Origin of the sequence: Modicisalibacter radicis, from assembly GCF_900961225.1 — a bacterium.
GTDB lineage: Bacteria > Pseudomonadota > Gammaproteobacteria > Pseudomonadales > Halomonadaceae > Modicisalibacter.
On sequence record NZ_CAAHFN010000142.1, the window covers coordinates 1 to 56839 of the forward strand.

Consider the following 56839-nt stretch of genomic DNA (forward strand, 5'->3'; position numbering starts at 1 on the left):
CGGGCACCACCTTGGCAATGGCATCGATGGCATTGCTGAAATGCATGGACCTTTCCCTGTCAGTGTACCTGACAGGGAAAGGTCTCATGATCAGCTTATTGAAGGTAGGCTTAACTGACTGGCATTAGGCCTAGGCCGGGGTCATGGGTCATGCCGCGAGACTCGGGAAATTACGGCATATCGCTGTCGTTGCGGTCTTCACGGGCATCGACGCCTTTGTCCTCGACGAGCTCTTCGTCCTGATAGGACGTCTGGTCGTCGCCGTCCTGGGCGCCCATCTCGGAATCCCGGTCCTCGATGGCATCGACGCCATCATCCGAAGCCAGCTCGTCCTCTTCGGCCATGGCACCGTTGCCGGTATTGTCGATACTGGTCGACTCCGTGCTCTCTTCGGGCTTTTGCGGTGGCACGTTATGGCCTTCGACGCCCGCCTCGACGCCGCTGTCCGGTGCAACCTCGGAGGTTTCCTGCGCCAGCGCGGTGCCCGACAGGGCCAGCAGCGATGCCAGCAGCGTGGAACTCAGGGTCAGTGATAGTCCTTTCACATTTTTCATGGTCATACCTCCTTGCATGGTCATTTTCCTGTCCTGCGGTCGAAGAGTCGTTCTTTCAACCTCGCCTTGCAGAACGGGGTGTCACTAGGCGTTGAAACCTATACAAAAACTAGACTCCATAAGATCTTCTGTAAAGGATTGTGTGCTCGACCGGGCCCGCCCAAGCGTGCCGTCGGGTCCTGGGTATCTGGCATACATAGTCGATGAACGATCGAACCTCAACTGCCGGGGCCTTTACCACCAGGGCTCGTTGTGGCGCTCCGCGCGCAGTTTCTCGCGGGCGATGAACAGCGCAGCGATGGCGCGGGCCTCGTGGAAGTCCTCGCGGGCGAGCAGGGCGGAGAGGGTTTCGAGGGCGTGGGTCTCGACGACCAGCGGTTCCGGCTCGTCGCCGGGCAGTCGTTTCTCGTACAGGTCGGTGGCGAGCATCACCTGCATGCGATGGTTCATGTAGTTGGGCGCCAGCGACAGCTCGACCAGCGGCTCGATGCGCCGCGCGCCCATGCCGCACTCTTCCATGAGCTCACGGTTGGCGGCGGTGACGATGTCCTCGCCCGGGTCGACCAGCCCCTTGGGCAGGGTCAGTGCATAGTCGTCGAAGCCGGCGGCATACTCCTGAATGAGCAGCACATGATCGGGATCGGGCATGGCGACGATCATCACCGCGCCGCTACCGCTGCCCTTGAGGCGCTCGAAGGTCCGTTCGGCGCCGTTGGAAAAGCGCAGCTCGAGGCTTTCGATGGTGAACAGGCGGCTGCGCGCGATCTCCTCGCGGTCGAGGATCTGGGGCTTGCGGAGCGGCATTGGCGGCATGGCGGGCGTATCCAGTACAATGAGACGGTGTATCCGTCTCTTTTACCACTGCCGCGGAGCCCCTGGCCAATGCTTGATTGGCGCGCCATCGACACCGTCCTGCTGGACATGGACGGCCCGCTGCTGGATCTGCACTTCGACAGCCATTTCTGGCTCGAACATCTTCCCCGGCGCTATGTCGAGCTCCACCGTCTCGACGAGGCCACCCAGGACACGCTGCGTGCGCGCATCCTTCGCGAGCAGGGCACCCTGAACTGGTACAGCCTGGCCTACTGGCGCGAGGAGCTGGGCGTGGATATCGTGGCCCTCAAGCGCGAGGTACAGCACCTGATCGGCCTGCGCAGCGACGCGCTGGATTTTCTGACCTGGCTGAAGCGGCAACATCCGCGCGTGGTGCTGGCGACCAACGCCGATCGCGAGAGTCTGGCGCTCAAGTTGCCACTGACCGGCCTCGAGCGGTATCTGGACGCGATCGTCTCGTCGGCCGATGTCGGCGTGCCCAAGGAACGCCAGGAATTCTGGTTCGCGCTGCAGGAGGTCGAGCCGTTCGACCCGCAGCGCACGCTGTTCATCGACGACAACCCGGCGGTGCTGGAGAGCGCCCGCGAGTTCGGCATTCGCCACCTGCTGGGCATCAAGCAGCCCGACAGCCGTCGGCCCGAACGCGAGCTCGAGGCGTTTATCGCCCTCGATCGCTTCGCGGCCTTGTTACCTGCCAATTGAGTCGCCATCTACCCACCATGCAACAGGTACGCATCGACAAATGGCTATGGGCGGCGCGCTTCTTCAAGACGCGCGGCCTGGCCAAGAAAGCCATCGAGGGTGGCAAGGTTCAGTACAACGGTGCCCGGGTGAAGACCAGCAGGATGGTCGAGCCGGGCGCGCTGATCAGGGTGCCGCAGGGCTGGGATTACTGGGAGGTCGAGGTGCTGGCGGTCAGCGACCAGCGCCGCGGCGCCCCCGAGGCGCGCGAGCTTTATCGCGAGACCGCCGACAGTCTGGCCCGCCGCGAACGCGAGGCCGAGAATCGCCGGCTCGCCAATCAGGCGATGCGCGCGCCGCCCGGCCGCCCCGACAAGCGCGAGCGGCGCAGTATCCAGCGCTTCCAGCGCCAACGCCCCGGCGAAGACGATTGAGCCGCCGTCCTCTCGCCATGACCCCATTTCGAACCCGAGTGCGACGATAGCCGATGACCGATCAGATCCAGCGTTTCCTTTTCGATGACACCAACGTGCGCGGCGAGATCGCCGGTCTCGAGCGTGCCTACGCCGAAGTGCTCGAGCGCCATGCCTACCCCGCGGCGGTAACGCGGCATCTGGGCGAGATGCTCGCCGCCGTGGCGCTGCTCACCGAGACCGTCAAGCTCGACGGCACGTTGAGCATCGAGGTGCGCGGGGAGGGCGCCTTGAGCCTGCTGATGGCCGAGTCCAACCCCGGCGGTGAACTGCGCGCCATCGCCCGCCTCGACGAAGACGCGCCGTTGCCGGACGACGATGCCGACTTTCGCGCGCTGGTCGGCGAGGGGCGTATCGTGATCACCCTCGACCCGCGCGAGGGCAATCGCTATCAGGGCATCGTGGCGATCGAGGAACCTACGCTGGCCGGCTGCCTCGAGGCGTATTTCGCACGCTCCGAGCAGCTCGCCACGCGCTTGTGGCTGGCGGCCGACGGCCAGCGGGCGGCCGGTTTGCTGTTGCAGCAATTGCCCGACGATAGAAGCAACCGCGACCCGGACGCCTGGGAGCGCACCGTGCATCTGGCCGGTACCGTCAAGCAGGACGAATTGCTGCACCTCGGCCAGCGCGAGTTGCTGCACCGGCTGTATCACGAAGAGACCGTGCGGGTTTTCGATCCCAAGCCGTTGCGCTTCGCCTGCAACTGCTCCCGCGAGCGCATCGCCCAGGCGCTGCTCAACCTGGGCGCCGAGGAGTTGCGCGGGATCCTCGACGAGCAGCAGGCCATCGATACCCAGTGCCATTTCTGCCATACCCGCTATCACTTCTCGGCGGCGGACATCGAGTCGCTGATCGAATCGCCGGATGCCGGGGCGCCGACCCTGCACTGATGCGCTGCGGCGTGACGGGCGGGGGCTTTTTGCCATACTGTTTCAGCCTGTATACCGATTCGACCCAAGAGGCGGCAAACGTCCACGACGGTATTCAGTGAAGCACTTTTGGCTAACGAGAGAGAACCGGCCCCCGGCCCCAGGACCCACTACCCATGACAATCAACCAAGCTGCGCCCCGGACGCTTACGGAACCGCGCGCCAGGAACCATACCAACTTGACCGCCGTCGAGCTCGTCGAGCGCGCCATCGCCCGTGGCGAAGGCCGGCTGGCCGACAACGGTGCGCTGGTGGTCAATACCGGGGCGCGTACAGGGCGCTCCCCGAGCGACCGATTCATCGTCGACGAGCCCTCCACCGCCGAACTGATCGATTGGGGCAAGGTCAACCAGCCGTTCGACGCCGAGCGTTTCGATGCGCTGTGGGAGCGCGTCGAGGACTACCTGGCGGAGGGCGAGAGTTACACCGCCGAGTTGCACGTCGGTGCCGACCCCGAGCACTACCTGCCGATACGGGTGACCACCGAGACCGCCTGGCACTGCCTGTTCGCGCGCACCCTGTTCGTGCGCCCCGAGGTGTTCAACCCCAAGGGCAAGCATGAATGGACGATTCTCAACGCGCCGCACTTCACCTGTGAGCCGGAGCGCGACGGCACCAACTCCGATGGTGCGGTGATTCTCAACTTCGCCCGGCGCCGGGTGCTGATCGCCGGGATGCGCTATGCCGGCGAGATGAAGAAGGCGATGTTCTCGGTGCAGAACTTCCTGCTGCCCGAGAAGGACGTGCTGCCCATGCACTGCAGCGCCAACGTCGGCGAGGATGGCGAGACGACGCTGTTCTTCGGCCTCTCGGGGACCGGCAAGACCACGCTGTCCGCCGACCCCGCGCGTTATTTGATCGGCGACGACGAGCATGGCTGGGGCGAGGGCACGGTGTTCAACATCGAGGGCGGCTGCTACGCCAAGTGCATCGACCTGTCCGAGCGCAACGAGCCGATCATCTGGCAGGCGATCCGCTTCGGCACGGTACTCGAGAACGTGGTCCTCGACGAGCGTCGTCACCCCGATTATGCCGACGACGGCCTGACCCAGAACACCCGCGCCGCCTATCCGCTGGAACATGTCGAAAAGCGTGTCGCCGCCAATCGCGCCGGCGAACCCAATGCGATCGTCTTCCTCACCTGCGACATGAGCGGCGTTCTGCCGCCGGTCTCGATCCTCTCCAAGGAAGCCGCGGCCTATCACTTCCTGTCGGGCTACACGGCCAAGGTCGGTTCCACCGAAATGGGCTCGTCGGCCGGGCTCGAGGCGACCTTCTCGACCTGCTTCGGGGCACCGTTCTTCCCGCGGCCGGCCCGCGAATACGCCGACCTGCTGATCAAGCGTATCGAGGGCTTCGGGTCGCGCGTCTACCTGGTCAACACCGGCTGGACCGGCGGCAGCCACGGCCAGGGTGGCAGCCGCTTCAGCATCCCCACCACCCGGGCGGTGATTGGCGCGATCCAGTCCGGCGCGCTCAAGGAGGCCGAGACCCGGACCATCGAGGGGCTCAACCTGGCGGTGCCGACCAGCGTTCCGGGGGTCGATCCGCAACTGCTCGACCCGCGAGGGACCTGGGGCGACAAGGACGCCTACGACAACCGGCGTCGGGAGCTGGTGGCCAAGTTCGTGGCCAACTTCGCGAAGTTCGAGGGGGTCGACGAGGCGATCGTCGCGGCGGGGCCGCAATACGACGCGACTTGACCTGCCGGGAGAACCGCGGGCGAGTCCCGCGGTCGAAACAGGGAGCGCCCGCGGCGTTCCCTGTTTGCGTTCGGGGCGTACCGAAACCGCCGAGGCACATGCCGTGAGAGGCGGACTGACGAGGAGATTCGACCATGCACAGACGCCACTTCCTGGGACTGCTGGGCGCCGGGGGCCTGGCCGGGCTGCTGCCGGGGTGGGCGCTGGCTCGCCCGCAACTTGATCTCGAGCGTGCGGCGACTATCGAGCCGCTGGAAGTGAGCGAAGCGCAGTGGCGGGAGCGACTCAGCGATGCCCAGTTCGAGATACTGCGCGAGGCGGGTACCGAGCCGGCCGGCTCCAGCCCGCTCAACGCCGAGAAGCGCCCCGGTGTCTATCGCTGCGCCGGCTGCGACCTGGCGTTGTTCGACAGCGAGACCAAGTTCGAGTCGGGGACCGGCTGGCCGAGTTTCTACGACCACATCGAGGGGCATCTGCTGACCGAGCGCGACTTCGTGCTGCTGATTCCGCGCACCGAGTACCATTGCGCGCGTTGCGGCGGGCATCAGGGTCACGTCTTCGAGGACGGCCCCGAGCCCACCGGGTTGCGCTGGTGCAACAATGGCCTGGCGCTGCGTTTCGAGCCGCGCCAGGCCTGAGCCGCTTGGAGTGCGCTTCAGAACCCTGTTCCGCTACAACCTGCCCTCAGCACATCGTGTCGGAACTAATCCGGAATGTGTTCTTAGAAGTCTTCCCAGTCGTCGGCCGCGGCGGCTTGCGCCGGTTTGGCGGCGGGCTTGGCGGCCGGCTTGGCGGCGGAGCGCTGTGCCGGACGCGATGGAGCGCTTATCTGCGCTACGTGCGGGGCGGCCTCGGAGCCGGCGCTGAGCCTGAAGCTGGCGAGCAGGTCGTTGAGGCGCTCGGCCTGTTCGCGCATTTCCCCGGCGGCGGCACCGAACTGCTCGACCATCGCGGCGTTGTGCTGGGTCATGTTGTCCAGGTCGGTGACCGCGATGTTGACCTGGCTGATGCCCAGGCTCTGCTCCTTGGTTCCCGCGCTGATCTCGCCGATCACGTCGGTGACCTGCTCGACGCTCTTGACGATCTCCTGCATGGTCTGGCCGGTGCTCTTGACCAGGCTGGCGCCCGACTTGGTGCGTTCGACCGAGGTGTCGATCAGCGTGCGAATGTTCTTCGAGGCGTCGCTGGAGCGGCTGGCCAGGGTGCGAACTTCCTGGGCGACGACGGCGAAGCCGCGACCGTGCTCGCCGGCACGCGCCGCTTCCACCGAGGCGTTCAACGCCAGGATGTTGGTCTGAAAGGCGATGCCGTCGATCAGCGAGATGATCTCGCTGATCTGCGCGGCCGAGGCGCTGATGTCGTCCATGGTGCGCTCGACCTGCTGCATGGCTTCCTCGCCCTGACGGGCGATCTCGACCGTCGGCTGCGCCAGCTTGTTGGCCTGCTGGGAGGCATCGGACGTGTTGCCCACGGTCGAGGCGATCTGTTCCATCGATGCCGAGGTTTCCTGCAGGCTGGAAGCTGCCTGCTCGGTGCGCGAGGCCAGGTCCTGACTGCCCTTGGAGATTTCGCTTGCCGCGGTGTTCACGCCCAGGGTGCTGGTGCGTACCGAGATCAGCGTCTGGTCGATGCGAGCGATGAAGGCGTTGAACTGGCGGGCCAGGTCGCCGATCTCGTCGCGGCGGTTCGACTCGATGCGCGCGGTCAGGTCGCCGTCGCCCTCGGTGATCTCCTTGATGCGCGACGTCACCGCGCGAATCGCCCGTGACATCATCAGCGGACCGAACAGCGCCAGCGTCACGGCGGCGATGAAGATGATCACGCTGACGGTCATGACGATGTGTTGCTGCGTCTCGGCACGCGCCAAGGTCGCGGCTTCGAGTTCCTTGATCTTGTCGAGCGCGCTGATGCCGGCCTGGTCGTAGACGTCGCGCAGGGCATTGAAGGCCTGATACGAGGGGCCCTCCAACTGGGCGATGGCCTCGGCCTGTTGACCCGCATCGTCGAGCGTGAAGACGCGCTGGGATTGCTCGGACCAGGCCGCATAGAGCGTATCGAAGCGTGCCGCGATCTCGTCGGCAGCCAGGTGATCCTGCATCAGATCGGTGAAGATGTGCAGGCGATCGAAGGCCTGCTGGGCATTCTCGCGATAGTTGGCGAGGTGCTCGGCCGCCTTGGGTGAGTCTGCGCTGGCGTATAGATATTCGAGTTCGGCCACGCGTGCCTGGTAGAGGTCACGGTCGCCGTTGAGTACTTCCGATATGGCGGGAGTAAAGGTCTCCCTGAACTCGCTGAGGCGATGCTTCATGCTGTTCACCAGCAGGAAGTCCGCGATCACGATGATCATCAGGGCGAGGGCGACGGCAATGAAGGCGGCGGCGTACTTGACGCTGATGCGATGTAGTTTTTGGAACATGGACTGTTCTCCTGCGCTGTTCGGCGAGCGTCGTCCGGGGAATCCAGAGGCCTAACGTTCGCATCGGTAGCGCAAAAGTACTGCGCGCCGCGATCGGCGTCGACGGCGCGGGGAGAACTGTCACCTTTGTTTACGTTCGGCGCGGATCGTCGTCAGTGCCTGAAGCCTTCGACGATATGCCGGGCGAGGCCCTCGACGACCGGTGAGGTGGCTCCCGCTGCGCGCAGCAGCACGATCGACGAAGCGGGCAGCGGCGGGAAACCCTCCGCCTCGCCGAGGATGCGCATGTCCGGGGTGACCAGGCTCTTCATCCATGCCGAGACCGCCAGCCCCGCACCCACCACGGCCTGCAGCGTGGCCAGGCTGGGGCTCGAATAGGCGACCCGGAACTGGCGCCCGGCCATGGTCAGGGCATTGCAGGCATGACTGCGGCAGAAGCACGGCTCCTCGAACAGCGCCAGCGGCAGCGGCGATTGCTCGTGCGGGGCGTGACTGTCGGCGATGACCCAGACCGTCTCGTCCTGACGCAGGATCTCGCCGATCTCGTGACCCACCTCGCGGGTCACGATGCTCAGGTCGAGACTCCCCGGCTGACGGCTCAGCAGTTCGGAAGAGGGCGCGCACTGCACTTCCACATCCACCAGTGGCCAGCTCTGCGAGAACGACTTGAGGATGCCCGGCAGGTAGCGCATGACGTAGTCGTCGGGCACGCCGATTCTTACCCGCCCGACCATGTCCGGCTCGCGCAGCGTGTTCAGCGCCTCGCCGTGCAACTCGAGAATGCGCCGGGCGTAACCGAGCAGCGTGGTGCCCTCGCTGGTCAGGCGCATCTGGCGGCCTTCGCGCTGGAACAGCGGACGCTGGATCACGTCCTCTTCGAGGCGCTTGATCTGCATGCTGACCGCCGACTGGGTGCGGTTGACCGCTTGCGCGGCGCGGGTGAATCCGCCGTGATCGGCGATCGCGACGAAGGTCCGCAGCAGTTCGTGATCGATGGTCTGAAGCATGGTTGGTCATCACCCTAGTTGATGTCGGGCATCAAGAACATTCGTTGGATTGATTCTACCCCGCTGGCGACACTGCTTCCATCACTGGCCAATCGACAAAACGGGAGGGCGTCGTCATGGCACTGTTCGATGGAAAATTGGAAGTGGCCCGGGGAGGCGAGTACGAGATCGCGCGGGGGCAGGCGGGAGCCATTTCGGCGATGACCTGGCTGCGTCGCCTGGGCCGTCGCTTGCGTCGCTGGCAGCAGTTGCATCACGAGCGGAGCCAGTTGTGGTCGCTGAGCGACGCCACGCTCAGGGACATCGGCCTGAGCCGGGCCGACGTCGAGCGCGAGGCGAGCCGGTCGTTCTGGGACGATGGCGGGACTCACCGATAAGCGAAGCTCCACGGACAAGGCCCGTCGGTCTGCGCTGCCGACGGGCTTTGTGGTACCTTGTCGCGAACTTTTTGTCGCTGGATCGCCAGCCGCTGGTACGCCAAGGATTTCATGGACGCCCAAGCCAAGATCACCGCCCGCCTCGCCGGGGAACTCGCCGTTCGTCCCAACCAGGTCGCCGCCGCCGTGGAAATGCTCGACGGCGGCGCCACCGTGCCGTTCATCTCGCGCTACCGCAAGGAGGCCACCGGCGGCCTCGACGACGGCCAGCTGCGCGAGCTCGAGGAGCGCCTGCGCTACCTGCGCGAGCTCGAGGAGCGGCGCTCCGCGGTGCTGGCCAGCATCGACGAGCAGGGCAAGCTCACGGACGCGCTGGCCGCCCGGATTCACGAGGCGGACACCAAGCAGCGCCTGGAAGATTTGTACCTGCCCTACAAGAAGAAGCGCCGCACCAAGGCCCAGATCGCCCGCGAGGCGGGACTCGAGCCGCTCGCCGATGCACTGCTCGGCGACCCGACGCTGGACCCCGAAAGCGAGGCCCAGGGCTATCTGCGCGCCGCCGAGGGCGACACCCCGGCCATCGAGGACACCAAGGCGGCCCTCGACGGTGCCAAGCAGATCCTCATGGAGCGCTTCGCCGAGGACGCCGAGCTGGTCGGGCGGCTGCGTGACCGGCTGTGGGACGAAGGCGAGCTGCGCGCGCGGGTGATCGACGGCAAGCAGCAGGAGGGCGCCAAGTTCTCCGACTATTTCGAGCACGACGAGCGTCTCGCCAAGGTGCCTTCGCACCGTGCGCTGGCGATGTTCCGCGGCCGGAACGAGGGCGTGCTGGCGCTGAGCCTCAAGCTGCCCGGCGAGGACGAGGCGCCGGTGCATCCCGCCGAGATTGCCATCGCCGGCCACGCCGGCGTCGAGGACCACGGGCGCGCTGCCGATCGCTGGCTGCGCGAGGTGGTGCGCTGGACCTGGCGTGTCAAGCTCTACACCCATCTCGAGACCGAGCTGATGGGGCGGCTGCGCGAGCGCGCCGAACTCGAGGCGATCGGGGTCTTCGCCGCCAACCTCAAGGATCTGCTGCTCGCCGCGCCGGCCGGCCAGCAGGCGACGCTGGCGATCGACCCCGGCCTGCGCACCGGCTGCAAGGTGGCGGTGGTCGACGCTACCGGGCAGTACCTCGAGCAGGCGGTGATCTACCCGCACGCGCCGCACAAGCGCTGGGACGAATCGCTGGCGACGCTGGCCAGGCTGGTCGACAAGCACGGCGTGAGCCTGATCGCGATCGGCAACGGCACCGCCAGCCGCGAGACCGACAAGCTGGCCGGCGAGCTGGTCAAGCGGCTGGCCGCTCAGGACACCTCGCGGCGGCTCGCCAAGGTGATGGTCAGCGAGGCTGGCGCTTCGGTGTATTCGGCCTCCGAGCTGGCGGCGCGGGAGATGCCCGATCTCGACGTGACCGTTCGCGGCGCGGTGTCGATCGCCCGGCGCCTGCAGGATCCGCTGGCCGAACTGGTCAAGATCGAGCCCAAGTCGATCGGCGTCGGCCAGTACCAGCACGATGTCTCCCAGGTGCAGTTGTCGCGCAGCCTGGAGACGGTCATCGAGGATTGCGTCAATGCCGTCGGGGTGGACCTGAACACCGCCTCCGGGGCGCTGCTCTCGCGGGTCTCGGGACTCAACCCGGGGCTCGCCGAGAACATCGTCGCGCGGCGCAACGAGCGTGGCGCGTTCCGCAACCGCCGCGAACTGCTCGAGGTCAGCCGCCTGGGGCCGCGCACCTTCGAGCAGTGCGCCGGCTTTTTGCGCATCATGAACGGCGACAACCCGCTCGATGCCAGCGCCGTGCACCCCGAGGCCTACCCGGTGGTGACGCGGATCGCCGAGCGCGGCGACCGCAAGCTGGCCAGCCTGATCGGCGACAGCGCCTTCCTGAAATCGCTCAAGCCCGCCGACTACGTCGACGACAGCTTCGGCGTGCCGACGGTGACCGATATCCTCAAGGAACTCGACAAGCCCGGCCGCGACCCGCGGCCCGAGTTCAAGGCCGCCGAGTTCCGCGAGGGCGTGGAGACGCTCAAGGATCTGGAGCCGGGGATGATCCTCGAGGGCAGCGTGACCAACGTCACCCACTTCGGCGCCTTCGTCGATATCGGCGTCCACCAGGACGGCCTGGTGCACATCTCGGCGCTGGCCGAGAAGTTCGTCGACGACCCGCGGCAGGTGGTCAAGGCCGGTGACATCGTCAAGGTCAAGGTCATGGCCGTGGACATCGAGCGCGCGCGGATCGGCCTGTCGATGCGCCTGAGCGACGAGCCCCAGGCCGAGGACGGCTCGGCGCCTGCCCGGGGCGCCCGGCGTCAGCAGGGCGACGGCGAGCGGCGCAACAAGGGCGCGCGTCGCGGCGGCGGCGCGGAAAAGCGGACGAGCAGTGGCGACAAGGACAACGGCGGCATGGGCGCGCTGGGCGAGGCGCTGCTCAAGGCCCGCAACAAGCGCTGATGCATGTTGTATTTCATTAGCCTTGAAAGGGCTGTGTCAGACGCCATAATCTGACGCTTCATCCAGCGTCGCGGCAAGCGGCGGCGAATCGCCTGAAACCGGGGGTGTTCAACTTGTCCGAGCAACTAGTCAAGGCCGTCGAGCGGCTCAAGGGGCTGGCCCGCGAGGGTCGGCTGGGTCGCTTGCGCCGCGGCGTCGAAAAGGAAGGCCTGCGCGTCGACCGTCGGGGAGCGATCGCGCAGACGCCGCATCCCCGGGCGCTGGGGTCGAAGCTGACCCACCCGCACATCACCACCGATTACTCCGAGTCACTGCTCGAGTACATCACGCCGGTCTACTGTCGTCCCGAGGACGCGACGGCGTTTCTCGCCGACCTGCATCGCTTCAGCTACCGCCACCTGGACGACGAGCTGATCTGGCCGGCGAGCATGCCCGGCCGCCTGGACGGCAACGACAGCGTGCCGATCGCCGATTACGGGCGCTCCAATGTCGGCACCATGAAGTCGGTGTACCGCAGGGGCCTGGATCTGCGCTACGGGCGGATCATGCAGTCGATCGCCGGCGTGCACTACAACGTCTCGCTGCCCGAGGAATTCTGGCCGCTGCTGCGCGAGCTCGAGGGCGCGCAGGACAAGCCGCTGAACGGCTATCGTTCGGGACGCTACTTCGACATGATCCGCAACTTCCGGCGCAACAGCTGGCTGCTGCTGTATCTGTTTGGTGCCTCGCCGGCGCTGGACCGCAGCTTCTTGACCGGCGCGGTACCCGACAAGCTCAAGGCCCACGCCCGGGAGACCCTGGTGTCGCCGTACGCCACGAGCCTGCGGATGTCCGACCTGGGCTACCAGAACAAGGTCCAGGCGCAGCTCAAGATCTGTTTCAACTCGCTGTCCAACTACGTGGGTACCCTGCGTCACGCCATCAGCACTCCGTGGCCGGCCTACCAGCGCATGGGCGTCAACGAGGGCGGCGACTGGCGACAGCTCAACGCCAATATCCTGCAGATCGAGAACGAGTACTACAGCGACATCCGCCCCAAGCGCGTGGCGCGCCACGACGAGACCCCCACCCAGGCGCTCGAGGCCCGCGGCGTGGAGTACATCGAGGTGCGCTGCCTCGATCTGAACCCGTTCCTGCCGTTGGGTATCGACGAGACGCAGATGCGCTTTCTCGACACCTTCCTGCTGTGGTGCCTGCTCGCCGAGAGCCCGTGGATCCCCGACGAGGAGTGCGACCGGCTGGACGACAACCGCCAGGCGGTGGTCGAGCGCGGCCGCGATCCCGCCTTGACGCTGGCCATCGATGCCCGTGAAGAGCGCCTGGCGGACCGCGCCGAGACGATCTTCGACGAGCTGCGCGAGGTGGCCGGGCTGCTGGATGCCATCGAGGCCTCGCAGGCTCACATGACGGCGATCGACGATCTGGCGCCATTGCTGCGCCACCCCGAGCGCACGCCCTCGGCGCGTCTGCTCGATGTGCTTCAGGAAAGCGGCGGCGAGTTCGTCGACTACATGCTCGAGCTGGCCGGGGAGCAGGCGGCGAACTTCCGCGGCGAGCCGATGGATCCCGCGCGCCAGTCGCTGTTCAGCCAGCTCAGCGGGACCTCCCATCAGCAGCAGGACGACATCGAAGCCGGCGATCGCGAAAGCTTCGAGGCCTTCCTCGAGGCCTATTTCGCACGCGCCCGGGAACCGCGACCGGCGTCGACGGTCTGAGCGTTTCATTCGGGCCCGCCTGGCGGGCCCGTGCTTTTTGTTGCGGGTTTGCATTCACTGACGGGAGCGGAAATGGCGGCTAGCTTGGGTGGGACGTGGACGCGGCGGATGACGGTTCGCCACTGGAGTCTGGCCGGTCTGGCCTTCTGCGCGCTGATGATGGCGGTGGCGCTGGCGCTGCAGTACGTGGCGGGACTCGAACCGTGCCCGCTGTGCATCTTTCAGCGTGTCGCGGTGATCGTCGCGGCGCTGGTCTTTCTGGCCGCGGCGATCCACGATCCGCGTGGCTGGGGCGGTGGCGTCTACGGCGTGCTGGGGTTGGCCGCGGTGGGCGGCGGCATCGCGGTGGCCGGGCGCCATGTCTGGCTGCAGTCGCTGCCGGCCGATCAGGTGCCCAGTTGCGGCCCGGGGCTCGACTACATGGTGGAAGTGCTGCCGATGTGGGACGTGCTGTCACGGGTGCTGTCGGGGTCCGGCGAATGCGCCGCGATCGAGGGCGCATGGCTGGGCGTGACCCTGCCGCAGTGGACTTTGGTCGGATTCGTGGTTCTGTCGCTGGTGCCCATCGTACTGATTGCTCGTGGCTTTCTGGGCGGGCGTCGCGGCTAGCCGATGAATCTTCCGCGCGCAGCATTGACAGCCATGCGACCACGAGGGACGCTGAGCTCGTGCAGGTCGCATGAACGCAGGGAGGCAGGACAATGCTGGAAGATTGCAAGACCGCTCAGGAGCGGTGGGGTGGCGTCCACCGACTGATCGATCGCTGGTTCGACGAGCGCCGCGAGATGCTGGTCGCCATGCTCGAGTTGCAGGAAGCCTGCGACGCGGATCCCGAAGCGATCTCCAAGGCGCAGATCGATCGCTTCAGCGAACTGCTGATGGACTACATCAGCGCCGGGCACTTCGAGATCTATCCGCAATTGCGCGAAGAGGCCGAACAGTTCAACGATCACGAGGCACTGAAACTCGCCGAACAGCTGTTGCAACGCCTGGAGATGTCCACCGCCATGGTGCTGGAATTCGACGAGGACTACTCTACGCCGACCCGCTGCCAGCACTACCTGTTCCGCCTGCCGGCCTGGATGGATCGCCTGCGCAAGGCCCTGACCGAGCGCTTCGCCCTCGAGGACCAGCTGATCAGCCGCCTGCATGCCGCGCATTCACCGCCGCCGGCCCCCGAGGTCGCCCCCAGCGCCACATACTGAGCCAGTGCGCCGAGCCCTGGATCCGGGAGTTCTTGTGAGTTGGATCTGGGCCCTTGTGGGAGGGGACTCGTTCCCGATTGGCGCCGCGAGGCGCCCGGCATGGCCCGGCGGGTACAGTGCCCGACCCCATCGCGAATAGCTTCGCTCCGACGCAACCCTGCCACTCGATCCGGACTCGAGAGAGTGTCTTCCTATCACGACCCTTGCGTCGTTCTGCGCCGGCCGCGCAGGCGCGCCCCGACACGGGCGCCGAGATACAGCATGCACGGCGTCAGCAGCAGCGTCAGCGCGGTGGCGAAACCCAGCCCGCCGGCGATCGCGCTGGACAGCTGGGTCCACCATTGGGTCGAGGGCGCGCCGAAGCCCAGGCTGGGCGAGAGCAGGTCGACATTGACGCTCAGCACCATCGGCAGCAGTCCGAGCACCGTGGTGATGGCAGTCAGCAGTACCGGCCGCAGGCGCCGGCTGCCGGCCTCGAGCGCGGCGTCGAAGGCGTCGAGACCATCGCCCAGCAACTGGTTGTAGGTATCGATCAGCACGATATTGTTGTTCACCACGATCCCCGCCAGGGCGATAATGCCCATGCCCACCATGACGATGCCGAACGGCTGCGCGTTGAGCAGCAGGCCGAGCAGCACGCCGGCGGTGGAGAAGACGATCGCCGAGAGCACCAGCCCGGCCTGGTACAGGCTGTTGAACTGGGTGACCAGGATGATCGTCATCAGGAAGATCGCCACGCCGAAGGCCATGCCCAGAAAGCGGCTGGTCTCGGCCTGGTCCTGCTGTTCGCCGGCGAAACTGAAGCGTACCCCCTCGGGGAGTGAGTCGAGTGCGCCGCTCAGCGCGCGCAGGCGCTCGTCGACCTGACGGCCGGGTTCGACATCGGCTTCCAGGGTCAGCGCGCGGCGACCGTCGACGCGGTGCAGGGTACCCACCTTGGGCGCCGGTTCCAGGCGCACGAACTGGCTGATCGGTACCTGGCCCCGCGAGGTGGTGACGTTCAGCCGGCGCAGCTGGTCGAGGCTGCGCCAGGCGCCGGGCAGGCGCACTCGGATATCGACTTCGTCGTCGGCGTCGGGCGGGCGGTAGGTGGCGAGCTGCAAGCCGTTGGTGACCAGCTGCACCGCGCTGCCGACGGTGGCGACGTCGGCATCGAAGCGTGCCGCCGCCTCGCGGTCGACGCGCAATCGCCATTCGACGCCCGGCAGGCTGCGGTTGTCCTGGATGTCGCGGAACCCGCCGAGGTCGTTCATCGCCGCGCGCAACTCATCGGCGGCCCGCTCGATGGTCGCCGGCTGGCGCGCGGTGAGTTCGATCTGGATCGGCTTGCCGCCGCTCGGGCCCTGTTCCTGTTCGCGGAATTCCAGGCGCACGCCGGCCAGGTCGGCGGTGCGTTCGGCCATCTCGGCGAGAATCCTCCGCGCCGGCCGGCGCTGCTCCCAGTCGACCAGTTGGAAGGTCAACTGGCCGATCACGTCGGCGCCGAGCTGGCCGTCGGAAATCGCGAAGGAGCGCGCATAGAGCGCCTTGATCTCGCGCATTCCGGCGACGCGGTCCTCGACGCGCTGGACCACGGCATCCTTTTCGGCGATCGACAGGTCGCCGCGGGCATGCACCAGGATCTGGGCGCTGTCGGGTTCCACCGAGGGGAAGAACTCGACGCCGTGATTGAAGCGCGCGTAACCGACGTAGACCAGCGCCATCAACAGCAACGCGCCGGTCAGCGTCAACGCCGGATGACGCAGCAGCCGCGCCAGCACCCGGCGGTAGAGTCGCCCGCCGGCGCTGGCCTGCGTGCTGCCGGTGGCGCCGTGGCGGCGCAGCAGGTGGCCCAGGGTGGGCAGGAACACCAGCGCCATGGCCAGCGAGGCGAGCAGGCACAGCACCACCGTGGCCGGCAGGTATTTCATGAATTCGCCGACCACGCCGGGCCAGAACAGCAGCGGCAGGAATACTGCCAGGGTGGTGGCGGTTGAGGTGATCACCGGCCAGGCCATGCGCCCCGCCGCGCCGGCCCAGGCGGCGCGTGCCGGCTGGCCCCCGGTGAGGTTGCGGTCGGCCTGCTCGGCGACCACGATGGCCCCGTCGACCAGCATCCCGGCGACCAGGATCAGCGCAAACAGCACCACGATGTTGAGGGTGTAGCCGACCGCCCAGATCAGCAGGATGCCGGTCAGGAAGGCGCCGGGAATGGTCAGCCCGACGAGCAGCGCCGAGCGCAGCCCCATGGTCGCCAGGATCACGATCAGCACCAGCACCACCGCGGTCAGCACATTGTTGAGCAGATCGTCGAGCAGCCGGTCGACGGTGATCGATTCGTCCATGATGATGCGCACGTCGAGGGTCTCGGGCAGTTGGGGCCCGGCCTCGGCGAGCAGCGCCTTGACCGCGTCGATGGTGGCGATGATGTTGGCGCCGGTACGCTTGGAGATCTCCAGCACCATCGCCGGCTGGCCGTTGATGCGCGCGTAACCGGCGGGGTCCTTGAAGGTGCGGTGGACGGTGGCGACGTCGCCGAAGGTAACCACCCGGTCGCCGTCGACCTTGACCGGCATGCCGAGCAGGCCGTCGAGGTTCTCGATCACCCCGGGGACCTTGATCGCCAGACGCCCGGCGCCGTTGTCGATGCTGCCCGCGGCGACCAGCTGATTGTTGCGGGAGACCAGGGTGAGCAGGGTGTCGAAGTCGATGCCGTAGCTGTCGAGAACCAGTGGATCGACGACGATTTCCATCAGGTGTTCGCGTTCGCCGGCGATATCCACCTCGAGCACCTGGGGGATGCTCTCGATGGCGTCCTGCAGGCCGCGCGCCGCGGTCTGCAGCTCGGCGGCGGACAGCGGCCCGGAAAGGCCCACCGAGAGCACCGGGAAGCGCGACACGTTGACTTCCATGACCCGCGGCTCATCGGCCTCCTCGGGCAGCGAACTGCGTGCGATGTCGACCTTCTCGCGCACGTCGGCGAGTGCCTGGCGGGGGTCGAAGCCGGCGTCGAACTCCAGGGTGATCGAGGCGAAACCCTCGCTGGCCTGGGCGGTCATCTTCTCGACGCCCTCGATGGCGCGCAGCTCCTGCTCCATGGGCCGTACCAGCAGGCGCTCGGCGTCCTCCGGGCTGACCCCCTCGAGGGTCATCGAGACGTAGATCATGGGTATCGCGACGTCGGGGTTGGCTTCCTTGGGGATCGCCTGGTAGGCGAGCCCGCCGGCCAGCAGCAGGAACGCCAGCAGCAGCAGCGTGGTGCGCGAACGGTCCAGCGCGGCGTCGATCAGCGCGCGCATCAGCTCGCGTCCCGGTCGGACGAGTCCGGCTGGGCCGCGGCCTGCCCGGCCGGCACCACCTCGACGCGTTGCCCGGCGTCGACGAAACCGCCACCCAGGCTGATCAGGCGAACCTCATCGGGCAGGCCGCCGACCCAGGCCTGCTCGGCGTCGGCGCTGATGATCTCGACGGGCATGAAGCGCACCGTGCCATCCTCGTCAACGCTCTTGACGCCCATCCGGCCGCGTTCGTCGAGGACCAGCAGGGCCGGCGAGATGCGGTGTGCCGGCCGTTCGGGCAGGGCGATGTCGAGCGTCGCGCTGCCCCCGGCTATACGCAGCCGCCGGGGGTTGGCCACGCTGACTTCGATGGGGTAGCTGCGGGTGGCCTCCTCGGCGCGGCTGGCGAGAAAGCTGACCTGGCCCTCGAGGGTGCGTCCGTCGAGCAGCGTGACGGTGACCGGCATCCCCTCGCGGACCTCGCCGGCGCGACGCTGGGGCAGCCACGCCTTGGCCTCGAGATGGGCGATATCGACCAGCAGGCCGATCTCCTCGCCGGCTTGCAGGTAGTCGCCGCGGTCGATCTCGAGTCGGTCGAGCACGCCGGCGAAGGGCGCCTCGATTTGCGTGTCGGCGAGCGATTCGCGCAGCCCGGCAAGCTCGGCACGGCTGCGGGCCAGCTCGCTCTCGAGACGCAGCAATTCGTTGTCGGAGACCAGGTTGCGGCCGCTGAGCTTTTGTCCGCCGGCGAGCTCCGAGCGGCTCAGGGCGAGCTGCGCTTCGGCGCGCTCGATCTGCGCCGGCAGGTCGCCGGGGTCGATCTCCACGAGCCGCTCGCCGGCCTCGACGCGACTGCCCTGGGGGGCGGGCAGGGCGCTGACCTCGCCGGCCCGGCGGGCGCGCAGGGTGACGTCCTGGCGCGGTTCGAGATGCCCCTGGAGAATCACGTGCGGGGTATGCGCCCGTGCCCGAGAGGCCTCTACCTGGACCCGCGGCAGGCTATCCCGGGCGCTCGTCTGCGCCTCGGGGGCCTGTTGGCGAAAGCGTTGCATGTCGCCGAAGGCCAGCCAGATCAGCAGCGCCACGCCGAGCAGCAGGGCGAGCCAGGCGGGGGACAACGAGAATCGCCAACGCATGTGCAGTAGTCCCCTGGTCCATCGTCCGTGTAAACGCAGTTGCCCCGACCGTGGTCGGGGCAGTCAGTGTATCAGGCAATGCCGATCCGGGAAGCCGCACGTGGCCGATGTGGGGGTCAGCAGCACTCCGGCTCGGCCACCCGCGCGGTGCGGGGGGCCGATTCGAGAGACTCGCCGGGGGCGACGAGCTTGAGGATACGATGCGTCTCGCGGCGCACTTCCCTGAGGCGGGCCGGGTCCTTGCGCAGCGTCTCGGCGCGCACCGGAACCAGTTGCGCGAGGCGCGCCTGCCACGGTGCGGAGGCGAAGCGCTCGGGAAAGCAGCGCGCGATCAGGTCGAGCATGATCGAGGTGGCCGTCGAGGCGCCGGGCGAGGCGCCCAGCAGGGCGGCCAGGGAGCCGTCCTTCGCGGTGACGATTTCGGTGCCGAACTGCAGCACCCCGCCGTGTCGGGGGGTCTTCTTGATGATCTGGACACGCTGCCCGGCGACTTCGAGCTGCCAGTCCTCGGCCCTGGCATCCGGATAGAAGGCGCGCAGCTCCTCGACCCGCTGGGCGTGGGAGAGCCGGACCTGATCGAGGAGATATTTCATCAGGCTGAAGTTGCTGCGCGCGACGGAGAGCATCGGGCTGAGGTTGGAGGTGCGGACGGTCTTGACCAGGTCGAAGATGGAGCCGTTCTTGAGGAACTTGGTGGTGAAGCCGGCGAAGGGACCGAACAGCAGGGAAGGCTTGCCGTCGACATTGCGGGTGTCGAGGTGCGGCACCGACATGGGCGGCGCGCCGACGGCGGCATTGCTGTACACCTTGGCGTGATGCCGCGCGACGACTTCAGGCTTGTCGCAGCGCAGCCACTGCCCGCTGACGGGGAAGCCGCCATAGCCCTTGGCTTCGGGTATCCCGCTTTTCTGCAGCAGGCGCAGCGAGGCCCCGCCGGCACCGAGGAAGACGAAGCGCGAGCGCACTATGCGCCGGCCGCCGTCGCTGGTTTCGATCTTCAGGCTCCAGGTGCCGTCGGCATTGCGCTCGAGGTCCCTGATCGTCTGGCCGGTGCGGATGCCGACCCGATCGCTGCCCTGTTCGGTCAGGCGGGTCAGCAGCCGGTTCGTCAAGGCCCCGAAGTTGACGTCCGTGCCGTCTTCGACCTGGGTTGCGGCGACCGGCTCGCCGGGCTCGCGTCCCGCCATCAATAGCGGGGCCCAGCCTGCAATGGTCGCGGGATCCTGCGAATACTCCATCGACTCGAAGCAGTGGTGGTTGCTCATGGCCTCGTGGCGAGCGCGCAGGAATCTCACGTTCTTCTCGCCACGCACGAAGCTCAGGTGCGGCACCGGCGACAGGAAGTCGGCGGGGTCGCCGAGGTTGCCATGCGCGACCAGGGAGCTCCAGAGCTGCTTGGATTCCTCGAAGAGGGTGTTGATATGGACGGCCTTGCCGATGTCGAGCGAGCCATCGGCGTTGGCGGGGGTGTAGTTGAGTTCGCACAAGCCGGCGTGTCCCGTGCCGGCATTGTTCCAGGCAAACGAACTTTCGCCGGCGATGGAGTCCAGGCGCTCGACGAGCTCGATGCGTGCCGTGGGCTCCAGTTCATTCAGCAGTGTGGCGAGTGTGGCGCTCATGACTCCGCCACCTACGAGTACGACGTCAACGGCCTCTTCCATGGTTGGTTGTCACCCTTTGGGCTGATTCAAATAAGCCCATTATACCGGCCGGCATGGAAAAGACGAGCCGTTCAAAAGGTTTGGGTTATGCAACTCGGGTTTGCCATAAGCAAAACCTTGTCTTTGGTTCGGGCAAAAAAAAGCCACTCAATCAATGGTTTGAGTGGCTTTCTGGTGCGACTCCCGATGCCGCAGCGCAGCATCGCAAGGGCGATTATATTTTTCTATCGCAGGCTAATTATTCGCCAGTTACGCTCGCGGGCGATGCGCTCGAGAGTGGCATCGGGGTCCACGGCGACCGGGTGGTCGACCTTCTCGAGTAGCGGCAGGTCGTTGTGCGAGTCGCTGTAGAACCAGGCGTCGTCGAGGGTCACGTCGCGGCTGGCGAGCCACTCGTCGAGGCGTTCGATCTTGCCCTCGCGGAAACTCGGCGTGCCCGATACGCGCCCGGTATAGCGCCCCTCGGCGACCTCGGGGTCGACGGCGATCAGTTCATCGACGCCCAGTCGCCTGGCGATCGGCCCGGTGATGAAGCGGTTGGTGGCGGTGATGATCAACAGGGTGTCGCCGCGCTCGCGATGGCGAGCCAGCAGCTCTTCGCCCTTGGGCAGTACGTGGGGCTCGATCTTGCTGGCCATGAACTGCTGATGCCAGGCGGCCAGCTGCTCGGGGCTGTTGTCGGCGAGGGGCTTGAGGGCCAGCGCCAGGTAGGCGTGGATGTCCAGCGTGCCGTCCTGGTAGGCGGCGAGAAAGCGCTGATTGGCCTCGCGATAGCTGACCGGGTCCACCGCGCCCTGCTCGACCAGAAACTCGCCCCAGGCATGGTCGCTGTCGATACCCAGCAGGGTATTGTCGAGATCGAAGATGGCCAGGCTCAAGAACTCTCTCCTCAGGTCGGTGGTGGCGTAGCCGGCTAGGTTGCCAGGGCGGCGGCGATTATTGCAGAACGACCGGCGCTTGCCCACCGCTCGGGGTTTAGGGCCGTGTATTGATGCGCTTTCAACGTTTGTGGAAGAATGAATCCAATATTGGATTTCATAAGGTGAAGCCCGTGATCGACGCTGACGGCTTCCGCCCCAACGTTGGTATCATCATTACCAACATGGAGGGCCAGCTGCTTTGGGCGCGTCGGGTTGGGCAGAATGCATGGCAGTTTCCTCAAGGAGGCATCAAGGGTTACGAGTCACCGCAACAGGCGCTCTACCGGGAGTTGGAAGAGGAGATCGGCCTCACCCCCGACGACGTCGAAGTGCTGGCCTGTACCCGAGGGTGGCTGCGCTATCGCCTGCCCCGGCGCATGATACGCACGCAATCGCGGCCGATCTGCATCGGCCAGAAACAGAAGTGGTTCCTGCTCAAGATCCGCTGTCAGGACAGCCGTATCTGCATGGATACCACGGCCAAGCCGGAATTCGACGGCTGGCGATGGGTCAGTTATTGGTATCCGCTGGGGCAGGTCGTGCCCTTCAAGCGGGAGGTCTACCGACGCGCGCTGCGGGAGCTGGCGCCTCGGGTCCAGCGACTCGCCCTGGGGGAGGGGTGAGCCCGCGGTACCTCCCGACCCTTCGACTACAAGAAGAACGCCCATGCTCGATGTACTAAGACGCATCGTCCAGGAGGTCAATGGAGCACGCAGCCTCGAGGCCGCGTTGGCCACCATGGTTCGACGCATCCGCAAGGCCATGCACACCGATGTGTGCTCCATCTATCTGTTCGATGCCGCCCAGGACCGCCTGGTGCTTATGGATACCATCGGCCTGAACACCCAGGCCGTGGGTCATGTCTCGATGCGCCTCGGCGAGGGCCTGGTGGGCCTCGTCGGTCAGCGCGAGGAGCCGCTGAATCTCGAGGATGCCCCGGCGCACCCCTACTTCCGTTATTTCGAGGAAACCGGCGAGGAGCGTTTCTCGAGCTTCCTCGGCGTGCCGGTCATCCATCAGCGCCGTGCGCTGGGGGTGCTGGTCGTCCAGCAGCAGGAGAAGCGTCGCTACGACGAGGGCGACGAAGCCTTCCTGGTGACCATGGCGGCGCAGCTCGCCGGCGTGCTGGCGCATGCCCTGGCCACCGGGACCCTGACACGGCCGACGCGGGCCGACGGCATGGCGACCTTCAAGGGGATCGCCGCCTCGCCGGGCATGGTGATCGGCAAGGCGGTGGTCATCGCGCCGCCGGCCGATCTGGACAACGTGCCCGACCTGGTGCCCACCGACATCGAACTCGAGATTCGCCGCCTGAGCGAGGCGATCGAGCGGGTACGCGAGGAGATCCGGCGCGCCGGCGAACGTCTCGCCAGCCGCATCTCCAGCCAGGAACTGGCGCTGTTCGACGTCTACGAACAGATGCTCGCCGATGCCGCGCTGGGCCAGGAGGTCGAGAAGCGCATCCGCGAGGGCCAGTGGGCGCCCGGCGCGCTGGCCGACGTGGTGCGCCGTCACGTCCAGTATCTGGAGCGGGTCGACGATGATTACCTGCGCGAGCGGGCCGCAGATATTCGCGACCTGGGGCGCCGCGTGCTGGCGCATCTGCAGCAGGAAACCGACAAGGGCTTCGATGGTTTCCCCGAGCGCTGCGTGGTGATCGGCGACGAACTCAGCGTGGCGATGCTCGGCGAGGTGCCCCGCGAGCGCCTCGCGGGGCTGGTTTCGCTGAAGGGCTCGAGTACCTCCCACGTGGCGATCCTGGCCCGGGCGATGGGCATCCCCACCGTGCTGGGCATGGTCGACCTGCCGCTGACCCGCCTCAACGGCGCCCCGGTGATACTCGACGGCCACCGCGGGCGCCTGCTGGTGCGCCCCGACGATGAGCTGGCGCGCCACTACCAGAAACTGATCGACGAGGAGCTCGCGCTCGCCGAGGTGCTCGAGCACGAGCAGCACCTGCCCAGCGAGACTCCCGACGGTTTCAGCGTGCCGTTGATGGTCAACACAGGCCTGGCGGTGGACGCGGTGGCGGTACTCAAGCCGCGTATTGCCGGGGTCGGGCTGTATCGTACCGAAGTGCCGTTCATGATCACCGAGCGCTTCCCCGGCGAGCACGAACAGACCAAGCTCTACCGCGAGCAGCTGGAGGGGTTTGCGCCGTTGCCGGTGGTCATGCGTACGCTGGACATCGGCGGCGACAAGGACCTGCCTTACTTCCCGATCCACGAGGCCAACCCGTTTCTCGGCTGGCGCGGGATTCGCGTCACCCTCGACCATCCCGAGGTGCTGATGGTTCAGCTTCGGGCGATGCTGCGCGCCTCGGCGGGGCTGAACAACCTGCGCATCATGTTGCCGATGGTCACCAACGTCGATGAGGTCGACGCCGCGTTGCGGCTGCTCGACCGGGCGCTGACCGAGCTCAACGAAGAGGGGGTCCGGGTCGAGCGTCCCCTGGTGGGAGTGATGATCGAGGTGCCGGCGACGCTCTATCAGCTCGAGGCGTTGTCCCAGCGGCTGGATTTCTTCTCGGTGGGCAGCAATGACCTGACCCAGTACCTGCTGGCGGTGGATCGCAACAATCCGCGCGTGGCCAGCCTCTACGATGCCTGCCATCCGGCCGTGCTGTCGGCGTTGACCGGACTCGCGAAGGAGAGTCACCGGCTGGGCGTGCCGACCTCGGTGTGTGGCGAGCTGGCCGGCGATCCGTGCGGCGCGCTGCTGCTCACCGGAATGGGTTTCGATGCGCTGTCGATGAATGCGCCGAGCCTGCCGCGGGTGCGCGCGGCGATCCGTCGTGTGCCGATGAGTTCGGCCCGGGCGCTGGTCGAGGAAACCCTGCGCTTCACGACGCCGACGGCGGTGCGTGCCCACCTGCAGGCGCGTTTCGCCGAGTGGCAATTGACGCACCTGCTGCCGCCACGCGATGACGCCTAGGGAGCTCGTGCAGTAGGCCCTGGCGAGAATGGGCTGGCGGTTTTTCTGGGAGGTTTGTGAGTGATCACTTGTTCCGATGGGTGGCGGTTACGAGCCAACCCCATCGCGAGTGAACTTGCCCCCCACGAAACCCGACCTGAATGGCTCATCGGGGCACGGGGGCTGTATGTCGAACCTGAGGTCTTATACCCGGTGGGCCATCGACAGGGGCGGTACTGGCAGGCGACAGCGCCGTTCCCCGGCCGCAATGCCGCCAGGGGCGAAGCTCCGTTCGACGATCGCGATCTCGCCGCGCGCCCGCCATTCGAGCAGCGTACTGGCCCGCGTGCCGTAGTGCTGGCCGAGGATGAACGCGGCCGAGAGCTGACGCTCGAGGGTCAGCCCCACCCCGGTGTCGGGGAGGCTCGCGTCGTCGGCTTGCCGGGTGTCGCTCAGAAGCGCCCAGGCATCGTTCAGGAACTCGCCGCCGGGGGTGTCGAGTCGCTCGCCCAGGCGCTGGCGGGCCCGGGTCAGCTTTGGCCAGGGTGTGTCGAGGCTGGCATTGGATAGCCCGTGCAGGCCGGGTTCCACCCGTGCCAGCCGGGTTCCCCGGGGGCCGTGATGGAGATGCCAGAGCATTTCTCCGTCGCATGCCAGCAGGTTGAAGCCGGCATAGGCGTGCGCCTTGTGGTTCGCGAGTCGTTCCAGCCAGGCGCCGAGGTCGGCTTCGACAAGCGCCTGGCGGACCAGATGGCCACGGCTCGGTCCGTTCGCCTCGGCCTTGAAGTCGGGGGCGCGGACGTTGGTGACCGCGGCCACGCGTCCGGCGGCGTGGGCGGCCAGCCAGCTGCCGCCGGCCTCGAGATCGCGACCGCCGAGAATATCGCCACAATCGTCCCACGTCGCCAGCGCGGCAGTGGGGCGGTCGTGGCGTTCGTCGCGATTGCCGGCAAGGCGCAGGGGGGTGGCGCTACCGGGGCGCCAGTCGAAGGCGATCAGGCACATGGCGTTTCTCCGGGGCGAGGGCATCGCGGCGGCATGACAGGCTATGGACGCTGAGCGTACACTCTGGCCATTGTCGATGACAGGGGTAGGGATGCAAGACATCTCCGAGGACAAACGGGCAGCCCGGCCGGCCGTTCCGGGCGGCTGGCCGTATCGGCTGCCGGCATGGCTGTGGGGCGTCGAGGCGTGTCTGACGTTTGCCTGTCTGCTGGTGGCGGTGTTGCTGGGCGAGCGCTTCAGCGCCCATGTTCGCGATGTCCTGATAATGGTCTGGCTGTCAGGCAGCCTGATCGTCGCCCTGCTGGGATGGCGAAGTGCCCGCCAGCGCCAGCGGCTCGAGCGCTTTCAGGCCGCGGTCCGGCTCGGCCAGCTGGTGCGCGGCCCCGATGTGTCCGGCCAGCTGCCGCTCGATCTCGACGCGGTGATCGAGGTGCTGGAGGAGACCTGGCCGCAGCGCCAGGCCGAGAGTCGCATCGAGGATCTGCTCGAATCCCTGCCCCAGGCCGCCTTCCTGGCCGGCGGCAACCGCCTGGTGGCGGTCAACGATCGGCTAGTCCAGCGCCTGGGACGCTCGCGACGGGACCTGCAGGACCTGCCGATCGATGCGCTGGATGCCAGCGAGCCCTTCCTGAACGAATCCGCCGACTACGCCGTGCTCAGCGATGCCCATGGGGCGCGTCACGCGTTTCGCCTCGACCGTCGGCTGGCCGCGCAGGGCCAGGCGCTGGGGCTGCTGCACGACGACAGCGAGTCGCACCACCAGCTTTATCATCTCAGGCAGGAGCGCGACCGCGCCCGGCAGGAGTCGCAGCTGAAGTCGCGCTACCTGGGTCAGGTTCGTCGCGAGCTCGAGAGCCTCGATGTCGCCGGCGGGCAGTCCGCCGCGAGCGCCTCGCCGCTGGCCGAGCGCCTGGCGGGGCTCGTCTCGTTGCTCGAGCGCATCGCCGAGACCGAGGCCGACGAAACGGCGGGGCGGGCCGGACGCGAAAATGGCACGGCGTCGGGCAAGCGCGTGCTGATCGTCGACGATGGCCCGGTGAATACCGCATTGGCGCGGCGGGTGTTGTCCGACCGGGGGTTGATGGTCGACACCGCGCGCAGCGGCGAAGAGGCCCTCGAGCTGGCGATGGAGCATGCCTATGCACTGGTCTTCATGGACATCTACATGCCGACGCTGGATGGCATCGAAACCACCCGGCGCTGGCGTCAGCGCGAAAGCGTCCAGGGCGGGCGCAGCGTGATGGTCGCGCTGACCGCCAATACCAGCGCGACCGATCGCGCGCGCTTCTTTGCCGCGGGCATGGACGACTACCTGGCCAAGCCCTACCGCCCGCAGGCGCTGGTCGACGTGGTGCAACGCTGGCTTCCCGGCGTGGTCGCTCCCTCGACCGTGTCTTGATTCACCTTCTCGTTAGGAAACGACATGCTCGACTATCCGCAAATCGATCCGGTGGCCATTGCGCTGGGACCGCTCAAAGTCCACTGGTACGGCCTGATGTACGTGGTCGGGTTCGTCGGCGCCTGGTGGCTGGGGCGGCTGCGCGCGGCGCGCCTGGGGCTGAAGCCCGACGATATCGGCGACATGCTGTTCTACGGCGCGCTGGGGGTGGTGCTGGGCGGACGCATCGGCTACGCCCTGTTCTACGGCTTCGACCGCCTGCTGGCCGATCCGCTCTGGCTGTTCCAGGTCTGGGATGGCGGCATGAGCTTCCACGGCGGCCTGCTCGGGGTGCTGGTCGCGGCGCTGCTGTTCGCCCGCAGGCATCGCCTGGCGTTCTTCCAGATGACCGATTTCATCGCCCCGCTGGTGCCGATCGGCCTGGGCGCGGGCCGTATCGGCAACTTCATCAACGCCGAGCTGCCGGGGCGTGTCAGCGATCTGCCCTGGGCGATGGTCTATCCGGGCGGCAGCCAGCCGCGCCACCCCTCGTCGCTCTATGAGTTCGTCCTCGAGGGTGTGGTACTGTTCGCCATTCTGTGGACGGTGTCGCGCACGCCGCGTCGTCGCGGTATGATTTCCGGCCTGTTTCTGGTGCTTTACGGCATCTTCCGTTTCGCGGTCGAGTTCGTCCGCCTGCCCGACCCGCAGCTCGGCTTCATCGCCTTCGGCTGGTTGACCATGGGGATGCTGCTGTCCCTGCCGATGATCCTGGGCGGCCTGGCGCTGATGGCCTGGGCGCGGAGCCAGCCGGTCGATCGGGGCGGCGTCGAGGCGAACGAAGCGACATCCTGATTTCTGCGACAGGCGAGTTATGCAGCCCTACCTTGAATTGATGCGCCGGGTACTCGATACCGGCGTCAAGAAAGCCGACCGCACCGGGGTCGGCACGCAGAGCGTCTTCGGCCACCAGATGCGCTTCGACCTGGCCGAAGGCTTTCCGCTGGTGACCACCAAGAAACTGCATCTGCGCTCGATCATCCACGAACTGCTGTGGTTTCTGCGCGGCGATACCAATATTGCCTACCTGCGCGACAACGGGGTGCGCATCTGGGACGAGTGGGCCGACGAGAATGGCGACCTGGGCCCGGTCTACGGCTATCAGTGGCGTAGCTGGCCGAGGCCCGACGGTGGCCATGTCGACCAGATCGCCAGGGTCGTCGAGCAGATACGCCACAACCCCGATTCGCGGCGACTGATCGTCAGCGCCTGGAACCCGGCGCTGGTCGACGAGATGGCGCTGCCGCCGTGCCACGCGCTGTTCCAGTTCTATGTCGCCGAGGGGCGGCTGTCCTGCCAGCTCTACCAGCGCAGCGCCGATATCTTCCTGGGGGTGCCGTTCAACATCGCCAGCTACGCGCTGTTGACGCAGATGGTCGCGCAGGTCTGCGATCTGGCGCCCGGCGAGTTCGTGCATACCCTCGGCGATGCCCACCTTTACCTCAACCATATCGAGCAGGCCGAGCTGCAGCTCACGCGCACGCCGCGCCTGCGGCCCAGGCTGGTGCTCAACCCCGAGGTCGACGACCTGTTCGCGTTTCGCTTCGAGGATATCGCCATCGAAGGCTACGACCCGCATCCGCATATCAAGGCGCAGGTGGCGGTATGAGCGCGGCGACGTTCGAGGAATCGCTGGTGCCGGTGGCGATGATCGCTGCGGTGTCGCGCAATGGCGTGATCGGCATCGACGACCGGCTGCCCTGGTACCTGCCGGAAGACCTCAAGTTCTTCAAGCGCATGACCCAGGGCAAGCCGCTGGTGATGGGCCGCAAGACGTTCGCCTCGATCGGCCGCGCGCTGCCCGGCCGGTTGAACATCGTCGTCACCCGCGATGCCGGCTTCGAGGCCGAGGGCGTGCGCGTCTGTCACGATCTCGACGCGGCCTTGGCGCTGGCCGACCATCAGGCGATCATCGACGGCGTCGAGGAGGTCATGGTCATGGGTGGCGGCGAGGTCTACGCTCAGGCAATGCCGCGGGCCTCGCGGCTCTACCTGACCGAGGTCGATGTCGAGATCGACGGCGACGCACGCTTTCCGGCCCTCGACCGGTCGCTCTGGCACGAAGAGCAGCGCGTGCCGGGCGAGGAGAGCGGCCGGCAGGGCCGTCCCGACTATGCCTTCGTGGTCTATCGTCGCCGTTGAGCACGGCGGGGAAACACCCGGCAAAGAACAATAAACGATTGAATGTCCGGCGCAGGCTGAAGCTGGCTGAACGAGAAGCTGGCCAATTGAAAGCAATGGGAGGTCGCCCTTGATGACGCAACGCGTAGCCGCGCTATTCGATTCCCTGGAGCAGCATGTCCGGCGCGAGCGGCAGGATGTCGACGGCCTGCGGCAACGGCTCGCCAGCCTGGAGAGCGAGAACCGGCAGCTTCGCCACGCGCTGGCGGAACGTGCCGATAGCTCGGCCGAGCGGCAGAACGCCGCGCCGGCCGCGCCGGAGAGTGGCCAATCGCACAATGTCAACGCCGAGCGCGGCTACCCCTTGCCGCACCGGGTGACGACGTCTGCATCGACGCCCGAACCCGCTACCGAGATCGAGCGAGCGCCCGCCGATGCGCTCGACGAAGAGCAAGGTTCCCAAAGCCGCCTGGCCATAGGCGAGGCGCCATCCCCCCAGGCGCTGCTCGATGAATGGTACCGCCGCTATACCGATACCTTCTTCAAGGGCCATACGAGGCCGTTGAAGGTCGGCATCCACGAGGATCTGGTCGCCAACGAGCCCTGGCCCGACAAGCTGGTGCGTCGCGCGCTGGCCTGCTACGTCAACCTGCCGCGCTACCTCAAGGCCGTGCGCGCCGGCGCCGAACGCGTCGATCTGGCTGGCCAGCCGGCGGGTACCGTCACCCCCGGCGAGGCGCGTCATGCCCACAAGAAGTTGGAGACGTTGCAGGCCCAGCAGCGCAAGCGCGACAAGGCGGCACAGCGAGAGACGCGGCACGACCCGAGCGCCCGTCTCGACCGCAAGCTCGGTGACCTGCTGGCCAAGCATGGCAAGCATTGATGGCCACCATTCGCCGGCTTACGTTAACCAGCCGTTGGAAAACGGCGAGCACTTCCTTTATTAGACGCCTTGCAATCATCCGGAGGGCTGATCATCATGAACAGCGTTCGCAATTGTCACCTGACGGTCATAGAAAGACGCTAGGGTCATTGCGTGACGCGGTGCCGGCATGTGCGGTATCGACGCCGTTCAGGGGGGCGTGGTCGGTAGGCGGACCGATGTGGCGAGATTAAAAACAGTGTTTTTTCTTGTTGCGTTCCGCCAAACCCCGGTATAAGGTTCCCCTGCGAGCATTGGATAATAACAAGGCTTCGCCGAGGCAAGAGCGCTTCATACAAAGAATTCAGGGGCGCGCCCGGCAAGCCGGTTGCATCTGCAAACAACGATCGAACAGTAAGCTAGTTAAGGAACTATCGCGATGAAAAAGACGCTCTTAGCAACTGCCATTGCCGGTGCCATGTGCGCCTCCGCTGCCCAGGCTGCCACTGTCTACAACCAGGACGGCACTCAGGTCGACCTGTACGGTAACATCCAGCTGGGTTACATCTCCGAAGACACCGGTAGCGATTCCGAAGACCAGATCTTCGACAACGGTTCCACCCTGGGTATCGCTGCGGAGCACCAGGTCAACCCGGGCCTGATCGCCTATCTGAAGCTTGAGATTGACGGCTTCTCCGCCGACGAAATGAAGACCTCTCAATACGACAATGGCGACACCGCCTATGCCGGTATGAAGGGCAATTTCGGTGACGTCAAGCTGGGCTCCTACGACACCCTGATGGACGACTGGGTCAAGGATCCGGTCGACGGTTCCTGGTACGCCGGTGTCAACAACTCGGCTACTTATCTGACCGGTGATAACAACGATCGCGAAGGCGATCAGCTGACCTACAAGTCGCCGTCCTTCGGTGGCCTGCAGTTTGCCGTGGGTACCCAGTACAAGGGTGACGCCGAAACCGATAACCGTATCGAAGACGATAGCTCTGCATCCTTCTTCGGTGGCGTGAAGTACACCGTCGGCGCCCTGGATCTGGCCCTGGCCTACGACAATCTGGGTACTTATGACGGTGTAATTGCTGATCGTGATGAAGACGGCAATGTAGTCAACGTTGAAAACGATGATTTCGATGCCGGCGAAGCCTACGGTCTGTCCGCCCAGTACGCCATGGCCGCCTGGACGCTGTCCGCCAAGTACGAGCGTTTCGACGGCACTGACGATACCCTGGCGTTGACGGGTGTCGAGAACGCCGACATGTATGCCGTCAAGGCCAACTATGCCTACGGCATGGGTAACATCTACGGTACCTACCAGTACGTCGACGAAGATCGCGGCGATGACGACGAAAGCCTCAACCAGGTCATGCTGGGCGCCGACTACAGCCTGACGCCGGCGGTCACCTACTTCGTCGAAACCACCATGTACGACCAGGAAGACGACGAAGACGATTTCGTCGCTACCGGTCTGGCCTTCACTTTCTAAGACCCTTTACGGTCGAAAGAAAGTCTAGAACCGAAGCCGGCCCCTCGTGGGCCGGCTTTCTTTTTTCCGGGTTGATGTGAAGGGGCGGGCGGTGCAAACTCGTTGGCGCCATTCAGTTCAATTCGGCTCCCCCTGATCTTTCGTATGGATAGGACACTCGCTATGAATCATCGGTTTCTGGCTCCCGTTCTGCTCGGTTTCGGGCTCTATGCCGCCTTGCCGGTCGCCCAGGCCGATATGCCGCCCAATTATCAGGGATCCACCATCGATGTGACGAAATACTTCTCGAGTCGCAGCGATGCAAAGAGCCAGAGCTTCAACTTCGGGGGCTGGAACGAGCACGAGTTTACCGTCGAGAAGGCCGGTCGTTATCTGTTCGAAAGCCACTCGCGTCCGGGCATGTCGACCCGCTATCGGATCGAGGCGCAGTTGCTGGATGAGCGGGGCAATATCGTCGCCGAGAGCGAAGCGCTGGGTTCCGACGACGGAGGCCTGCACATGTCGCAGCGGCTCGAACCCGGCGATTACGTGCTCAAGGTCAATGCCCGGGAGTTCGGCAACACCAAGCTGAAGGGCAACCGCTATACCATCAGCGTTGCCGGGCTGGATGAGCGCGGCAACCGGCTCAGCGAGGACGAGAGCGGGGTCGAGGGCCCCAGCGGCATCGGCTTCGACCGCGAAGCCGAAGGGCCGACCACGGCCTTCGTGCGTTCGCCGGATGCCTCGGCGGCGCTCGCCGCACCGGTTTCGCAGACTTCCTCGGCGAGTGGCTCCGGCGCGACGGCCGATACGGGCCAAGGCGATGCGGTCTCCTCGCAGGCCGCCGCGACTTCATCCTCCTTGAGCGCCGGGGCGGCGGATGGCGCCGGACAGGCAGCCGCCGAAGGCACGCCCCCCGAGGGCTTCAAGGAGATCGTCACCGACGTGAACATGCGCAAGCGCGGCAAGGCGCTGAGTTTCGACGTCCGGCAGGCGGGTACGGTCTCGGTTTCCACCTCGACCATGAGCGGCTACGAGGGTACGTACCGCATCGAGGCGCGGATTCTCGATAGCCAGGGCAATGTCGTCGCCAGCGAGCAGGGCTCGCGCTTCGCGGGCGATGTCGACATCGAGACGGTACTGCAGCCCGGCAGCTATAGCGTCTGGGTATCCGGCCAGAATTACGGCAACCCCAATGATGTGGCCAACAACTATGCCCTGAGCGTGAAGCAGCTCGACGTGCGTTGAGTCTGCCGCTCGATTCGCTGATGCGATAACGCAAGCGCCCCGCTCTCGAGCGGGGCGCTTGCGTTGAAGGGCAGGCGTCGGGGCGAACCCGCTCGTCAGGCGTCGGGCCCGCGATGACGTGGGCCCGATGGCCGCAGTGCCTCGAGCACCGCCAGTTGATCGTCGCTGAGTACCTCGCCGAGTGCCTGCTTATGTTCCTCTCGTAATGCCTGCCAGGCTTCGTGGCGCGCTTCGCGATCGTCGAGCTGCCGGTCGCGCAGCTCGCGGGCCTGGCTGAAGAACTGCTCCCGCGTGTCGGCAAGCTGGCTCTGCTCGGCGTCGCTGAGTCCCCAGCTCTTGAACAGGGCGCTGAACAGTTCGCCGGGGTCGCCGTGCCGCATCGGCGGGCGCTGGTGATCGGTGCCCGGTCCGTCATGCCGGCCGTGGTCCTGCATCCGGTGAGGCGGCACCCTCATCACGTGCAGGGCGGCGAGCTGGCGTTCGTCGAGAATCTCGCCGAGGCGCTGTTCGTGCGCCTCGCGCAGGGCGTGACGCTGCTCGCGGTAGTCGCGCTGCTCATCGGCGAAGGCCTGGCGGCTTGCCTCGTCGAGCTGCCAGCTGTCGAACAGCGCCTCGACCCGTGAGTGCGGGCCTTGCGGGCCATGGCCATAGGCCGGGCCTGGCGCGGCCTGGGCCAGGGAGATCGTGCCACCGGCAAGCAGGGCGGCAAGTAGCACAGCGGTGAATCGGGTCTTGAGCATGACAGCGTCTCCTTGAGTGGACGCTGTCAGTGTCGCGCGGCGTTGCGCAACCAGCGCGCAGGCAATACGCAAGGATTGCGCAAGTCGCAGCCGCCGCCCGGCGCTCACTCCTCGGGTTGAAACTTGTAGCCGACGCTGTAGACCGAGCGGATGATATCGCGCTCGGGCCATACCTCGGCGATCTTGCGGCGCAGCTTCTTGACGTGGCTGTCGACCGTGCGCTCGGAGACGATGCGGTGATCGCGGTACATGTGATCCATCAACTGGTCGCGGGAGAAGATTCGCCCCGGCGCCTGCATCATCACCTTGAGCAACTGGAACTCCACCGCGGTCAGGCCCAGGTCGCGGCCGTCGGCCAAGGCCCGCCAGCCGGCGTCGTCGAGCTGCAGGGGAAGCGACGGCTCGAGGCCCTGCGTGCCCGCCGGAATCTGGCCGGCGACGGCCCGGGCCCGGCGCAGCACGGCCTTGACCCGGGCGACCACCTCGCGCGGGCTGAACGGCTTGCAGATATAGTCGTCGGCGCCGAGCTCGAGCCCCAGCAGGCGATCGACCTCCTCGACCCGCGCGGTGAGCATGATCACCGGCAGCCGCGGCCAGCGCTGGCGAATTTCGCGACACAGGGTCAGCCCGTCGGTGCCCGGCAGCATCAGATCGAGCAGCACCAGCGCCGGTGCCGGCTCGGCCTCGTTCAGCCAGGGCAGCACCGCATCGCCATGCTCGACGTGCTGGCTGTCGAAGCCGCTGCCGGTCAGGTAGTCGGCGATCAGGCGCGCGATCTTGGGTTCGTCCTCGACGATCAGAATGCGTTCGTTCACCGGCTGTCTCCTTGCAAGGGGGGCGCGTTGGCCAGGGGCACCTGCAGCGTCCAGCGCAACCCGCCCAGCGGCGAAGACGAGGGGGCGAGCGTGCCGCCGTGTGCCTTGACCAGCGCGGCGGCGATCGACAGCCCCAGGCCGCTGCCGCCGCTGCGGCGGCTGCGCGAGGCCTCGACCCGGTACAGGCGTTCGGTGAGTCGCGGCAGTGCCTGCGCCTCCACACCGGGGGCGCTGTCTTGCCAGTCGATGGTAACCCGTTGCGTGTCCTGCGTCAGGGTCACGCGCAGGTGCCCCGGGGCGTCGGTGTAGGCGCGGGTATTGGCCAGCAGGTTGTTCCACAGCTGGTGCAGCCGCTGGGGATCGCCGAGGATCGGCGCCGACCCGGGTATCGAGATATCCAGTTCGATGCCGGCATCGTCGAGCCAGCCGCGGGCGTCGTCGAGCCGGGCGCGCAGGCTCCCGGCGATATCCAGCGGCACCAGATTGACCTCGAGCATGCCGGCGTCGCTCTGGGCGAGCAGGCGCAGGTCGCTGACCAGCCGTTCGAGCTGGCCGACCTCCTGGGCCAGCGAATTCAGGCTGTCGGCATCGGCGCGGCGGATGCCGTCCTGCAGCGCCTCGATCTCGCCGCGCAATACCGCCAGCGGGGTGCGCAACTCGTGGGCGATGTCGGCCACCCAGCGCTGGCGCGAACGGCGATTGGCCTCGAGCGTCTCGGCGAGCAGGTTGAAGTCGTGGGCCAGCCGCGCAAGCTCGTCGCGACCGCGCTCGGCCAGGCGCACGCTGTAGTCGCCTTCGGTCAGCCGCCGGGTGGCCAGTGCCATGCCGCGGGTACGCCGGCCCAGCCACCAGGAAAGCCCGCCGGCGAGCAGTAGCGAGGCCAGCGCCAGCGAGCCGATGATGATCGACAGGTTGCGCTGCTGGCGTTCGAGGAAGATCCGGTCCATGCGGGCCATCAGCTCGCGTGGCGGACGATAGCTGAGCTCGCCGACCCGCTGCCCGTCGCTGACGATCGCCACGCGCTCGAGGGTGCCCGGCGGCTCGGGCGGACCCTCGTCGTCGCGATGCGGCGGCGGGCCGATCAGCGTCTCGCCATTGGCGTCGCGGACGATGAAGTCGCGTGGATTGCCCAGCTCGCGCTGGATCGCCGATGGCGGCCGCTGCTCGCCGGGCCACAACTGGTGGCGCACCAGCCGGAACCAGGCGCGTGGGTCGTCGCGCAGCCATTGCCAGTCGCCGCCGCGGTTCGCCCACTCGTCGCCGAGCGCCTCGGCGAGGATCGCCGCCCGGTTGGCCTGGGTGCGCTCGAGGTAATCGATGAAGCCCTGGTCGAGGCTGCGCGAGACGAACAGGAAGATCAGCCCGCAGATCGCCACGTTGACCAGCAGGATGGTGGCGAACAGCTTGAGCCCCAGCGGCGAGATGGCGGGGCGGCGCAGTCGCTTGTTCATGGGGCGTGCTCGTTCAAGAGGCTTCCTCGCTGATTCTCGGGGCGCCGGCGAGGCGCTCGCGCAGGTTCTCGACCATCAGGTACAGGCAGGGTACCAGCACCAGCAGGATCAGCGTCGCGAAGAGGATGCCGAAACCCAGCGAGACCGCCATCGGCACGATGAAGCGTGCCTGGCGCGAGGTCTCGAAGATCATCGGCGCCAGCCCCAGGAAGGTGGTCAGGGTGGTCATCATGATCGGCCGCAGGCGGCGCGTGGCGGCGGCGGCGATCGCCTCGCGGGCGCCCAGGCCCTCGCGGCGGCGGCGGTTGGCGTAGTCGATCAAGACCAGCGCGTCGTTGATCACCACCCCGGACAGCGCCAGCATTCCCAGCAGGCTGATGATCGACAGGCCGAAGCCCATCAGCAGATGGCCGGCCACCGCGCCGATGATGCCGAACGGGATCGCCGCCATTACCAGCAACGGCTGGATGTAGCTGCGGAAAGGGATCGCCAGCAACACATAGAGCGCGGCGAGTGTCGCCCACATCGCGGTCTTGAGCGTCGCCAGGTTGTCGGCGGTTTCTTCCTGGCGCCCGCCGAGGCCGATCTCGAGCCCCGGGAAACGGCTCTCCAAGGCCGGGAAGGCGTCGTCCTGCAAGGAGGCGAGGAGGGTGTTGACCGGCGTACCGTCGCGGACGTCGGCACTGACATCGATCACCCGGCGGCCGTCGATGCGGGTCAGCGAGGCCGAGGCGCGGCCGTGTTCGATGTGGGCCACCCGCGACAGTGGCGCCCGGCCGCCGTCGGGGGTGAGGATCGAGAATTGCTCGAGTTCGCTCAGGCTATCGCGGGCCCCGGGCGGCAGGCGAACCTCGACGCTGATCTCGCTGCGCCCGCGTTGCTGCTTGAGCGCGGTGGCGCCCTGGAGCGGGCCGCGCAGCTGACTGGCCAGGTCGCTGCCGGTCAGCCCCAGCGCGCGGCCGACGGGGGAAACGGCGAGCGAGAGCTGCGGCTTGCCGTTGCTGATGCCGCTGTCGATGTCGGTGACGCCCTGGTAGCCCTCGAGCGTGGCGGCCAGGGCGCCGGCCGCCGCCTCCAAGGTGGCGCTGTCGGCATGCGCCAGGCGTAGCGTCAGCGCGGCGCCGCCGCCCGGGCCGCCGGCATCGCTGGCGAAGCGGATCGCCTGGACGCCGGGCAGCGCGCCGCTGGCTTCCCGCCAGGCGCTGGCCAGCCGCGACGGTGGCCAGTCGGCGAGACTTTCGGCGGCGATCTCCAGGCGCACCTCGAGGCTGTCGCCGTTCTGGCGGGCGCGGGTGCTCTCGAACACCGGGCCATCATCGCGTGCGGCGAGCGCCGCGGCGCTTTCCAGCAAGGCGTCGCGGACCGCACGGTCGGCGGCGATGGGGCTGCCGGCGGGCAGCGTGACGTTGGCTTCGACGCGGTCGGATTCGACCCGCGGCATCAGCGAGAAGCCCAGCCGGCCGCTCATGGCGTAGGCCAGTGCCACGCAGAGGATCGCCACCCCCAGCGCGACGGTGAGCAGACGCTGGTCGAGGGTGCGTTGCAGGAATGGCTCGAAACGCCGCTGGGTGAAATGCGCCAGCCGCCCCTGCATGTAGAGTCGCAGGCGTTCCAGCGGGCGCTGCCAGGCCGGAAGCCGGCGCCGCTCGCGGCTGTGGGCGAGGTGGGCGGGCAGCACGAACAGCGCTTCCAGCCAGGACACCAAGAACACCGTCACCACCACCATGGGGACCACGCTCATGATCATGCCCAGAAACCCCGGCAGGAACAAAAGCGGCAGGAAGGCGACGATGTTGGAGAGCACCGCGAAGCTGATCGGCACGGCGATCTCGCGGGCGCCGCGCACCGCGGCCTCGCGTACCGAATGGCCCTGTTCGCGATAGGCATAGATGTTTTCGCCGACCATGATCGCGTCGTCGACGACGATCCCCAGGGCGATGATGAAGGCGAACATCGACATCATGTTGAGCGACACGCCGAACCAGGGCAGGAACAGCAGCGCGCCGAGAAACGCCGTGGGGATGCCCAGGGTGACCCAGAATGCCAGCCGTGCCTCGAGGAACAGCGCCATCAGCACCAGCACCAGCGCCAGCCCCATCCAGGCGTTCTTGAGCAGCAGGTCGAGACGCTCGCGGTAGACCTCGGAGCTGTCCCAGCCCAGCGTCAGCTCGAGGCCCTGGGGCAGGTCGGCCCGCAGCCGGTCGAGTTCGCCGCGCACGGTCTCGGACAACCCCAGCGGGGTCTGGTCGCCGACCTGATAGATCTCCAGCGAGAGGCCGGGTTCGCCGTTGTACTCGACCTCGCTGTCGCTCTCGGCGAGCCCGTCGCGGACCTCGGCGATATCGCCCAGGCGCAGCACGCCGCCGTCGCCGGTGGTGAGTATCGGCAACCGGGCGAAGTCGACGGCCAGCTCGCGACGCCCCTGGTAGCGCACCAGCCATTCGTTGTCGCGGGTGTCCAGGCTGCCGCCGGCAAGATCGATGGCCTCGCCGGCGACCAGCTCGGCCAGCGAGGCATGGGTCAGTCCGTAGCGACGCATGGCCTGTTCGCCGAGCAGGACCTGGACCTCGCGATCGCGACTGCCGGCCAGCTCGACCTTGCTTACCGAGGTCGAGGAGAGCAGCTCGGTGCGCAGGGACTCGGCGGTTTCCTGGAGCGTCAGCGCATCGACCTGGCCGTGCAGCTGCAGGTCGAGGACGCCGCGCGAGTGCCCGCTCATGCTGAAGGTCGGGGCTTCGGCATCGCTGGGAAAGGTGCGAATGCCGTCCACGGCCTGCTGGATCTCCTGGTAGACGCGCATGCTGTCGACCCCGTCGAGCAGCTCGGCGACCACGCTGCCGCTACCCTCGCTGGCGGTGGCGGTGATCTCGTCGATGCCTTCGATGTCGGCCAGCTCCGACTCGATCGCCAGCAGCATGCTCTGTTCGATCTCCTCGGGCGTCGCACCGGAATAGACGACGCTCACCGAGACCGACTCGAGGGTGAAATCGGGAAACACTTCCTTCTTGATCTGCAGGCTGGCCAGCAGCCCGCCCAGCAACAGCACCACCATCAGCAGGTTGGGTGCCACGCCATGCTGGGCCATCCAGGCGATCGGGCCACGGCGGGTCATGAATCGTCCCCCGCGGCCGGCTCGCGTTCGGCCTGGTTGGCGAGGGCCGGATCCATGGCGTCATCATCGACGATGCTCAGCGCCATGCCGTCCCGCGGCTGGGCCAGCGCGCTGGTGATGACCCGGCTACCGGCGCCGAGCGGGCCGTCGGCGGCGATCAGTACCCGCTCCTCGCCCCGATGCACGACGTCCACCGCGACGATCCGCAGCCGCTCATCGTCATCCAGTGTCCACACCTGGCCGCCGTCACGCAGAGCGGCGTTGGGCAGCGCGAGCAGGTCGTCGCGCGGGGTGGCGGCGAAGGTGGCGGCGACCACATCGCCGAGGCGCAGCGCCGGGCCCGGATCAGCGAGCGCCAGCGGGTCGTCGATGCGCACCAGCACCTGCGCCATCAGGCCGTTCTCCTCGAGGCTGGGCAGTACCGAATACACCCGGCCCTGGCGGCTGGCGCCGGGCGGCCAGGCATCGCTGGTCAGCGTCACCGATGTGCCGGGGGTCTCGCCGGTGGCGGCGTCGATCCAGCGCAACGCCTCGCTGGGCAGCGACACGCGCAGCCAGAAATGCGACACGTCGACCAGGCTGAGCAGCGCGGTGTTGGCCGCCACCGAGCCCCCCGGGCCGACCAGGCGCTCCTCGATCATGCCGCGGTAGGGGGCCTCGATGCGGGTGCGCGCCAGTTCGAGTCGGGCCGATTCGAGCGTCACCTGGGCGCTGTCCACCGCGGCCTGGGCCGCCTTGAGCTGCGGTTCGCGCAGCACCAGCGCGCGCCGCTCGGCGGACAGCTGACGGCCGAACGCCTGGTAGTCGCTCTGCGCCTGAATCTGCTCGCCGCGCTCGATGCCCAGGTCGGCCTGGGCCTGGGCCAGCTCGGCCTCGGCGCTGCGCACGGCGAGCCGGTAGTCGTCGGCATCGATGGTGGCGAGCAGTTTGCCGGCGTCGACCACCCGGCCCGGCTCGACGCCCTCGGCGAACGTGTCGAGCCGGCCGCCGACCCGGGTGGCGACCTGGGTTTCGCGGGCGGCGATCGCCCGGCCGTAACCCTCGATCCGCGGGGCGATCGGGCCGCCCTGCACGCGCCCCAGTTCGACGCCGGGGGGCGGCTGGCTGGCCGCAGGCCGGCGTTCGACATGGGGCTGCCGGCTGAGCAGCCAATAGGCGATCGCCAGGCCCAGCGCGATCACCGTCACGGCGATCAGCGGGGTGAGCGAAACGCGGCCGAACTGGCGCGCCCGTGCGGTTCGGGGCGGTCGGGCGGCGGGGCGATGAGCGGGGCGTGAAGGTGTCGCGCTATGCGCCATGGTGAGCTCGTGTCGGATCGGTGAAAGCGTATCATCGCCGTGCGCGCGGCAGGCAGTCGTCAAGAAATGTGCAAGCGCGGTGCAAGCGGGTCGTCATCGGCCTACAGCGACAGAAAGAACAGCGTCAGCGGCGGCGACAGCAACGACAGGATGAAACCGCTGACCACGGCGATTGGCACGCAGGCGACGCCACCGTGCTGCTGGATCACCGGCAGCGTGAAATCCATCGCGGTCGCGCCACCGAAGCCGATGGCCAGCGGCGTGAATCGCCGGATCGCCAGCGGAATCAGCAGGAAGGCGATCAACTCGCGGGCCAGGTCGTTGAAGAACGCCACCCCGCCGAGCACAGGCCCCAGCTGGTCGCCGACCAGGATACCGGACAGCGAATACCAGCCGAATCCCGAGGCCAGCGCCAGCCCCTCGTTCCAGGGCAGCCCCAGCAGCGGCGCGGCGAGCAGCCCGGCGGCGAGCGAGCTGACGGCGACGGTGAGGGCGATCGCCAGGCCGTGACGGTTGAGCAGGATCTGCTTGAGCGGCATGCCGGAGTTGCGCAGCTGACAGCCGATCAGCGCGAGCAGCGCATAGAGCACCCACTCGGCGAGCCATTCGGCAAGCGCCGGGGCCGTCGCCCAGCCCAGTCGGCCGCAGACGATGCCCGCGAGCACGCCGATCAACACCACGGCGGCCAGCATCAGCGACCCGCGCATCGCGGCCAGCTTGCTGGTCGGCGCGCCCGCGACCACCGGCGAGGTGCCCGCGCGCAGCCGGCTGCGCCGCGACAGCACGTACAGCGCGAGCAGATTGATCGGCGCGATCACCGCCAGCAGCAGCGTCGCCTGACCGCCCATGCGACCGAGCTGGCCGGCCAGGTCGTCGAGCCCGGTCAGGCTGACGCCCATCAGTGCCAGGATCACGTAGATCGAGCCGTTGACGCCGTGGTTGATCGCCGCCTGCAGCCCGGCATGGCGCACCGGCACCAGGTAGCCGAGGATCAGCGGCAGCAGGATGATCACTAGCCCCGAAACCATTTGTCCAGATTCCTTGTCGGTGGGCGCGCGGCTCGGATGGCCGCGCAATCGAGCCGGTCAGCTTACCAGAGCGGCGGGTCGGGCGGGGGCGGGGCAATAGTGACAATCGCTGATGTCCCATCAGCGTGGCTGATCGTCCTCGCTGGAAACGTGTACCAGGCTCAGGCGACTACGGCGCTCGCCATCGCGGCGGTAGGTCATGCCCAGCAGCAGCCCCGGCACGTTGCGATGAAAGATCAGCGTCAGGCGGCGCTCGGGCTTGTCCGGCGACCAGGCCTCGACGGTGACGGCGGGAAAGGTGCTCGCCGGCGTGGCGTGGCGGCCGAGTCCGCGCACCCGATAGTCGAGGGTTCCCTCCTCGCCTTCGTGGTCCAGATAGCGGAGCGTGCAGGGCGTGGCGGCCTTGCCGCGACACGCGGCAGCGGGCGCGCGTCGCGCCAGGCTGAACAGGGCCGTCTGGCGGTCGGGCAGCCTGGCGAGCTGGTCGGCGTCGAGGCGAAAGCGTTCGCCGAAGCCCATCAGCCGGTAGCGGCTGGTATAGAGCAGCGCCTCGAGGCCATCGTCGACCATCCGGAAGCGGCCCGTCTCGCGACCGCTGGCGATCGAAACACTGGCCTGCATGCGGCTCTGCCAGTGCTCGCCCTGGCGGCTCAGGCTATGGTCGATGGTCATGTCCGGCCAGCCGTCGAGTGCGAGCCGGTAGCGGGCCTCGAAGGCGACCGGCTGCGCCGGACCGGCTGCCGTGGCCAATGGCGCCAGGAGCAGGCAGGCCGCCAGCAGCAGGCCTGCAAGCGGCGGGCAGAAGCGAGCGCGTATCGAGTCGGGCATGCGTGGGTATCCTTCGTTCGGTCGCCGGTCGATGCGAATGGAGACGCGTGGCGGTGTGACCGGCGAACACGGCGCGCGTTCCACGGGCTGCACACGCCACCTGTCGCCACGTGCGCACTCGCCGCGCACTCGCTATCTTGCTAAACACGGGATGTGGCGGTTTGTCGGCATGCAGCTTCGCGATGGGTCGCCCTCATTAATGGCAGGATTTCATAACAGGAGCGTAGTCATGGCCAGGATTCTGTTGATTGCCGGTGATTTCGTCGAGGATTACGAGATCATGGTGCCGTTCCAGGCCCTGCAGGCGATGAGCCACCGAGTCGATGCCGTCTGCCCCGAGAAGCGCGAGGGCGACAGCATCAGGACCGCCATCCACGATTTCGAGGGCGACCAGACCTACAGCGAGAAGCCGGGTCACCATTTCACCCTCAACGCGACGTTCGGCGAGACCGACCCTGCCGACTACGATGCGCTGGTGGTGCCCGGTGGGCGGGCGCCGGAATACCTGCGTCTCAACGAGCGGGTGCTCGAGCTGGTACGCCACTTCATGGAGGCCGACAAGCCGGTGGCGTCGATCTGCCATGGTGTGCAGATCCTGGCCGCCGCGGTGTCGCTGGAGGGGCGCAAGGTCTCCGCCTACCCCGCCTGCGCGCCGGAAGTACGCCTTGCCGGGGGCAACTTCGCCGACATTGCCGTCGACCAGGCGGTGACCTGCGGCAAGCTGGTCACCGCGCCGGCCTGGCCGGCGCATCCCGAATGGCTCAGGCAGTTCAACGAGCTGCTGAGCTGATTACGGACTGAAGGCCGGCGGGGCGCCCCGTCGGCCTTGCGAGGGTACTCAGGGCCGGATGCGATAGCCGGTACGGAAGATCCACGCCACGATGGCCAGGCACAGCCCCAGGAACAGCAGGATCATGCCCAGGCTGGCGACGAGGCTGACGTCGCTGATGCCGAAGAAGCTCCAGCGGAAGCCGCTGACCAGGTAGACCACCGGGTTGGCCAGGGTCAGTGTCTGCCAGATGGGTGGCAGCATGTCGATGGAGTAGAAGGTGCCACCCAGGAAGGTCAGCGGGGTGATCACCAGCAGCGGCACCAGTTGCAGCTTCTCGAAGTTGTCCGCCCAGATGCCGATGATGAAGCCCAGCAGGCTGAAGGTCATCGCGGTGAGTACCAGAAACAGCAGCATCCATAGCGGGTGGGCGATCTGCAGCGGCACGAACAGGCTGGCCGTGGCCAGTATCAGCAGCCCCAGGATGATCGACTTGGTGGCCGCGGCGCCGACGTAGCCGAGCACGATCTCGAAGTGCGAGATGGGCGCCGAGAGCAGCTCGTAGATGGTTCCCGAGAACTTGGGAAAGAAGATCGCGAACGAGGCATTGGACACGCTCTGGGTAAGCAGCATCAGCATGATCAGCCCGGGCACGATGAACGCGCCGTAGCTGATGCCCTGGATCTCGCTGATGCGCGAACCGATCGCTCCACCGAAGACCACGAAGTACAGCGATGTCGAGAGTACCGGCGATACGACGCTCTGCAGCAGCGTGCGCCGGGCGCGGGCCATCTCGAAGCGGTAGATGGCGCGGACCGCGGTGAGGTTCATTGACGCTCCTTGACCAGGTTGACGAAGATATCCTCCAGCGAACTCTGCCGGGTGTGCAGGTCCTTGACCTCGATGCCCGTCGCGCTGACCGCGTTGAGCAGCCCGGTAATGCCGGTCTGCTGCTGCTGGGAGTCGTAGCTGTAGACCAGTTCCAGACCGTCTTCGGCGAGTTCCAGCGGGTAGTCGGCGAGCGAGGCCGGAATCGCCGCGAGCGGCTGCTGAAGCTGCAGGGTCATCTGCTTGCGACCCAACTGACGCATCAGTTCGCGCTTCTCGCGCACCAGGATGATCTCGCCCTTGTTGATCACGCCGATGCGGTCGGCCATCTCCTCGGCTTCCTCGATGTAGTGGGTGGTGAGGATGATGGTCACGCCGGCCTCGCGCAGGCGGCGCACCACGTTCCACATGTCGCGGCGCAGTTCCACATCGACCCCGGCGGTGGGCTCGTCGAGGAACAGGATCCGCGGCTCGTGGGACAGCGCCTTGGCGATCAGCACCCGGCGCTTCATGCCGCCGGAAAGGGTGATCAGCTTGTCGTTGCGCTTGTCCCACAGCGCCAGGTCCTTGAGCACGCGCTCGATGTGCGCCGGATCGGCGGGCTTGCCGAACAGCCCGCGGCTGAAGCTGACGGTGTTCCATACGCTCTCGAAGGCGTCGGAGGTCAGTTCCTGCGGCACCAGGCCGATACGTTCGCGGGCCGCGCGGTAATCGCGGACGATGTCATGGCCGTCGGCCAGCACCGTGCCGCCGCTGGGGTTGACCAGCCCGCAGATGATGCTGATCAGGGTGGTCTTGCCGGCGCCGTTGGGGCCGAGCAGGGCGAAGATCTCGCCGCGGCGGATCTCCAGGTCGATCGGCTTGAGCGCCTGGTGGCCCGAGGCGTAGGTCTTGGTCAGGTTGGTGACGCTGACGATCGCCGGCGCGACGTCGCTCGGGGCGGACGTCGCGCGCGATTGCTGCGTCACGGTCAGGCTGTCGTTCATGATGGCGTGTTCCGGGCGGCCTTGCTGGGCGTTGGCGATGCAAGCACCTTAGCATATCCGCGACCGGCCCCGGGCCGCACGAGGGCGCTCAATAGCCGGCACGGGGGTCGATGGTCTCGATCTCCTCGCCGTTGTCGAGCGCGGTGATCAGCGCGGCGACCTGGTCGGCGGCGTCCTGCACCGGGGTCGGCGCGGCCATGTGCGGAGTGATGCGTACCCGCGGGTGTTCCCACAGCGGGTTTTCGCGGGGCAGCGGTTCCTCGCCGAAGGCGTCGAGCAGCGCGCCGCGCAGCCGGCCCTCCTTGTCGCCGGGGCCGAGCGCGGCGAGCAGCGCGTCCTCGTCGATCAGCGTGCCGCGCCCGGGATTGATCAGGCTGGCGCCGTCGGCCATCAATGCCAGCGTGCGGGCGTTGACGATGCCGTGGGTGCTCGGGGTGTCGGGCAGCAGCGTGACCAGCGTGCGCACCGTACCCAGCAGTTCGTCCAGACCCGCGTCTCCATGATGGCAGGTGACGCCGTCGAGGCGCTTGGGCGAACGGCTCCAGCCGTGCACCGGGAAGCCGTCCCCGGCCAGCGCCTGGGCGACATGCGCGCCGATGGCGCCGAGGCCGAGTATCCCCACCGGCCAGTCGGCCTTGTCGACCAGCGGCGACTCGTGCCACACGGCGTGCGCTTGCTGGGCGAAGTAGCGATCGAAATCGCGCTGAAAATAGAGCACGCCGAAGCGCACGTAATCGGCCATCAGCGGTGCCATGCCGGCATCGCGCAGCTTGACGATCGGCACGTCGCGGGGCAGGCCGGGGTTGTTGAGCAGTGCATCGACACCGGCACCGAGATTGACGATACCCTTGAGTCGGGTCTGGCTCTCGAGCAGCTCGGCGGGTGGCTTCCAGGCCGCCAGGTAATCCGCCTGTTGAGCTCGGGCGTCGGCCTCCTCGCTGGTGACCACCTCGGCGTGGGGCAGGCGGTGGGCCAGCGCGTCGCGCCAGGTGGTGGCGTCGTCGCTATGGACTAGTATGCGCATCGGCTCTTTATCTCCCTGAGTGGACCATGAGCTGTAAGCGGGTCGTGAACGGTTGGCCTGGCGAGTCAGTAGACCATTTCCAGCATGGGAGGCGGTGCCTCGTTGAGCAAGCGGGCGACCAGTTCGAGGCCCCGGTCGAGGCGCTCGATGTCGGGTTCGGCGCCGAGACTCAGGCGCACGCGCCGCGGGGGCGGAGTCTGCTCGACCATGAACGGCTGCGAGGCGGTCAGCGCCAGGCCCTCCTGCTCGGCCTGCTGGCGCAGCTCCTCGGCGCGCCAGGCGGCGGGCAACGCCACCCACACATGCAGGCTCGAGGGCCGAGCGGCGAGCTCGTGGCCCTGCAGGCGGCGCGCGGCCAGGCGCTGGCGTTCGGCGAGCAGGCTGCGCTGCTGGGCGGCCAGCGACTCGACGCTGCCGTCGGCCAGCCAGCGGTCGGCGATCTCGAAGATCAGCGGCGTGGCCATCCAACTGGTCGCGCGCAGGCGGGGCAGGGCGTGATGAAGCTGGCCGCGGGGCACCGTCAGATAACCGGCGCGCAGCCCCGGCACGGTGACCTTGGTCAGGCTGGTGACGTGAAAGCTCTGGCCGGGCAGGCGGGCGGCGAGCGGGGCGAGGCCCGGCGCTTCGAGCAGCGCATGCACGTCGTCCTCGATCAGCCATACGCCGTGACGCTCGAGCACCGCCGCCACGGCGTCGCGGCGCGCCTCGCCCATGGTCGCTCCGGTGGGGTTGAGCTGGGTCGGCGTGAGACACACGGCGCTTGGCTGGAAGCGACGGCAGGCGGCGTCCAGCGCCTCGGGGACGATGCCTTCGGCATCGATCGTCACGCCGCGCAGCTGAAAGCCCAGGCTGCGCGACAGGGCGATCAGGCCGTGATCGCTGAGCGCTTCGGTGAGCACCACGTCGCCGTGCTGGACCACCGTGGTGATCGCCACCATCAGGCCATGGGCGGCGCCGTTGCAGAGAATCCGCTCCTCGGTGTCGCCGGGAACGCCGAGCCGTTCGCGCAGCCACTGGCCGGCGCGCTCGCGCTGATATACCAGGCCGGCGATCGGGCGGCAGGTCGAGATAACCTCGGGGGAGGCCGACTCGGCGAGTTCGGCGAGCGTCTCGCGAAAGCGCAGGTGGTGGGTTGGCGGGCAGACCGGGTGCGCGATCGACAGGTCGATCAGCGCCGCTTCGGGTCGCGCCTCGCCGGTGCGCAGGTACTCCGTCTCGCGCTTGTCGTCGAGGGTGTTGATCCAGGTGCCGCTGCCCACCCGGGCCTGGACCAGGCCCATCCTGTCGGCCTGGGCATAGGCCCGTGATACCGTCTGTACGCTGACGCCCAGCGCTTCGGCGAGCTGGCGGTGCGGCGGCAGGCGCGTGCCCGGGGTCAGCTCGCCGTGGCGGATCGCTTCGGACAGCGCCCGGGCGATGGCCAGGTACTTGGGACCCTGCGGGGACAGGTAGGGCGTCAGGTCAATTGTCATGATTCAATAAAGCCTTTGACGGCTGGCTCAGCCTTGGTGCTAGTATCGGCCACAGGACATTGGCAGGTAATTGTCATGCTTTCAACAAGCTCGAGTCATGACAATTTCGGTGTCGGCTTGTTACCAAGCGTCCAGGCAAGCGGCTCGCCCTCCCGCATGGCGGCGAGGGTCGAATTTGGCGATTCGTGTTGGGACGAGGCCCATGATCCAGGTGACCCTGCCGTTCACGCGTGAGGAATACGCTCAGCGTCTGTGGAAAGTGCGTAGTTCGATGGCCCGGCGCGGCATCGATGTATTGATCGTCAGCGATCCCTCCAACATGGCCTGGCTGACCGGCTACGACGGCTGGTCGTTCTATGTGCATCAGTGCGTGTTGCTGGGGCTCGAGGGCGAGCCGGTGTGGTACGGCCGGCGCCAGGACAGCAACGGCGCGCTGCGCACCTGCTGGCTGGATCCCGACAACATCACCTACTACCCGGATTACTACGTCCAGAATCCGGACATGCACCCCATGGAGTACCTGGCCCAGTCGATCATGCCCGAGCGGGGCTGGGATCGCGGCGTGGTGGGCATGGAGATGGACAACTACTACTTCTCGGCGAAGGCCTACCTGAGCCTGATCAAGGAGCTGCCCCATGCGCGCTTCGTCGATGCCAACGCGCTGGTCAACTGGTGCCGGGCTATCAAGTCGCCGCAGGAGATCGAGTACATGCGGGTCGCCGCGCGGATCGTCGAGTGCATGCATTCGCGGATCCTCGAGGTGATCGAGCCGGGCCTGGCCAAGAGCAAGCTGGTGTCCGAGATCTACCGCGTGGGCACCGAGGGCTGGACCGACGGCCAGGGCACGGTGTTCGGCGGTGACTACCCGGCGATCGTGCCGCTGTTGCCCACCGGCTCCGACGCCGCCGCGCCGCACCTGACCTGGGACGACACGCCGTTTCGCGAGGGCGAGGGTACCTTCTTCGAGATCGCCGGCTGTTACAAGCGCTACCATGCGCCGCTGTCGCGCACCGTGTTCCTGGGCACGCCGCCCAAGGAGTTCGTGCGCGGCGAGTCGGCGCTGCTCGAGGGCATAGAGAACGGCCTGGCGGTCGCCAAGCCCGGCAATCGCTGTGCCGACATCGCCATGGCGCTGGGCGCGGCGATGGACAAGTACGGCTTCGACCGCGGCGGTGCGCGCTGCGGCTACCCGATCGGCATCAGCTATCCGCCGGACTGGGGCGAGCGCACCATGAGCCTGCGCCCCTCCGACGAGACGATCCTCGAACCAGGCATGACCTTTCATTTCATGCCCGGCATGTGGATGGACGACTGGGGTCTGGAGATCACCGAGAGTATCCTGATAACCGAGAACGGCGCCGAACCGCTGGCCGATTTCCCGCGTCAGCTGTTCGTCAAGTAAAGTAGGGAGCACGACATGAGCAAACGCCCCAGCCCCATTTCCGCGACCGTCGACTTCGATGCCGACGGCGTCCAGCACGGTTTTCTCAAGCTGCCGATCTCCACCGACGAGTCGGCCTGGGGCGCGGTGATGATCCCGATCACCGTGGTCGGCAACGGCGAGGGCCCCAGCGCGTTGTTGACCGGCGGCAATCACGGTGACGAGTACGAGGGCATCACGGGGCTACTCAAGCTCGCCAACTCGCTCGAGGCCAAGGACGTCCACGGCCGGGTGATCATCGTGCCGATGATGAACGTGCCCGCCGCCCAGGTGGGCCGGCGCACCTCGCCGATGGACGGCGGCAACCTCAATCGCAGTTTTCCCGGCGATCCCGACGGCAGCGTCACCGAGCAGATCGCCGATTACTTCACCCGCTACCTGGTGCCGCTGGTCGATGTGGTGCTCGACCTGCACTCCGGCGGGCGTACCCTCGACATCATTCCGTTCGGCGCCTCGCACCAGCTCGAGGACAAGGCGCTGCAGCGCCAGGCCGTGGAGGGCGCCAAGGCGTTCGGCGCGCCCACCGCGATGCTGATGTTCGAGCTCGACGCCGCCAAGCTGTTCGACACCGCGGTGGAGAGCCAGGGCAAGGTGTTCGTCGCCACCGAGCTCGGCGGCGGCGGTTCCACCAACCCGGAGCGCATGGCGATCGCCGAGCGCGGCATACGCAACTTCCTGATTCATTACGGGCTGATCGACGGCGAGCTGGAACTGCCCGACGAGCCGCAGGTCTTCGTCGACATGCCCGATGCCTCCTGCTACGTGCAGAGTGAGCATACCGGCCTGCTCGAACTGACCCTGGCGCTCAACGACAAGGTTCGCGAGGGCGAGGTGATCGCGCGCATCTACGACATGACCCGCACCGGCGCCGCGCCGGTCGAGTACCGCGCCAAGCGCAGCGGCGTGCTGGTGGCGCGGCGTTTTCCGTCGCTGGTCAACATGGGCGACACCATCGCGGTGATCGCCGAGGTGGTCGATTCCCTCGACGCCTGAGCCGCTACAACGTTCGCCGGCGCCGCCGGCGGCCTCGACAACGGACCCGCATGAAGCTCGATCGCTACGATCTCAAGATCCTGGAAATCCTCGCCACGGACGGCCGCATCACCAAGTCGCGGCTGGCCGAGGCGATCAATCTGTCGGTCAGTCCGTGCTGGGAGCGGGTGCGGCGGCTGGAGGCGGCCGGGGTGATCGAGGGCTATTCGGCGCGCATCAACGCCAGGGCGATCGTCAAGCGCAACCCGGTGTGGATGCAGATCGAACTCAAGGCGCACAATGCCGAGAGCTTCCAGCGCTTCGAGAACGCCATGCGCGGCGAGCCCGTCGTCACCGAATGCGTGGCGGTGGGCGGCGGCGTCGACTATCTGGTCAAGGTCGAGGCACCCTCCATCGACGCCTATCAGCGGCTGATCGACGAATGGCTGACCTCGGAACTGGGCATCGAGCGCTACTTCACCTACATCGTCACCAAGACCGTCAAGCATCAGGCACCACCGATGACCCTCGACGGGGATACCTGTTGAGCCCATCCTGAGGTATCGTGCCCTCTTGCTGACCGGATCACCCATGCCATCATCCCAGCCCGCTCCTGCCCGCACTGCGCCGAATGGCTACGACGATCAGCGCGACCGGCCGTTGCGCGCGTTCGGCGATCCCGCCGAGCAGCCGATCACCCTGGCCCTCAACGACACCGCCATGGTCACCCTGCTGGCGACTCCCGAGGCGCTCGAGCCGCTGGCCCTGGGCCATGCCTTCACCGCCGGCTGGATCGAGCGTGCCGCCCAGGTCGAGGCGATCGAGCTGTCGCACCTGCGCCACGGGCTGAGCGTGCGGCTGTCGGTGGCGCCGCGCCTCGTCGAGCGCGCGGCGGGGCTCAAGCGCGGCGGGCCTTCGGTATCCAGCTGCGGCGCATGCGGGGTGGCCGAGGAAGCCCAGTTGATGTTCGGCCTGACCCGCTTGCCGGCGCACCCGCCATTGGCGGTGGCGGCTCTCGAGCGCGGCCTGGAAGCGCTCAACCGGAGCGGCCGCGCCGGGCTGCACACCGCGCTGGGGCTGGACGAGCACGGCGAGGTACGCTTCACCGGCGTGGATATCGGTCGTCACAACGCGCTGGACCGGGTGATCGGCGCGGGGCTCGAGGCCGCCGCCATGCCCGCCGCGATCCTGCTGTCCAGCCGCTGCAGCCTGGAACTGGTGCAGAAGTGCGTGCGCGCGGGTATCCCCACGCTGGCGACCCTGGCGCTGCCCTCGGCATTGGCGGTGGAAATCGCCCGTGCCTGTGAACTCAACCTGGTCTGCTGCCATCGTGGCCGCCGGCTGGAACTGCTCAGTGGCGGCGGCTGAGCCGAGCACTCTCGCCCGGGTCGCCAGCCGTTTTCCGATTCATGTCAATCCATAGGCCGTCATGTCGTCATCATCCGATAACGTCGCTCCGGAGAGTTCTTCCGAGAGCCCCTGCGAGAGCCCCTGCAAGAATCCCGGCGAGGCACTCGGCAAGCGCCCCGACCCCCCGCCGCAACGCCCGTCGCCGGAAACGCTGCCCGAAGCCGACGCCACGCTGACCCGGGACCCGCGCATCGAAGCCTACGCCGGACCGGCCGGCGGCTGGGGCGCGATGAAGAGCGTCGGCCGCCACCTCAGACGCAGCGGCGCGCCCCTCGAGGGCGTGCGCGCGCTGCTCGCCGCCAACCAGCCGCAGGGCTTCGATTGCCCGGGATGCGCTTGGGGCGATCCGCTCCACGGCTCGTCGTTCGAGTTCTGCGAGAACGGCGTCAAGGCGGTGGCCTGGGAAGCGACCGCCAAGCGCGCCACCCGTGAATTCTTTGCCCGCCACAGCGTGCAGGAACTGCTCGGCTGGGACGACTTCCGGCTCGAGGACCAGGGACGGCTGACCGAACCGCTGCGCTACGACGCCGCCAGCGATCGCTACCGGCCGATCGACTGGCCGACGGCGTTCGAGTTGATCGCCGAGCATCTCGCCGCGCTCGACTCGCCCGACCGGGCGCTGTTCTACACCTCGGGGCGGGCCAGCAACGAGGCGGCCTACCTCTACCAGTTGTTCGTGCGGCTGTACGGCACCAACAACTTCCCCGACTGTTCCAACATGTGCCACGAGGCCAGTGGCGTGGCCATGCAGGCCGGCCTCGGCGTCGGCAAGGGCACCGTGACCCTCGAGGACTTCGAGCAGGCCGACACCATCCTGGTGTTCGGCCAGAATCCCGGTACCAACCACCCGCGCATGCTCGGCGACCTGCGCCGCGCCGCCGAGCGCGGCGCGCGGATCGTCAGCTTCAACCCGCTCAGGGAGCGTGGCCTGGAGCGCTTCGCCGACCCCCAGAACAAGCTCGAGATGCTGCGTCACGGCAGCCGGCCGATATCCTCGCACTACTACCAGCCCAAGATGGGCGGTGACATGGCCCTGGCACGGGGCATCGCCAAGGCGCTGTTCGCCCTCGAGGCCGGGGGCCGCTTCACCCCCGACCGGGGCTTCATTGCCGCGCATACCCGGGGTTATCAAGAATGGCGCTCGGTAGTCGAAGGCTGCGACTGGCAGGCCATCGAGGCCCAGTCGGGGCTGACCCGCGCTGAAATCGAAGACGTCGCCGAGCTGGTTGCCGGCGCCCAGCGTATGATCGTCACCTGGGCGATGGGCGTGACCCAGCACGAACACTCGGTGGCCACCGTTCGCGAGCTGGTCAATCTGCTGCTGCTCGGCGGCCACATCGGTCGCCCGGGCGCCGGCGCCTGCCCGGTGCGCGGGCATTCCAACGTCCAGGGCGATCGCACCATGGGCATCGACGAGACCGCCCCGACGTGGCTGATCGACGCGCTGGAGGCACGCTACGGTGTGGCCATGCCGCGTGCTCCCGGCTTCAATACGGTCGGCGCCATTCATGCGCTGGAAGACGGCGAGGCCGAGGTGTTCATCGGACTGGGCGGCAACTTCAGTCGTGCCACCCCGGACAGCGCGCGCACCGAGCGCGCGTTGCAGCGCACCCGGCTCAGCGTGCAGATCAGCACCAAGCTCAACCGCAGCCACCTGACCTTCGGCGGCGATGCGCTGATCCTGCCCTGCCTGGGACGCACCGAGATCGATCGCCAGGGGCCGGCGGGGGAGTCCCAGCAGATCAGCGTCGAGGACTCGATGTCGATGGTTCACGGCAGTGCCGGGCTGCGGGAGCCGGCGTCAAGGCAACTGCGCTCCGAGCCGGCAATCGTCGCCGGCATCGCCGCGGCCACCCTGGCGCGGGTCCTGCCGGCGCGCGGCATCGACCCGGACGTGGTCGACTGGGCGGCGCTGACGGACGACTACGACCGCATCCGCGACGAGATCGAGGCGGTGGTCCCCGGCTTTGACGACTTCAACGCCCGGCTGCGCCAGCCGCGCGGCTTCCGGCTCGACAATCCGGCCAGCGCGCGGCGCTTTGTCACCGCCTCGGGGCGCGCGACGTTCGGCGCCACGCCGCTGCCCGAGGCGGTGCTTCATCAACGCCTGCACGCCCGCCGCGACGACGGCTGGCTGACCCTGCAGACGCTGCGCAGCCACGATCAGTACAACACTACCGTCTACGGCTACGACGATCGCTATCGTGGCGTGAAGGGCCAGCGCCGGGTGCTGTTCGTCAATCCCGACGACCTGGCCCGACTGGGCTTCGCCGACGGCCAGTGGGTCGATCTGGTGGGGTTGTCCCATGAGGGCGTGGAGCGGCGCGCACCGACCTTCCGGCTGGTGGCCTACGACACGCCGTCGGGCTGTTGCGCGGCCTATTACCCCGAAGCCAACGCGCTGGTACCGCTGGAAAGCGTCGGCGAAGGCAGCGGCACGCCCACCTCGAAGGCGGTGGCGGTGCGTCTGGAGGCCAGCCGGCGGCTGGCCTGATGCGCTGGCGCGAGCGTCTGGCCGCACTCGACGAGGCGCAACTGATGGCCGCCATCGATCGCCACCGCCTGGCCGGCGAGGCGACGCTGGAGGCGACGCTGCTGGCGCTCGTCGAGCTGCTGGGCGATGTGCCGGCCGATTCGGCGGCCCGCGAACTGGGCGTCGAGCGCGCGCTGGTGCTGCGGGCAATCAGCGGACTGCAGGCGCGGGGGCGCTGGCCGTCGACCTGACCGGTCGGCCATCAGGGCCTCGTCGCCGAAAAAAACCGCTCCGACGTCGCGGTTTCCAGAAAAATCCCGCCTCGCCACCGCGGCGAACAGAAACACCTCTGGCGCCGAATCCTCTAGCCTGACAGGCAGACGGGTAGCGATACCCGGCCATGTCTTTTCGAGGTTCGTTTCAGGGGGCAATCATGAAACTCAGCGACCTGCGGTTATTCCGCCAGTACGCCTACATCGACGGCAAGTGGACCCACGGCGACGCGGGGCGCGAGGAGGCCGTGATCAATCCGGCCACCGGCGAGACGCTGGGTCACATCCCGCTGCTCGAGGCGGAGCAGATTCGCGGGGCCGTCGACGCTGCCGATCGGGCCTTCGTGCACTGGCGCGGGCTGCGCGTCGACGAGCGCTGCGACCGGCTGCTCGCCTGGTACGACCTGATTCAGACCCATCGCGAGGACCTGGCGACGCTGATGACCCTCGAGCAGGGCAAGCCGTTGCCCGACGCCCGCGGCGAGGTCGAATACGGCGCCAGCTTCGTGCGCTGGTTCGCCGAGGAGAGCAAGCGCACCTTCGGCCAGACGATCCCCAGCCACATCCCCAACTCGGCGCTGGGCACCATCAAGGAGCCGGTCGGCGTCGCCGCGCTGATCACGCCCTGGAACTTTCCGCTGGCGATGATCACCCGCAAGGCCGGCGCCGCACTGGCGGCCGGCTGCCCGGTGGTGGTCAAGCCGGCCGGCGAGACGCCGTTCACCGCGCTGGCACTGGCCGAGCTCGCCGAGCGCGCGGGCATTCCCGCCGGCGTGTTCAACGTGGTACTGGGCGATGCGGCGACGGTCTCCGAGGTGTTGTGCAAGGACACCCGGGTCATGGCGCTGTCGTTCACCGGCTCCACCCCGGTCGGGCGGCTGCTGCTCGAGCAGTCGGCCAGCACCGTCAAGCGCGTGTCGCTGGAACTCGGCGGCAATGCGCCGTTCATCGTCGGCCCTGACGTCGACCCCAAGGAAGCCGCGCTGGCGGCGGTGGCGGCGAAGTTCCAGACCGCCGGGCAGGACTGCCTGGCCGCCAACCGCATCCTGGTTCACGAGGACATTCACGACGCCTTCGTCGAACATTTCGCCGAGCGCATGAAGGCGTTGACGGTGGGCAACGGGCTGGACAGCGAGATCGATCTCGGCCCGCTGATCCACGAGCGGGCGGTGGAGAAGGCCACCTCGATCGTCGACGACGCGCTGTCCCGCGGCGCGACGCTGGTGCACGGTGATCAGTCGCAGGCGCCGGGGCGCAACTACTTCATGCCCACGCTGCTCACCGAGGTGACCGCCGAGATGCAGATCTGGCGCGAGGAGAACTTCTCGCCGGTGGCCGGCATCACCCGCTATCGCAGCGACGACGAGGTGATCGAGATGGCCAACGACACCGAGTACGGGCTGTCGGCGTATCTCTTCACCTATGACGTGCGGCGCATCTGGAAGATCATGCGCGCACTGAAGAACGGCATGGTCTCGGTCAACACCGTCAAGATGACCGGGCCGCCGATCCCGTTCGGCGGGGTCAAGCAGTCGGGCCTGGGCCGCGAGGGCGGCACCGCGGGGATCGAGGAGTTCCTCGAGACCAAGTACTACTGCATCGGTGGCTTGGGCACGCTGTCGGGAAGCTAGCCTTTGAGCTACGAGCTACGAGCTACGAGCTACGAGCTACGAGCTACGAGCCACGAGCCACGAGCCACGAGCCACGAGCCATGTCCCTGAGCTGCTCGTGGCCCGAGGCTCGTCGCTGTTACTGAGTCGTTTCGACGTTTAGGCTTCGCCGGCGAGGCCGGCACAATAATCAGGAAAATATCATGAGTCTGCATAACGATCTGATCGATCGCGACCGCAAGGTCACCTTCCATGCCTCGACGCACCTGCGTGACTTCGCCCACGGCGACGCGCCGGGCCGCGTGATCACCGGCGGCAAGGGCATCTCGATCGTCGACAAGCAGGGCCGCGAGATGATCGACGGCTTCGCCGGGCTGTATTGCGTCAATATCGGCTACGGGCGTACCGAGATGGCCGAGGCGATCTACCAGCAGGCCCTCGAGCTGTCCTATTACCACACCTACGTGGGCACTTCGAACGAGCCGCTGATCGAACTCTCCGAGAAGATCCTCGAGCTCGCCGGCATGGGCATGTCCAAGGTCTACTACGGCATGTCGGGCTCCGATGCCAACGAGACCCAGCTCAAGCTGGTGCGCTACTACAACAACGTGCTCGGCCGCACCGAGAAGAAGAAGGTGATCGCGCGCAGCCGCGGCTATCACGGCTCGGGGATCGCCTCAGGCTCGCTGACCGGGCTACCGACCTTCCACAATCATTTCGACCTGCCGATCGATGGCATCCTGCACACCGAGGCGCCGTACTACTACCGGCGCGGCGACGCCCAGGCGGGCATGAGCGAACGCGAGTTCGCCAGGGATTGCGCGGCCAGGCTCGAAGCGATGATCCTCGCCGAAGGCCCGGACACCGTGGCCGCCTTCATCGGCGAGCCGGTGCTGGGTACCGGCGGCATCGTCGCCCCGCCGGAAGGCTACTGGGACGAGATCCAGCAGGTCCTGGCCAAGTACGACGTGCTGTTGATCGCCGATGAAGTGGTCACCGGCTTCGGTCGCATCGGCACCGATTTCGGCAGCCACTACTTCGGCATGCGCCCCGACCTGATCACCGTCGCCAAGGGCCTGACCAGTGCCTACCAGCCGCTGTCCGGGGTGATCGTCGGTGACAAGGTCTGGCAAGTCCTCGAGCAGGGCACCGGCGAGTTCGGCCCGATCGGCCACGGCTGGACCTACTCCGGCCATCCGCTGGGCGCCGCCGCCGGTCTGGCGAACCTGGCGATCATCGAGCGCGAGGGGCTGACCCAGAACGCCGCCGAAACCGGCGCCTACCTGCAGCACAGGATGCAGGCGACCTTCGCCGATCACCCGTTGGTCGGGGATGTGCGCGGCATCGGCCTGCTGGCGGCGCTGGAGTTCTCGCCCGACAAGGCGAACCGCGCGCACTTCTCGCCGGGGCTGAAGGTCGGCCCGCGGGTCAGCGCTGCGGCGGTCGAGGAGGACCTGATCGCCCGAGCCATGCCCCATGGCGATATTCTCGGCTTCGCGCCGCCGCTGGTGATCACCCGCGACGAGGTCGACGAGGTCGTCGCCCGTGCCAAGCGCGCGGTGGACAGGGTTACCGATGAGCTCGTCCGCTCGGGTGACTTGAAAGCCTGATCTACGCTCCCGGGGCCGGCTGATACCGCGAAAATAGCGAATAACTCTGCTCCCACCAGGACTGCTGCCACTTGGCTTGGTTTTCGTGGGAGCGAATTCATTCGCGATCAAGGACCTCTGAAATCATCGGGACTGAAGTCCCTCCCACCAGGACCGCTGCCATGTGGCCTGGTTTTCGTGGGAGTGAATTCATTCGCGAATAACTGCAAAGGCTGATCCTCATGACCCAACCCAGCCATGGCGTGACGCTGGCCTCGATCTACCGGGCG

The 56839-nt window shown here is 67.3% G+C and carries 49 protein-coding genes (1 of these 49 cut by a window edge); 29 read left to right on the forward strand and 20 right to left on the reverse strand.

Annotated features, from left to right (window positions below; all coding sequences use genetic code 11):
* Positions 1-170: 170 nt before the first annotated feature.
* Both HR9077_RS20970 and nudE read right to left on the reverse strand, forming a co-directional pair.
* On the reverse strand, positions 171-554 hold the full coding sequence (locus tag HR9077_RS20970) for a hypothetical protein (RefSeq protein ID WP_136069242.1): 384 nt from the start codon (positions 552-554) through the stop codon (positions 171-173).
* A 234-nt stretch (positions 555-788) separates the two neighbouring features.
* The gene (gene nudE, locus HR9077_RS20975; RefSeq protein ID WP_136069243.1) at positions 789-1367 is read right to left on the reverse strand and encodes an ADP compounds hydrolase NudE; all 579 of its coding nucleotides are present in this window, start codon (positions 1365-1367) and stop codon (positions 789-791) included.
* Between the two features lie 69 nt (positions 1368-1436).
* Here nudE and yrfG point away from each other — a divergent pair, with 69 nt between their 5' ends.
* The 5 genes from yrfG (at position 1437) to msrB (ending at position 5812) form a co-directional block, all read left to right on the forward strand.
* Positions 1437-2090 carry a GMP/IMP nucleotidase gene (yrfG, locus tag HR9077_RS20980; RefSeq protein WP_136069244.1) on the forward strand — a complete coding sequence of 218 codons (654 nt, stop codon included), beginning with the start codon at positions 1437-1439 and terminating at the stop codon, positions 2088-2090.
* 17 nt (positions 2091-2107) lie between these two features.
* A complete protein-coding gene (locus tag HR9077_RS20985; protein WP_136069245.1) occupies positions 2108-2503 on the forward strand; it encodes an RNA-binding S4 domain-containing protein in 396 nt (131 codons plus the stop codon).
* 53 nt (positions 2504-2556) lie between these two features.
* Positions 2557-3432 (forward strand): Hsp33 family molecular chaperone HslO, encoded by an 876-nt coding sequence (gene hslO / locus HR9077_RS20990; RefSeq protein ID WP_136069246.1) that lies wholly within the window; start codon positions 2557-2559, stop codon positions 3430-3432.
* 155 nt (positions 3433-3587) lie between these two features.
* Complete coding sequence (locus HR9077_RS20995; protein ID WP_136069247.1) at positions 3588-5174, forward strand: phosphoenolpyruvate carboxykinase; 1587 nt, start codon at positions 3588-3590, stop codon at positions 5172-5174.
* A 134-nt stretch (positions 5175-5308) separates the two neighbouring features.
* Complete coding sequence (gene msrB, locus HR9077_RS21000) at positions 5309-5812, forward strand: peptide-methionine (R)-S-oxide reductase MsrB (protein ID WP_136069248.1); 504 nt, start codon at positions 5309-5311, stop codon at positions 5810-5812.
* A gap of 83 nt (positions 5813-5895) precedes the next feature.
* On the opposite strand, the gene HR9077_RS21005 is transcribed toward msrB, so the two are convergent.
* On the reverse strand, positions 5896-7590 hold the full coding sequence (locus HR9077_RS21005) for a methyl-accepting chemotaxis protein (protein WP_136069249.1): 1695 nt from the start codon (positions 7588-7590) through the stop codon (positions 5896-5898).
* Positions 7591-7742: 152 nt separating this feature from the next.
* On the reverse strand, positions 7743-8597 hold the full coding sequence (locus HR9077_RS21010; protein ID WP_136069250.1) for a LysR family transcriptional regulator: 855 nt from the start codon (positions 8595-8597) through the stop codon (positions 7743-7745).
* Between the two features lie 116 nt (positions 8598-8713).
* On the opposite strand from HR9077_RS21010, the gene HR9077_RS21015 reads away from it, so the two are divergent.
* The 5 genes from HR9077_RS21015 to rsd all read left to right on the forward strand — a co-directional run bounded on the left by HR9077_RS21015 (position 8714) and on the right by rsd (position 14390).
* A complete protein-coding gene (locus HR9077_RS21015) occupies positions 8714-8974 on the forward strand; it encodes a DUF1127 domain-containing protein (protein WP_244613404.1) in 261 nt (86 codons plus the stop codon).
* Between the two features lie 111 nt (positions 8975-9085).
* Entirely contained in the window at positions 9086-11470 is a 2385-nt protein-coding gene (locus HR9077_RS21020; protein WP_136069251.1) for a Tex family protein, read from the forward strand.
* A gap of 113 nt (positions 11471-11583) precedes the next feature.
* Positions 11584-13185, forward strand: coding sequence for a glutamate--cysteine ligase (gene gshA, locus HR9077_RS21025; protein WP_458692932.1), 1602 nt, complete (start codon positions 11584-11586; stop codon positions 13183-13185).
* 108 nt (positions 13186-13293) lie between these two features.
* Positions 13294-13794: a disulfide bond formation protein B gene (locus HR9077_RS21030; RefSeq protein WP_136069253.1), complete on the forward strand. Its 501-nt coding sequence runs from the start codon at positions 13294-13296 to the stop codon at positions 13792-13794.
* Between the two features lie 92 nt (positions 13795-13886).
* Positions 13887-14390: a sigma D regulator gene (rsd, locus tag HR9077_RS21035; protein WP_136069254.1), complete on the forward strand. Its 504-nt coding sequence runs from the start codon at positions 13887-13889 to the stop codon at positions 14388-14390.
* Between the two features lie 194 nt (positions 14391-14584).
* Here rsd and HR9077_RS21040 read toward each other — a convergent pair whose 3' ends face one another.
* The 4 genes from HR9077_RS21040 to HR9077_RS21055 all read right to left on the reverse strand — a co-directional run bounded on the left by HR9077_RS21040 (position 14585) and on the right by HR9077_RS21055 (position 21322).
* Positions 14585-17668 (reverse strand): efflux RND transporter permease subunit, encoded by a 3084-nt coding sequence (locus tag HR9077_RS21040; RefSeq protein ID WP_136069255.1) that lies wholly within the window; start codon positions 17666-17668, stop codon positions 14585-14587.
* Positions 17668-18783 carry an efflux RND transporter periplasmic adaptor subunit gene (locus HR9077_RS21045; RefSeq protein ID WP_136069256.1) on the reverse strand — a complete coding sequence of 372 codons (1116 nt, stop codon included), beginning with the start codon at positions 18781-18783 and terminating at the stop codon, positions 17668-17670. Before HR9077_RS21045 ends, HR9077_RS21040 begins: the two co-directional genes overlap by 1 nt.
* Positions 18784-18899: 116 nt before the next feature.
* Positions 18900-20444, reverse strand: a complete 1545-nt coding sequence (mqo, locus tag HR9077_RS21050) for a malate dehydrogenase (quinone) (protein WP_136069257.1) — start codon at positions 20442-20444, stop codon at positions 18900-18902.
* Between the two features lie 224 nt (positions 20445-20668).
* On the reverse strand, positions 20669-21322 hold the full coding sequence (locus tag HR9077_RS21055; RefSeq protein WP_136069258.1) for a histidinol-phosphatase: 654 nt from the start codon (positions 21320-21322) through the stop codon (positions 20669-20671).
* 173 nt (positions 21323-21495) lie between these two features.
* On the opposite strand from HR9077_RS21055, the gene HR9077_RS21060 reads away from it, so the two are divergent.
* Positions 21496-21987 (forward strand): RNA pyrophosphohydrolase, encoded by a 492-nt coding sequence (locus HR9077_RS21060; RefSeq protein ID WP_210726001.1) that lies wholly within the window; start codon positions 21496-21498, stop codon positions 21985-21987.
* A gap of 43 nt (positions 21988-22030) precedes the next feature.
* The gene (ptsP, locus tag HR9077_RS21065) at positions 22031-24298 is read left to right on the forward strand and encodes a phosphoenolpyruvate--protein phosphotransferase (RefSeq protein WP_136069260.1); all 2268 of its coding nucleotides are present in this window, start codon (positions 22031-22033) and stop codon (positions 24296-24298) included.
* Between the two features lie 183 nt (positions 24299-24481).
* Here ptsP and HR9077_RS21070 read toward each other — a convergent pair whose 3' ends face one another.
* Positions 24482-25282 carry an NRDE family protein gene (locus HR9077_RS21070; protein WP_136069261.1) on the reverse strand — a complete coding sequence of 267 codons (801 nt, stop codon included), beginning with the start codon at positions 25280-25282 and terminating at the stop codon, positions 24482-24484.
* Between the two features lie 91 nt (positions 25283-25373).
* On the opposite strand from HR9077_RS21070, the gene HR9077_RS21075 reads away from it, so the two are divergent.
* From HR9077_RS21075 to HR9077_RS21105, 7 genes are all read left to right on the forward strand, one after another.
* On the forward strand, positions 25374-26681 hold the full coding sequence (locus HR9077_RS21075) for a response regulator (protein ID WP_136069262.1): 1308 nt from the start codon (positions 25374-25376) through the stop codon (positions 26679-26681).
* 24 nt (positions 26682-26705) lie between these two features.
* Complete coding sequence (gene lgt / locus HR9077_RS21080) at positions 26706-27515, forward strand: prolipoprotein diacylglyceryl transferase (RefSeq protein ID WP_136069263.1); 810 nt, start codon at positions 26706-26708, stop codon at positions 27513-27515.
* Positions 27516-27534: 19 nt separating this feature from the next.
* Entirely contained in the window at positions 27535-28329 is a 795-nt protein-coding gene (locus HR9077_RS21085; protein ID WP_136069264.1) for a thymidylate synthase, read from the forward strand.
* Positions 28326-28862 carry a dihydrofolate reductase gene (locus tag HR9077_RS21090; RefSeq protein WP_136069265.1) on the forward strand — a complete coding sequence of 179 codons (537 nt, stop codon included), beginning with the start codon at positions 28326-28328 and terminating at the stop codon, positions 28860-28862. The genes HR9077_RS21085 and HR9077_RS21090 overlap by 4 nt, the downstream gene beginning before the upstream one ends.
* Before the next feature lie 112 nt (positions 28863-28974).
* A complete protein-coding gene (locus tag HR9077_RS21095) occupies positions 28975-29724 on the forward strand; it encodes a ProQ/FINO family protein (RefSeq protein ID WP_136069266.1) in 750 nt (249 codons plus the stop codon).
* A gap of 418 nt (positions 29725-30142) precedes the next feature.
* On the forward strand, positions 30143-31204 hold the full coding sequence (locus HR9077_RS21100) for a porin (RefSeq protein WP_136069267.1): 1062 nt from the start codon (positions 30143-30145) through the stop codon (positions 31202-31204).
* 162 nt (positions 31205-31366) lie between these two features.
* The gene (locus HR9077_RS21105) at positions 31367-32431 is read left to right on the forward strand and encodes a hypothetical protein (protein WP_136069268.1); all 1065 of its coding nucleotides are present in this window, start codon (positions 31367-31369) and stop codon (positions 32429-32431) included.
* A gap of 95 nt (positions 32432-32526) precedes the next feature.
* Here the strand turns inward: HR9077_RS21105 and HR9077_RS21110 are convergent, their stop codons facing one another.
* From HR9077_RS21110 to HR9077_RS21140, 7 genes are all read right to left on the reverse strand, one after another.
* Positions 32527-33171: a hypothetical protein gene (locus HR9077_RS21110; RefSeq protein ID WP_136069269.1), complete on the reverse strand. Its 645-nt coding sequence runs from the start codon at positions 33169-33171 to the stop codon at positions 32527-32529.
* Between the two features lie 104 nt (positions 33172-33275).
* Positions 33276-33986 carry a response regulator gene (locus tag HR9077_RS21115; protein WP_136069270.1) on the reverse strand — a complete coding sequence of 237 codons (711 nt, stop codon included), beginning with the start codon at positions 33984-33986 and terminating at the stop codon, positions 33276-33278.
* A complete protein-coding gene (locus HR9077_RS21120) occupies positions 33983-35437 on the reverse strand; it encodes an ATP-binding protein (protein WP_136069271.1) in 1455 nt (484 codons plus the stop codon). The genes HR9077_RS21115 and HR9077_RS21120 overlap by 4 nt, the downstream gene beginning before the upstream one ends.
* Positions 35438-35450: 13 nt before the next feature.
* A complete protein-coding gene (locus tag HR9077_RS21125) occupies positions 35451-38549 on the reverse strand; it encodes an efflux RND transporter permease subunit (RefSeq protein ID WP_136069272.1) in 3099 nt (1032 codons plus the stop codon).
* Positions 38546-39847 carry an efflux RND transporter periplasmic adaptor subunit gene (locus HR9077_RS21130; RefSeq protein WP_136069273.1) on the reverse strand — a complete coding sequence of 434 codons (1302 nt, stop codon included), beginning with the start codon at positions 39845-39847 and terminating at the stop codon, positions 38546-38548. The genes HR9077_RS21125 and HR9077_RS21130 overlap by 4 nt, the downstream gene beginning before the upstream one ends.
* 101 nt (positions 39848-39948) lie before the next feature.
* A complete protein-coding gene (locus tag HR9077_RS21135; protein WP_136069274.1) occupies positions 39949-40875 on the reverse strand; it encodes a LysO family transporter in 927 nt (308 codons plus the stop codon).
* A gap of 120 nt (positions 40876-40995) precedes the next feature.
* Positions 40996-41703, reverse strand: a complete 708-nt coding sequence (locus tag HR9077_RS21140; protein ID WP_136069275.1) for a hypothetical protein — start codon at positions 41701-41703, stop codon at positions 40996-40998.
* A 229-nt stretch (positions 41704-41932) separates the two neighbouring features.
* Between HR9077_RS21140 and HR9077_RS21145 the strand changes: the two genes are divergently transcribed.
* Positions 41933-42493, forward strand: a complete 561-nt coding sequence (locus HR9077_RS21145; RefSeq protein ID WP_136069276.1) for a DJ-1/PfpI family protein — start codon at positions 41933-41935, stop codon at positions 42491-42493.
* Between the two features lie 48 nt (positions 42494-42541).
* Here the strand turns inward: HR9077_RS21145 and HR9077_RS21150 are convergent, their stop codons facing one another.
* The 4 genes from HR9077_RS21150 to ehuR form a co-directional block, all read right to left on the reverse strand.
* Entirely contained in the window at positions 42542-43303 is a 762-nt protein-coding gene (locus HR9077_RS21150; protein ID WP_136069277.1) for an ABC transporter permease, read from the reverse strand.
* Positions 43300-44286, reverse strand: a complete 987-nt coding sequence (locus HR9077_RS21155; protein ID WP_136069278.1) for an ABC transporter ATP-binding protein — start codon at positions 44284-44286, stop codon at positions 43300-43302. The genes HR9077_RS21150 and HR9077_RS21155 overlap by 4 nt, the downstream gene beginning before the upstream one ends.
* Before the next feature lie 88 nt (positions 44287-44374).
* Positions 44375-45310, reverse strand: a complete 936-nt coding sequence (locus HR9077_RS21160; protein WP_136069279.1) for a 2-hydroxyacid dehydrogenase — start codon at positions 45308-45310, stop codon at positions 44375-44377.
* A 65-nt stretch (positions 45311-45375) separates the two neighbouring features.
* Positions 45376-46782 carry a MocR-like ectoine utilization transcription factor EhuR gene (ehuR, locus tag HR9077_RS21165; RefSeq protein ID WP_136069280.1) on the reverse strand — a complete coding sequence of 469 codons (1407 nt, stop codon included), beginning with the start codon at positions 46780-46782 and terminating at the stop codon, positions 45376-45378.
* Between the two features lie 202 nt (positions 46783-46984).
* On the opposite strand from ehuR, the gene doeA reads away from it, so the two are divergent.
* The 9 genes from doeA to eutB form a co-directional block, all read left to right on the forward strand.
* On the forward strand, positions 46985-48184 hold the full coding sequence (gene doeA / locus HR9077_RS21170; RefSeq protein ID WP_136069281.1) for an ectoine hydrolase DoeA: 1200 nt from the start codon (positions 46985-46987) through the stop codon (positions 48182-48184).
* Positions 48185-48199: 15 nt separating this feature from the next.
* Complete coding sequence (gene doeB / locus HR9077_RS21175) at positions 48200-49216, forward strand: N(2)-acetyl-L-2,4-diaminobutanoate deacetylase DoeB (RefSeq protein WP_136069282.1); 1017 nt, start codon at positions 48200-48202, stop codon at positions 49214-49216.
* Positions 49217-49266: 50 nt separating this feature from the next.
* The gene (locus HR9077_RS21180) at positions 49267-49743 is read left to right on the forward strand and encodes an Lrp/AsnC family transcriptional regulator (RefSeq protein ID WP_136069283.1); all 477 of its coding nucleotides are present in this window, start codon (positions 49267-49269) and stop codon (positions 49741-49743) included.
* Positions 49744-49786: 43 nt separating this feature from the next.
* Positions 49787-50563: a formate dehydrogenase accessory sulfurtransferase FdhD gene (locus HR9077_RS21185; RefSeq protein WP_136069284.1), complete on the forward strand. Its 777-nt coding sequence runs from the start codon at positions 49787-49789 to the stop codon at positions 50561-50563.
* Positions 50564-50624: 61 nt separating this feature from the next.
* Positions 50625-53099 (forward strand): FdhF/YdeP family oxidoreductase, encoded by a 2475-nt coding sequence (locus HR9077_RS21190; protein ID WP_136069285.1) that lies wholly within the window; start codon positions 50625-50627, stop codon positions 53097-53099.
* Positions 53099-53329: a hypothetical protein gene (locus HR9077_RS21195; RefSeq protein WP_136069286.1), complete on the forward strand. Its 231-nt coding sequence runs from the start codon at positions 53099-53101 to the stop codon at positions 53327-53329. Before HR9077_RS21190 ends, HR9077_RS21195 begins: the two co-directional genes overlap by 1 nt.
* A 182-nt stretch (positions 53330-53511) precedes the next feature.
* Positions 53512-54981, forward strand: coding sequence for an NAD-dependent succinate-semialdehyde dehydrogenase (locus HR9077_RS21200; RefSeq protein WP_210726002.1), 1470 nt, complete (start codon positions 53512-53514; stop codon positions 54979-54981).
* A 182-nt stretch (positions 54982-55163) separates the two neighbouring features.
* Complete coding sequence (locus HR9077_RS21205; protein ID WP_136069288.1) at positions 55164-56570, forward strand: aminotransferase; 1407 nt, start codon at positions 55164-55166, stop codon at positions 56568-56570.
* A gap of 221 nt (positions 56571-56791) precedes the next feature.
* On the forward strand, positions 56792-56839 hold the 5' end (the start) of the coding sequence (gene eutB / locus HR9077_RS21210) for a hydroxyectoine utilization dehydratase EutB (RefSeq protein ID WP_136069289.1). 954 nt of this gene lie beyond the right edge of the window; 48 of the gene's 1002 nt are visible here — the first part of the coding sequence; the start codon lies at positions 56792-56794; the stop codon falls past the right edge of the window.

What these genes read in the sequence shown, in the direction of transcription:
- hslO (WP_136069246.1), top strand. Translation starts at nt 2,557, where the DNA reads ATGACCGATCAGATCCAGCGTTTCCTTTTCGATGACACCAACGTGCGC.
- HR9077_RS21180 (WP_136069283.1), top strand. Translation starts at nt 49,267, where the DNA reads ATGAAGCTCGATCGCTACGATCTCAAGATCCTGGAAATCCTCGCCACG.
- HR9077_RS21100 (WP_136069267.1), top strand. Translation starts at nt 30,143, where the DNA reads ATGAAAAAGACGCTCTTAGCAACTGCCATTGCCGGTGCCATGTGCGCC.
- doeA (WP_136069281.1), top strand. Translation starts at nt 46,985, where the DNA reads ATGATCCAGGTGACCCTGCCGTTCACGCGTGAGGAATACGCTCAGCGT.
- HR9077_RS21020 (WP_136069251.1), top strand. Translation starts at nt 9,086, where the DNA reads ATGGACGCCCAAGCCAAGATCACCGCCCGCCTCGCCGGGGAACTCGCC.
- mqo (WP_136069257.1), bottom strand. Translation starts at nt 20,444, where the DNA reads ATGGAAGAGGCCGTTGACGTCGTACTCGTAGGTGGCGGAGTCATGAGC.
- doeB (WP_136069282.1), top strand. Translation starts at nt 48,200, where the DNA reads ATGAGCAAACGCCCCAGCCCCATTTCCGCGACCGTCGACTTCGATGCC.
- HR9077_RS21155 (WP_136069278.1), bottom strand. Translation starts at nt 44,286, where the DNA reads ATGAACGACAGCCTGACCGTGACGCAGCAATCGCGCGCGACGTCCGCC.
- HR9077_RS20970 (WP_136069242.1), bottom strand. Translation starts at nt 554, where the DNA reads ATGAAAAATGTGAAAGGACTATCACTGACCCTGAGTTCCACGCTGCTG.
- HR9077_RS21150 (WP_136069277.1), bottom strand. Translation starts at nt 43,303, where the DNA reads ATGAACCTCACCGCGGTCCGCGCCATCTACCGCTTCGAGATGGCCCGC.
- HR9077_RS21135 (WP_136069274.1), bottom strand. Translation starts at nt 40,875, where the DNA reads ATGGTTTCGGGGCTAGTGATCATCCTGCTGCCGCTGATCCTCGGCTAC.
- HR9077_RS21075 (WP_136069262.1), top strand. Translation starts at nt 25,374, where the DNA reads ATGCAAGACATCTCCGAGGACAAACGGGCAGCCCGGCCGGCCGTTCCG.
- HR9077_RS21185 (WP_136069284.1), top strand. Translation starts at nt 49,787, where the DNA reads ATGCCATCATCCCAGCCCGCTCCTGCCCGCACTGCGCCGAATGGCTAC.
- HR9077_RS21105 (WP_136069268.1), top strand. Translation starts at nt 31,367, where the DNA reads ATGAATCATCGGTTTCTGGCTCCCGTTCTGCTCGGTTTCGGGCTCTAT.
- HR9077_RS21110 (WP_136069269.1), bottom strand. Translation starts at nt 33,171, where the DNA reads ATGCTCAAGACCCGATTCACCGCTGTGCTACTTGCCGCCCTGCTTGCC.
- HR9077_RS21090 (WP_136069265.1), top strand. Translation starts at nt 28,326, where the DNA reads ATGAGCGCGGCGACGTTCGAGGAATCGCTGGTGCCGGTGGCGATGATC.
- HR9077_RS21005 (WP_136069249.1), bottom strand. Translation starts at nt 7,590, where the DNA reads ATGTTCCAAAAACTACATCGCATCAGCGTCAAGTACGCCGCCGCCTTC.
- HR9077_RS21120 (WP_136069271.1), bottom strand. Translation starts at nt 35,437, where the DNA reads ATGAACAAGCGACTGCGCCGCCCCGCCATCTCGCCGCTGGGGCTCAAG.
- HR9077_RS21190 (WP_136069285.1), top strand. Translation starts at nt 50,625, where the DNA reads ATGTCGTCATCATCCGATAACGTCGCTCCGGAGAGTTCTTCCGAGAGC.
- HR9077_RS21085 (WP_136069264.1), top strand. Translation starts at nt 27,535, where the DNA reads ATGCAGCCCTACCTTGAATTGATGCGCCGGGTACTCGATACCGGCGTC.
- ptsP (WP_136069260.1), top strand. Translation starts at nt 22,031, where the DNA reads ATGCTCGATGTACTAAGACGCATCGTCCAGGAGGTCAATGGAGCACGC.
- yrfG (WP_136069244.1), top strand. Translation starts at nt 1,437, where the DNA reads ATGCTTGATTGGCGCGCCATCGACACCGTCCTGCTGGACATGGACGGC.
- HR9077_RS21030 (WP_136069253.1), top strand. Translation starts at nt 13,294, where the DNA reads ATGACGGTTCGCCACTGGAGTCTGGCCGGTCTGGCCTTCTGCGCGCTG.
- HR9077_RS21045 (WP_136069256.1), bottom strand. Translation starts at nt 18,783, where the DNA reads ATGCGTTGGCGATTCTCGTTGTCCCCCGCCTGGCTCGCCCTGCTGCTC.
- HR9077_RS21015 (WP_244613404.1), top strand. Translation starts at nt 8,714, where the DNA reads ATGGCACTGTTCGATGGAAAATTGGAAGTGGCCCGGGGAGGCGAGTAC.
- nudE (WP_136069243.1), bottom strand. Translation starts at nt 1,367, where the DNA reads ATGCCGCCAATGCCGCTCCGCAAGCCCCAGATCCTCGACCGCGAGGAG.
- HR9077_RS21200 (WP_210726002.1), top strand. Translation starts at nt 53,512, where the DNA reads ATGAAACTCAGCGACCTGCGGTTATTCCGCCAGTACGCCTACATCGAC.
- msrB (WP_136069248.1), top strand. Translation starts at nt 5,309, where the DNA reads ATGCACAGACGCCACTTCCTGGGACTGCTGGGCGCCGGGGGCCTGGCC.
- HR9077_RS21160 (WP_136069279.1), bottom strand. Translation starts at nt 45,310, where the DNA reads ATGCGCATACTAGTCCATAGCGACGACGCCACCACCTGGCGCGACGCG.
- HR9077_RS21195 (WP_136069286.1), top strand. Translation starts at nt 53,099, where the DNA reads ATGCGCTGGCGCGAGCGTCTGGCCGCACTCGACGAGGCGCAACTGATG.
- HR9077_RS20985 (WP_136069245.1), top strand. Translation starts at nt 2,108, where the DNA reads ATGCAACAGGTACGCATCGACAAATGGCTATGGGCGGCGCGCTTCTTC.
- lgt (WP_136069263.1), top strand. Translation starts at nt 26,706, where the DNA reads ATGCTCGACTATCCGCAAATCGATCCGGTGGCCATTGCGCTGGGACCG.
- rsd (WP_136069254.1), top strand. Translation starts at nt 13,887, where the DNA reads ATGCTGGAAGATTGCAAGACCGCTCAGGAGCGGTGGGGTGGCGTCCAC.
- HR9077_RS21140 (WP_136069275.1), bottom strand. Translation starts at nt 41,703, where the DNA reads ATGCCCGACTCGATACGCGCTCGCTTCTGCCCGCCGCTTGCAGGCCTG.
- ehuR (WP_136069280.1), bottom strand. Translation starts at nt 46,782, where the DNA reads ATGACAATTGACCTGACGCCCTACCTGTCCCCGCAGGGTCCCAAGTAC.
- HR9077_RS21070 (WP_136069261.1), bottom strand. Translation starts at nt 25,282, where the DNA reads ATGTGCCTGATCGCCTTCGACTGGCGCCCCGGTAGCGCCACCCCCCTG.
- HR9077_RS21095 (WP_136069266.1), top strand. Translation starts at nt 28,975, where the DNA reads ATGACGCAACGCGTAGCCGCGCTATTCGATTCCCTGGAGCAGCATGTC.
- HR9077_RS21145 (WP_136069276.1), top strand. Translation starts at nt 41,933, where the DNA reads ATGGCCAGGATTCTGTTGATTGCCGGTGATTTCGTCGAGGATTACGAG.
- HR9077_RS21040 (WP_136069255.1), bottom strand. Translation starts at nt 17,668, where the DNA reads ATGCGCGCGCTGATCGACGCCGCGCTGGACCGTTCGCGCACCACGCTG.
- HR9077_RS20995 (WP_136069247.1), top strand. Translation starts at nt 3,588, where the DNA reads ATGACAATCAACCAAGCTGCGCCCCGGACGCTTACGGAACCGCGCGCC.
- HR9077_RS21130 (WP_136069273.1), bottom strand. Translation starts at nt 39,847, where the DNA reads ATGGCGCATAGCGCGACACCTTCACGCCCCGCTCATCGCCCCGCCGCC.
- HR9077_RS21205 (WP_136069288.1), top strand. Translation starts at nt 55,164, where the DNA reads ATGAGTCTGCATAACGATCTGATCGATCGCGACCGCAAGGTCACCTTC.
- HR9077_RS21010 (WP_136069250.1), bottom strand. Translation starts at nt 8,597, where the DNA reads ATGCTTCAGACCATCGATCACGAACTGCTGCGGACCTTCGTCGCGATC.
- HR9077_RS21125 (WP_136069272.1), bottom strand. Translation starts at nt 38,549, where the DNA reads ATGACCCGCCGTGGCCCGATCGCCTGGATGGCCCAGCATGGCGTGGCA.